The sequence below is a fragment of the Janthinobacterium sp. SUN120 genome, assembly GCF_030397735.1.
GTDB classification, from domain to species: domain Bacteria; phylum Pseudomonadota; class Gammaproteobacteria; order Burkholderiales; family Burkholderiaceae_D; genus Janthinobacterium; species Janthinobacterium kumbetense.
In genome coordinates, this window is sequence record NZ_JAPUBW010000003.1 from 230687 (window position 1) to 288357 (window position 57671).

The 57671-nt window shown below is 62.6% G+C and carries 45 protein-coding genes (2 of these 45 running past the window's edge); 25 read left to right on the forward strand and 20 right to left on the reverse strand.

Annotated elements, in window-relative coordinates; genetic code table 11:
• From O0879_RS18910 to O0879_RS18970, 13 genes are all read left to right on the forward strand, one after another.
• Nucleotides 1–316: the 3' portion of a hypothetical protein gene (locus O0879_RS18910; RefSeq protein ID WP_289918152.1), read on the forward strand. Its footprint begins 113 nt before the window's first position; only the last 316 of its 429 coding nucleotides appear in the window; the start codon falls outside the window, past its left edge; its stop codon occupies nucleotides 314–316.
• Nucleotides 317–390: 74 nt separating this feature from the next.
• On the forward strand, nucleotides 391–1347 hold the full coding sequence (locus O0879_RS18915; protein WP_289918154.1) for a bifunctional helix-turn-helix transcriptional regulator/GNAT family N-acetyltransferase: 957 nt from the start codon (nucleotides 391–393) through the stop codon (nucleotides 1345–1347).
• Between the two features lie 107 nt (nucleotides 1348–1454).
• The gene (locus O0879_RS18920) at nucleotides 1455–2093 is read left to right on the forward strand and encodes a TetR/AcrR family transcriptional regulator (RefSeq protein WP_218965280.1); all 639 of its coding nucleotides are present in this window, start codon (nucleotides 1455–1457) and stop codon (nucleotides 2091–2093) included.
• A 116-nt stretch (nucleotides 2094–2209) separates the two neighbouring features.
• Complete coding sequence (locus O0879_RS18925) at nucleotides 2210–3016, forward strand: alpha/beta hydrolase (protein WP_289918158.1); 807 nt, start codon at nucleotides 2210–2212, stop codon at nucleotides 3014–3016.
• Nucleotides 3017–3164: 148 nt separating this feature from the next.
• The gene (locus tag O0879_RS18930) at nucleotides 3165–5369 is read left to right on the forward strand and encodes a TonB-dependent receptor (RefSeq protein WP_289918160.1); all 2205 of its coding nucleotides are present in this window, start codon (nucleotides 3165–3167) and stop codon (nucleotides 5367–5369) included.
• A gap of 124 nt (nucleotides 5370–5493) precedes the next feature.
• Nucleotides 5494–6489 (forward strand): PHB depolymerase family esterase, encoded by a 996-nt coding sequence (locus O0879_RS18935; protein ID WP_099665257.1) that lies wholly within the window; start codon nucleotides 5494–5496, stop codon nucleotides 6487–6489.
• Nucleotides 6490–6561: 72 nt separating this feature from the next.
• Nucleotides 6562–7425, forward strand: coding sequence for a hypothetical protein (locus O0879_RS18940; protein WP_289918164.1), 864 nt, complete (start codon nucleotides 6562–6564; stop codon nucleotides 7423–7425).
• A 242-nt stretch (nucleotides 7426–7667) separates the two neighbouring features.
• Nucleotides 7668–10463 (forward strand): type VI secretion system Vgr family protein, encoded by a 2796-nt coding sequence (locus tag O0879_RS18945; RefSeq protein ID WP_289918166.1) that lies wholly within the window; start codon nucleotides 7668–7670, stop codon nucleotides 10461–10463.
• Between the two features lie 18 nt (nucleotides 10464–10481).
• Complete coding sequence (locus O0879_RS18950) at nucleotides 10482–12746, forward strand: DUF3274 domain-containing protein (protein WP_289918168.1); 2265 nt, start codon at nucleotides 10482–10484, stop codon at nucleotides 12744–12746.
• A gap of 85 nt (nucleotides 12747–12831) precedes the next feature.
• Nucleotides 12832–14463, forward strand: coding sequence for a DUF2875 family protein (locus O0879_RS18955; RefSeq protein WP_289918171.1), 1632 nt, complete (start codon nucleotides 12832–12834; stop codon nucleotides 14461–14463).
• Nucleotides 14464–14476: 13 nt separating this feature from the next.
• Nucleotides 14477–14743, forward strand: a complete 267-nt coding sequence (locus tag O0879_RS18960) for a PAAR domain-containing protein (protein ID WP_099665253.1) — start codon at nucleotides 14477–14479, stop codon at nucleotides 14741–14743.
• Nucleotides 14744–14840: 97 nt separating this feature from the next.
• The gene (locus tag O0879_RS18965; protein ID WP_289918173.1) at nucleotides 14841–15503 is read left to right on the forward strand and encodes a hypothetical protein; all 663 of its coding nucleotides are present in this window, start codon (nucleotides 14841–14843) and stop codon (nucleotides 15501–15503) included.
• 39 nt (nucleotides 15504–15542) lie between these two features.
• Nucleotides 15543–15977 carry a DUF695 domain-containing protein gene (locus O0879_RS18970; RefSeq protein WP_289899900.1) on the forward strand — a complete coding sequence of 145 codons (435 nt, stop codon included), beginning with the start codon at nucleotides 15543–15545 and terminating at the stop codon, nucleotides 15975–15977.
• Here O0879_RS18970 and bla read toward each other — a convergent pair whose 3' ends face one another.
• Nucleotides 15978–16871 (reverse strand): class A beta-lactamase, encoded by an 894-nt coding sequence (gene bla, locus O0879_RS18975; protein ID WP_289918174.1) that lies wholly within the window; start codon nucleotides 16869–16871, stop codon nucleotides 15978–15980.
• A complete protein-coding gene (locus O0879_RS18980) occupies nucleotides 16864–19539 on the reverse strand; it encodes a PAS domain-containing protein (protein ID WP_289918176.1) in 2676 nt (891 codons plus the stop codon). The genes bla and O0879_RS18980 overlap by 8 nt, the downstream gene beginning before the upstream one ends.
• Nucleotides 19540–20047: 508 nt before the next feature.
• Here O0879_RS18980 and O0879_RS18985 point away from each other — a divergent pair.
• Nucleotides 20048–22273, forward strand: coding sequence for a TonB-dependent receptor (locus tag O0879_RS18985; RefSeq protein WP_289918178.1), 2226 nt, complete (start codon nucleotides 20048–20050; stop codon nucleotides 22271–22273).
• A 74-nt stretch (nucleotides 22274–22347) separates the two neighbouring features.
• Here O0879_RS18985 and gluQRS read toward each other — a convergent pair whose 3' ends face one another.
• The 8 genes from gluQRS to O0879_RS19025 all read right to left on the reverse strand — a co-directional run bounded on the left by gluQRS (nucleotide 22348) and on the right by O0879_RS19025 (nucleotide 36063).
• Nucleotides 22348–23274 carry a tRNA glutamyl-Q(34) synthetase GluQRS gene (gluQRS, locus tag O0879_RS18990; RefSeq protein ID WP_289918181.1) on the reverse strand — a complete coding sequence of 309 codons (927 nt, stop codon included), beginning with the start codon at nucleotides 23272–23274 and terminating at the stop codon, nucleotides 22348–22350.
• A gap of 105 nt (nucleotides 23275–23379) precedes the next feature.
• Complete coding sequence (locus O0879_RS18995) at nucleotides 23380–23784, reverse strand: hypothetical protein (protein WP_289906299.1); 405 nt, start codon at nucleotides 23782–23784, stop codon at nucleotides 23380–23382.
• Between the two features lie 6 nt (nucleotides 23785–23790).
• Nucleotides 23791–28785: a PAAR-like domain-containing protein gene (locus O0879_RS19000; protein WP_289918182.1), complete on the reverse strand. Its 4995-nt coding sequence runs from the start codon at nucleotides 28783–28785 to the stop codon at nucleotides 23791–23793.
• A complete protein-coding gene (locus O0879_RS19005; protein WP_289918183.1) occupies nucleotides 28782–30080 on the reverse strand; it encodes a DUF2169 domain-containing protein in 1299 nt (432 codons plus the stop codon). The genes O0879_RS19000 and O0879_RS19005 overlap by 4 nt, the downstream gene beginning before the upstream one ends.
• A 2-nt stretch (nucleotides 30081–30082) precedes the next feature.
• Nucleotides 30083–32224 carry a type VI secretion system tip protein TssI/VgrG gene (gene tssI / locus O0879_RS19010; RefSeq protein WP_289918184.1) on the reverse strand — a complete coding sequence of 714 codons (2142 nt, stop codon included), beginning with the start codon at nucleotides 32222–32224 and terminating at the stop codon, nucleotides 30083–30085.
• 78 nt (nucleotides 32225–32302) lie between these two features.
• Nucleotides 32303–33343, reverse strand: coding sequence for a type VI secretion system baseplate subunit TssG (gene tssG, locus O0879_RS19015; protein ID WP_289918185.1), 1041 nt, complete (start codon nucleotides 33341–33343; stop codon nucleotides 32303–32305).
• Entirely contained in the window at nucleotides 33307–35172 is a 1866-nt protein-coding gene (tssF, locus tag O0879_RS19020) for a type VI secretion system baseplate subunit TssF (protein ID WP_289918186.1), read from the reverse strand. Before tssF ends, tssG begins: the two co-directional genes overlap by 37 nt.
• A gap of 78 nt (nucleotides 35173–35250) precedes the next feature.
• A complete protein-coding gene (locus O0879_RS19025; RefSeq protein WP_081922859.1) occupies nucleotides 35251–36063 on the reverse strand; it encodes an outer envelope protein in 813 nt (270 codons plus the stop codon).
• Between the two features lie 440 nt (nucleotides 36064–36503).
• On the opposite strand from O0879_RS19025, the gene O0879_RS19030 reads away from it, so the two are divergent.
• The 6 genes from O0879_RS19030 to O0879_RS19055 all read left to right on the forward strand — a co-directional run bounded on the left by O0879_RS19030 (nucleotide 36504) and on the right by O0879_RS19055 (nucleotide 43842).
• Nucleotides 36504–38018 (forward strand): ABC transporter ATP-binding protein, encoded by a 1515-nt coding sequence (locus tag O0879_RS19030; RefSeq protein WP_289918187.1) that lies wholly within the window; start codon nucleotides 36504–36506, stop codon nucleotides 38016–38018.
• On the forward strand, nucleotides 38011–39087 hold the full coding sequence (locus tag O0879_RS19035; RefSeq protein ID WP_099665242.1) for an ABC transporter permease: 1077 nt from the start codon (nucleotides 38011–38013) through the stop codon (nucleotides 39085–39087). Before O0879_RS19030 ends, O0879_RS19035 begins: the two co-directional genes overlap by 8 nt.
• Nucleotides 39080–40009 carry an ABC transporter permease gene (locus O0879_RS19040; protein ID WP_099665241.1) on the forward strand — a complete coding sequence of 310 codons (930 nt, stop codon included), beginning with the start codon at nucleotides 39080–39082 and terminating at the stop codon, nucleotides 40007–40009. The genes O0879_RS19035 and O0879_RS19040 overlap by 8 nt, the downstream gene beginning before the upstream one ends.
• Nucleotides 40010–40046: 37 nt before the next feature.
• A complete protein-coding gene (locus O0879_RS19045; protein ID WP_289918188.1) occupies nucleotides 40047–41123 on the forward strand; it encodes a BMP family ABC transporter substrate-binding protein in 1077 nt (358 codons plus the stop codon).
• Nucleotides 41124–41244: 121 nt separating this feature from the next.
• Complete coding sequence (locus O0879_RS19050; RefSeq protein ID WP_077400451.1) at nucleotides 41245–42081, forward strand: HDOD domain-containing protein; 837 nt, start codon at nucleotides 41245–41247, stop codon at nucleotides 42079–42081.
• Nucleotides 42082–42231: 150 nt separating this feature from the next.
• A complete protein-coding gene (locus O0879_RS19055; RefSeq protein ID WP_289918189.1) occupies nucleotides 42232–43842 on the forward strand; it encodes a M28 family peptidase in 1611 nt (536 codons plus the stop codon).
• Nucleotides 43843–43888: 46 nt separating this feature from the next.
• Here O0879_RS19055 and O0879_RS19060 read toward each other — a convergent pair whose 3' ends face one another.
• Nucleotides 43889–45109 (reverse strand): MFS transporter, encoded by a 1221-nt coding sequence (locus O0879_RS19060; protein ID WP_251349868.1) that lies wholly within the window; start codon nucleotides 45107–45109, stop codon nucleotides 43889–43891.
• 199 nt (nucleotides 45110–45308) lie between these two features.
• Nucleotides 45309–46307, reverse strand: coding sequence for an LLM class flavin-dependent oxidoreductase (locus tag O0879_RS19065; RefSeq protein ID WP_289918190.1), 999 nt, complete (start codon nucleotides 46305–46307; stop codon nucleotides 45309–45311).
• A 214-nt stretch (nucleotides 46308–46521) separates the two neighbouring features.
• On the opposite strand from O0879_RS19065, the gene O0879_RS19070 reads away from it, so the two are divergent.
• Together O0879_RS19070 and O0879_RS19075 are read left to right on the forward strand one after the other, a co-directional pair.
• Nucleotides 46522–48027: a dipeptidase gene (locus O0879_RS19070; protein WP_289918191.1), complete on the forward strand. Its 1506-nt coding sequence runs from the start codon at nucleotides 46522–46524 to the stop codon at nucleotides 48025–48027.
• Nucleotides 48028–48221: 194 nt separating this feature from the next.
• Nucleotides 48222–49349 carry a peptidase M24 gene (locus O0879_RS19075; protein WP_289918193.1) on the forward strand — a complete coding sequence of 376 codons (1128 nt, stop codon included), beginning with the start codon at nucleotides 48222–48224 and terminating at the stop codon, nucleotides 49347–49349.
• Between the two features lie 106 nt (nucleotides 49350–49455).
• Here the strand turns inward: O0879_RS19075 and O0879_RS19080 are convergent, their stop codons facing one another.
• The gene (locus O0879_RS19080; RefSeq protein ID WP_289918195.1) at nucleotides 49456–49944 is read right to left on the reverse strand and encodes a hypothetical protein; all 489 of its coding nucleotides are present in this window, start codon (nucleotides 49942–49944) and stop codon (nucleotides 49456–49458) included.
• A gap of 220 nt (nucleotides 49945–50164) precedes the next feature.
• On the opposite strand from O0879_RS19080, the gene O0879_RS19085 reads away from it, so the two are divergent.
• On the forward strand, nucleotides 50165–50443 hold the full coding sequence (locus O0879_RS19085; RefSeq protein WP_143451371.1) for a hypothetical protein: 279 nt from the start codon (nucleotides 50165–50167) through the stop codon (nucleotides 50441–50443).
• A 21-nt stretch (nucleotides 50444–50464) separates the two neighbouring features.
• On the opposite strand, the gene O0879_RS19090 is transcribed toward O0879_RS19085, so the two are convergent.
• The 5 genes from O0879_RS19090 to O0879_RS19110 all read right to left on the reverse strand — a co-directional run bounded on the left by O0879_RS19090 (nucleotide 50465) and on the right by O0879_RS19110 (nucleotide 54265).
• Nucleotides 50465–50890 (reverse strand): VanZ family protein, encoded by a 426-nt coding sequence (locus O0879_RS19090; protein ID WP_289913373.1) that lies wholly within the window; start codon nucleotides 50888–50890, stop codon nucleotides 50465–50467.
• A 549-nt stretch (nucleotides 50891–51439) separates the two neighbouring features.
• Nucleotides 51440–52204 carry an SDR family oxidoreductase gene (locus O0879_RS19095; RefSeq protein WP_099665232.1) on the reverse strand — a complete coding sequence of 255 codons (765 nt, stop codon included), beginning with the start codon at nucleotides 52202–52204 and terminating at the stop codon, nucleotides 51440–51442.
• An 87-nt stretch (nucleotides 52205–52291) separates the two neighbouring features.
• Nucleotides 52292–52813: a TPM domain-containing protein gene (locus O0879_RS19100; RefSeq protein WP_251349873.1), complete on the reverse strand. Its 522-nt coding sequence runs from the start codon at nucleotides 52811–52813 to the stop codon at nucleotides 52292–52294.
• Entirely contained in the window at nucleotides 52813–53649 is an 837-nt protein-coding gene (locus tag O0879_RS19105; protein ID WP_289918196.1) for a TPM domain-containing protein, read from the reverse strand. The genes O0879_RS19100 and O0879_RS19105 overlap by 1 nt, the downstream gene beginning before the upstream one ends.
• A 1-nt stretch (nucleotide 53650) precedes the next feature.
• A complete protein-coding gene (locus O0879_RS19110) occupies nucleotides 53651–54265 on the reverse strand; it encodes a LemA family protein (RefSeq protein ID WP_034759964.1) in 615 nt (204 codons plus the stop codon).
• 167 nt (nucleotides 54266–54432) lie between these two features.
• On the opposite strand from O0879_RS19110, the gene pyrF reads away from it, so the two are divergent.
• Entirely contained in the window at nucleotides 54433–55257 is an 825-nt protein-coding gene (gene pyrF, locus O0879_RS19115; protein WP_289918198.1) for an orotidine-5'-phosphate decarboxylase, read from the forward strand.
• Nucleotides 55258–55401: 144 nt separating this feature from the next.
• On the opposite strand, the gene sbcB is transcribed toward pyrF, so the two are convergent.
• The gene (gene sbcB, locus O0879_RS19120) at nucleotides 55402–56850 is read right to left on the reverse strand and encodes an exodeoxyribonuclease I (RefSeq protein WP_289918200.1); all 1449 of its coding nucleotides are present in this window, start codon (nucleotides 56848–56850) and stop codon (nucleotides 55402–55404) included.
• A gap of 147 nt (nucleotides 56851–56997) precedes the next feature.
• On the opposite strand from sbcB, the gene O0879_RS19125 reads away from it, so the two are divergent.
• Nucleotides 56998–57627 carry a DUF5610 domain-containing protein gene (locus O0879_RS19125; protein ID WP_289913377.1) on the forward strand — a complete coding sequence of 210 codons (630 nt, stop codon included), beginning with the start codon at nucleotides 56998–57000 and terminating at the stop codon, nucleotides 57625–57627.
• A 1-nt stretch (nucleotide 57628) separates the two neighbouring features.
• On the opposite strand, the gene O0879_RS19130 is transcribed toward O0879_RS19125, so the two are convergent.
• Nucleotides 57629–57671: the final stretch of a GGDEF domain-containing protein gene (locus O0879_RS19130; protein ID WP_099389628.1), read on the reverse strand. Its footprint extends 923 nt past the window's final position; only the last 43 of its 966 coding nucleotides appear in the window; its start codon lies beyond the right edge, outside the window — the gene reads right to left on this strand; it ends in the stop codon at nucleotides 57629–57631.

Below are 57671 nucleotides of genomic sequence, written 5' to 3' on the forward strand. Positions count from 1 at the left end.
CGCCCACTGGCCCACCAACTGCTGGAGTTACGTGGAAGCATCGTTCGCCATCATCGCGCCCGCCTGCCTGCTGCGTCCGCATCTGACCGCCGAGCTGATCGCCTTGCCGATCGACGCCATGATCGCGGGCGGCCTGGACGATGCGGGGCAAGTCATCGCCATCGGCCTGGCCTGCGCCACGCGCGACGCGCCGTATGTGGCGGTGAGCGCAGAGGGCAAGCGCTGGCTGACGCAGGTGTGGCCGACTCTGGAAGAGCTGGTCGAGACCGTGTTTCAAGCCAGGCTGCAGGAGGCGCTTGCGGAAGATGAGGACTAGGCAAGCCTGCCCTTGACTTGGAAAGCCCGTTTACGTTAGGGTATACGTAACTACTTACATATATCCCGCCCAACATGTCTTCCAACTTGCAAACCTACGGCTCCCTGATGCTGGCCAGCCGCCTGCGCCGTCTTTCCGATCAACTGTATGCGGGCGTCGATACCAGCTATCTGGCCGCTGGCGTCGAGCTGACGTCGCGTTGTTTCCCCCTGTTATTGCTGCTGCGCGACAACGGCCCGACGGCGATCACGGCCCTGGCCGCGCAGATCGGGCAGACGCATCCGGTGGTGGTGCAGCTGGGACGCAAGTTGCTCGATGCCGGCGTGGTGGCGGAGATGCCGGACGCCAAGGATGAGCGGCGCCGGCTGCTGGCGCTGTCCGACGCCGGGCAAGTATTGCTGCGCAATATGGCACCCCTGTGGGACGATGTGCGCGCGGCCGTCGATAGCGTCTTCGAGCAGGGGACGCCGCAGCTGATGGCCAGCCTGGACCGGGCCGAAGCGCGCCTGCAGGCGCAAGGTTTCGGCGAAACGATCGCCGCCTGCCGGCGCCAGCGCGAGCGGGCGGCCGTGGAAATCATCGATTACGAGCCGCAATACGCGGCAGACTTCAAGCGGCTGAACATCGCCTGGCTGGAGCGGTATTTCTATGTCGAGGCGCTGGACGACAAGGTGCTGTCCGATCCGCAACGCTCGATTCTCGACGCTGGCGGGCAGATCTTCCTTGCGCGCCTCGATTGCCGCATCGTCGGCACCTGTGCCCTGATCCGCGCCGGCGACGCCAGTATCGAGCTGTCGAAGATGGCCGTCACCCCCGAGTGCCAGGGCCTGGGCATCGCGCGCCGCCTGATCGAACGGGCCTTCGACGCCTTCGAGGCCAGCGGCGCGCAATTGCTGTTCCTGGAATCGAACAGCAAGCTGGCGCCCGCCATCCGCCTGTATGAAAGCAGCGGTTTTACGCACGTGGCGCGGCCGGCCGGCGACGCCCATTACCAGCGCGCCGACGTCTACATGGAGTGGCAGGGCCGCTAGCGCACGCCAGGGCGTCACGCGGCGCTCCCCATCGGCCGTCTCCCGCGTTACAATACGCGCATCCATAACGGAACTTAGGTTCCACTATTCCGAGACGCCGACGCCGCATGCCTTCCTTCCCGATGCCCTTCCCGCAGTTGATCGTTCCACCCGAGCCCACCCAGGCGCGCAGCAAGCTGGCCTTCGAGCGCTTGCTGCTGGTAGGGGAACAGTTGCTGGCGGAAAACCGTTTCGATGAAATCGGCGTGGCCGACCTGGCAAAACTGGCGGAAACCTCGGTGGGCACGTTTTACCGTTTATTGGGCGACAAGGACACCTTGAGCCGCTTGCTGCTGCAGCGCTTTTTTTCCGACATGGTGGAAAAGGTCGAAACCCTGACGGAGCTGCGCCAGTGGGAAGGGCGCAGCCTGGAAGACTTCATTCGCGCCATGGTGGCCATGTTCGTGGCCGTCAACATGGGCCGGCGCGGCGTGCTGCGCGCCCTGATCACGCGCTGCTCGCAGGATGCGCAGTTCCGCGACAAGGTGCACCAGATCAACCATCTGATCTCGCAGCGCACGGTCGCCGTGCTGGCCAGCAAGTCGGCCAGCATCCGCCATCCGAATCCCACGCAGGCGATGATGGTGGTGCCGCCCGTGCTGCTGGGCATCCTGAACCAGCACGTGTTGTCGGGTTCGCTGTCCTTCCTGTCGGCGGCCGCGCTGGAAGATGAGCTGGTACGTGTTGCTTTAAATTACCTGACTTGAGATATTTACCGATTTAACTTGAAATCGGAATTCGGATTCCGTATTATGTTTTCCAACAGCAGGAAAATATATTCCTGCACCTGAACACAAAGCATGTTCAACAGCAAGGAGACAGAATGCGGCGTCACACGACATCCGATGTTCCATTGCATTATCTCGACCTCGGTCCCGGCACACATGCAGGGCAGGGCGATCCCGTGTTTTTGTTGCACGGCCTCGGTTCCTGCGCCGAAGACTGGCGCCCGCAAATCGACGCCCTCGGCAGCAGCCATCGCCTGATCGTGCCCGACCTGCGCGGCCATGGCGCCAGTCCGGCGCCCAACGGCGACTGGCAGATCGGCGACTTCGCCAACGACCTCTTCAACCTGATGGACCAGCTCGACGTGGCGCGCGCGCACATCGTCGGCTTTTCGCTGGGCGGCATGGTGGGCCTGGAAATGGCCAACCGCGCCCCCGGCAGGGTCGCCAGTTTGTGCCTGATCAATTCCCAACCGTTCCAGGGCAGCAAACCGGCCGCGCTGCTGTTTGCCTACTGGCTGCGCCGCACGGTGATCGCCACCTTCGGCTTGAAAGCCATGGGCAAGATCATCGGCAAGAAACTGTTTCCCGATCCTGCACAGCAAGCCCTCGTCGAGCGCTTCGCCACGCAGATGGCGGGCATGGACAAGCGCGCCTACCTGGCCGCGCTGGATGCCATTTTCCACTGGGATATCGACATCCATTTCCAGGCCCTGGCCATGCCCGTCCTGATCATGGCGGCGGACCAGGATTACACGCCCGTCGCCAGCAAGCGGGCCTTTGCCGCACAGTTTCAGCAGTGCGAGATCGAGATCATCGCGAACTCGCGCCACGCCACGCCCCTGGACCAGGCGCAGCGTGTGAATACCTTGTTGCAGTCCTTCCTTACCATAAATTCAAAATAAACAGGCCACTCGCCGCACGGGCCGGGGGCCGGAACACAGTCATCGCAGGGCAGGTGCACGCTTTTTGCGCGCGGGTACCGTTACGTCTTGCGATTCTGGAATCCGGCCGTTTTCCCTGGCGGTAAGCAAGCCTGACATTGGAGACGCTATGAAACTTGCTTTGAAATTGATGCCCGCCGCCCTCGCCGTTGCCGGCGCGTTTGCCACCCAGGCCCAGGCGCAGGAAGCCAACCCGGCAACTGCCGTCAGCGCCCAGGAAGCCAGCGATGCGAAGGAACGCATGGAAACCGTGACGGTCTCCGCCCGCCGCCGCGAAGAGCGCCTGCAGGACGTGCCGCTCGCCGTCACGGCGTTTTCCGCCAAGGCCCTGGAGCGGGCGAATATCCAGAACCTGGCCGATTTGCAGGAACGCGTGCCGAACCTGACCGTGTACGCTTCGCGCGGCACGAACACCACCCTGACGGCGTTTATCCGCGGCGTCGGCCAGGCCGACCCCGTCTGGGGCGTGGACCCGGGCGTGGGCATTTATTTCGACGACGTCTACATGGCCCGTCCGCAAGGCGCGCTGCTCGACGTGTTCGACGTGCAGCGCATCGAAGTGCTGCGCGGCCCGCAAGGCACCTTGTACGGCAAGAACACCATCGGCGGCGCCATCAAGTACATTTCGCGTCCGCTGGCGAAGGAAAACGGCGCCTCGGCGGAAGTGGGCATCGGCAATTACAACCAGCGCAACTTCAAGGCCGCCTTCAACGTGGCCAATGAGAACGGCACGTGGCGCGCGCGCCTGGCGGCTGCCAAGCTGGACCGCGACGGTTTCGGCCGCAACACGTTCAACGGCGAACAGGTCAGCGACCAGGACAGCACGGCCGCGCGCCTGTCCGTCGGTTACTTCCCGCAGGACATCCCCTTGACCGTCGTGCTGAGCCTGGACGCCACGGACGACAAATCGGGCGTGCGCGGCTTCCAGCGCATGGGCGTGAGCGCCTTCGACCCGCTCAAGCGGCCCGCCAGCACGGATGCGTATGACATCCAGAGCGGCATGCCGGGCAACAACTTCACGCACAATCGGGGCGGTTCGCTGGTGGCCAACTACACCTTGTCGAACGACTGGTCCGTGAAAGTGATCGGCGCCAAGCGGCGCAGCACGTCCGAGCAAACCATCGACTTCGACGGCTTGCCGCAGCCCATCGCCGACGTGTTCGGCGATTCGCGCGACGAGCAGAAAAGCCTGGAATTGCAGGCGTCCTACAGCGGCGACTATGGCGCCGGCGTGATCGGCCTGTACCGTTTCGAAGGCACGGCCGGCGGCGGCATCTACAACAATTTCCTGGGCCGCCAGTTCCAGGCCGCCGTCAGCACGGTGGAGACGGACAGCACGGCGCTGTACACGGACTGGACCTGGCCCGTGGGCAAGGCATGGAGCATCAATGCGGGCTTGCGCCACACGCGCGAGGAAAAGCGCGCCATCGTGCTCAACCGTGCTTTTGCCGACGTGAGCTTTACGCGGCCGATCCAGACGGCGGCCGATTTCGACAAGTCTTTGTCGGTCAGCAATACCTCGCCGAAACTGTCCGTGCGCTATGAAGCGTCGAAGACGACGAATTTCTACAGCAACCTGTCGCGCGGCTTCAAGTCGGGCGGCTACAACGTGCGCGCCAACAATCTGGTGGTGCCCGATTCCGCGCGCCCGTACAAGGATGAAAAACTCGATGCGCTGGAAGTGGGCATGAAGTACGCGGCGCCGGACGATACCTTCGACGCCAACGTGGCCCTGTTCTACAACCGCTACAAGGATATCCAGTTGTCCGTCTTCACCAGCTACGTGCAGCCGGGCGGCTTGCCCGGCTTCTATGGCGACTTCACGAATGCGGGCAAGGCCACCGTGAAAGGCGCGGAGTTCGAATTCTCGTGGCGGCCGAACCGCCAGTGGGAAGTCAACGGCTTCCTCGCCTTGCTGAACGCCAGCTATGACGAGTTCATGAGCGGCGGCAAGAACATTGCGGATACGCAAAAGTTCAGCAATACGCCGCGCCGGCAAGTGGGCTTGAACCTGACGCGCACGGACCGCGACGTGTTCGGCGGCGCCCTGCGCAGCATGGTTGGCTACGGCTACCGCAGCAAGGTGTATCCGACCACGGACTTGAGCGAAGTGCTGGCGCAGGGCGGCTACAGCATGTGGACGGCTGGCGTCGTCTGGGAAGCGCCGAAGAACTGGACCTTCAGCTTGCATGGCAGCAACCTGGGCAATAAACGCTATCGCACGGATGGCTACAACATTCCTGCGCTGTTCATCCTCGACGGTTTCTATGGCCCGCCGCGCCAGATCATCGCCAAGGCAGGCTACAAATTTTAAGGTTCTCAACTATCGGGGCTGGACCCGCCGGGTCCGGCCTCGCTGGTCGTAAGTGCCGGCTTGATATGCATCAAGCCGGTTTGTTGTCGCTGTTTTCGTCCTTAATAATAATCAGGAGACTGGCATGGCACATCTGAATCAGCAACTGCGTCACTTATTATCTGCACTCATCGCCGCCTGCGGCTTGCTGGCCGCGCTGCCGGCCGCAGCCGGCCAGTGGGACTTCGGCCTGTACGCGAGCCTGTGGGGCTCGCGCGAATACCAGGTCTGGCTACCGAGCAACTACAATCCGAACACGCCGCTGCCCGTCGTGCTGATGCTGCACGGCTGCGGCTCCGAGCCCAACAGCATGGCCGCCGTCAGCCGCTACAACCAGCTGGCCGACAGCGAGAATTTCATCGTCGTCTATCCGCGCCAGAACGTCACGGCCAATCCCATGCGCTGCTGGAATTTCATGTTGCCGCTGAACCAGGAGCGGGGCACGGGTGAACCGGCCGTGCTGATGGGCATCTTGAACAAGGTCAAGAGCAAGTATGCGGTGCAGGACAGCCGCGTGTATGTGACGGGCATCTCGGCCGGCGGCGCCATGGCGTCCATCATGGCCGCCTGCTACTCGGACGTGTTCGCCGCCGTGATGGTGCATTCGGGCGGCATGTACAAGGGCGCCACGGGCATGGTCACGGCCGCCGATTCGCTGTTCAACGGCAGTTCCTTCGATCCGAAAGTGCGCGGCAAGGATGCCTGGCGCTGCTCGGGGTCGCCGCGCCGATTGATGCCGACGATGGTGTTCCACGGCACTTCCGACATCGTCGTTAATCCGATCAATGGCGAGCAAACCATCGAGCAATTCCTGCAAACGAGCGATTACGGCGACGATGGCCTGGACAATGACAGCGTGCGCTACCGCGCCGACAGCATCGTGCGCCAGACGGTGCCATACGGCCGCAGCTATTCCATCGACACCTACCTGCACAACGGCGCCGTCATCGCGCAAAAGTACACGGTCGAGGGCATGAACCATGCGTGGAGCGGCGGCCCTCCCGGCTGGCCATTCAGCGACGAGCTGGGCCCGGACGCCACCGTGATCAGCTGGAATTTCTTCAAGAACTACCAGCGCTGATGGCGTAGGGAACTGAAGCTTGTAGAATGGGGCGCCGCGATTGCGCCCCACTTTATGCCTGTGAAAAATCCCATGCCCGCTTGCCGTTTGCTGTCCTGCCTTGCCGTCGCCTTGCTGTCCGCTTGCGCCAGTGGCGGCCCGCTCGCGCCATCGGCCGCCGACGCGCAAGCGTTCGAGCGTGCTGCCCAGCAAGACAGCATGCGCAGCGAATGCGACTGGAACGCGCGCTACGCGCCCGTCGCGCCCAGGGACGCCAGCGTGGCGCAGCTGCAGGCCATCGCCACGGCGCGCCTGGCGGCCTTGCAACTGGCGCCGGCCTGGACCTTGTCCATGCCCGGCAGCGCGGCGCACGCCTTTACGGAGTCGGAGCAAGACCGTGCCGGGCTGCAATTGCTGCTCAGCATCGTCTTGCCGGCCATGGAGCGCTACCCGGCCGGCGTCTTCGCGCGCACGGGCTTGCGCCACGTCGTCCTGGTCAAGGATTTGAGCGTGGATGGCCAGCGCCGCCTGGCCATGCCGGCGCCGGAAATCGACAGCGTCGTCTACGCCGACAACCTGCTGGCCGCGATGTGTCCGTCCGGCATGGAGCTGCGCGTGCACCACGAGTACTACCACTTCATCGAATACCGGCTGTTCAACGATTTCTATTACCGCGACCCCGCCTGGCTGGCCCTGAACCCGCCCGGCACAGCCTACGGCCAGGGCGGCGCCACGGCCTATGGCAAGGGCTTCCAGAACCTGGGCCACCCGCAGCCGGGCCTCGTCAGCCTGTACGCAGCCTACGGCCCCGAGGAAGACAAAGCGGAAGTGTTCGGCTGGATGATGACGCCCGCGTATGCGTTGCGGCTGGAGCAGTGGAGCCTGGCGGATGCGGCGCTGGCGGCCAAGCGGCAAAGCTTGACGGAAGTAGTGGGAACCTTGGCGGATTCTTACTAAATATCAAGTATTTCCTTGCCATCTCATGGCATTGTCGGTTCTCCAGCTTGATTAAGAGCATATCCCAGTAGGGAGCGTCTTCTGCTGGCAGCACATCAGGAGCGCGGACAAGGCGTGAGGAGGACGCGTGGCGAGCCACGCAACGACGATCAACGCAGTCCCCGATTCTGAGGCGCGCCAGCGGGAGATGTATTCATCTACTGGGATAGGCTCTAAATGCAAGTGCGAATGAGGAGAACTCCATGGACGGTGACGAGTCGATATCGGGTGCCCAGCGTCCCTTGCGCCTGCGCCTGGGTGTCTCGCCCAAGGTGCCCGCCGGCGTGCTGATACCACAGCGTATCGCCGGCAGCGAGGCGATCTGTGGCGGTATCGAGTACCGTGTGCTGTGTGTTTCGACGCATGCCGACTTGCCGCTCAGTAGTTTGATTGCCTTGCCCGCCGCCATCGATCTCGTGACGGATCAGGGCAGGCTGCGCAGTATCTGCGGCCTCGTCACGCAAGCCAGTGCCGGCGACAGCGACGGTGGGCTGGCCAGCTACCAGCTGGTGCTGACGGATGCCTTCGCCATCATGGAGAAGCGCTGCAATACGCGCGTCTTCCGGCGCCTGACGGATATCGAGATCGTCAAGACCCTGCTCGACGAGTGGATACGCAGCAATACCGTGCTGGCGCACGCCTTCCAGTATGCATTTGCCGATTTCTTCGAGGCGCAAACGTATCCGCAGCGTGAATTTGTCATGCAGCACAATGAATCCGATGCAGCCTTCGTGCGCCGCTTGCTCAAGCGTAGCGGCGTCGCCTGGTTTTTTCGTGCGGTGGGCAATACGGATACGCATGCCGAGCCGGCGCATACCCTGGTGCTATTCAACCATGCCGATGGCTTGCGGAAAAACATGGCGGATACCGTGCGCTATCACGCGGACCGCGCGACGGAGCAGCGCGACACCCTGACGTCGTGGAGCGAAGTGCGCAAGCTGCAGGCGGGCAAGGTGACGCGCCATAGCTGGAATGAAGAACACCCGCGCGCGCGGCCGTTCATGACTGCCGATGCCTTGGGGCGTGGACAGCAGGGCATGCATGGCAATGCCGTTGCCGCCACTCTTGATGATTACCGCGTGCTGCCGCCGCGCGCGGGCATCGATCATGAGGCCTTGTGCCAGCTGGGCATGCTGGCCATGCAGCAGCACGATTACGAGAGCCATTGCTTTCATGCCGAAGGCAGCGTGCGCGACCTGTGCCCGGGCGAATACTTCAGCCTGGCCGAGCACCCGGACATTGACGCCTTGCCGGCGGCCGAGCGTGATTTTGTCGTTACATCGCTGCAGGTGGCAGCGCAAAATAACTTACCCAGAGAGCTTGCCGCCAGGGTAGCACGCCTGTTTGCCCGCAACCGCTGGCTGGCCGATGACATATCGCTGCCGCAGCGCGAACTGGCGGCGGCGGTGGATGATGGCCCCCTGCGCATGCATATTGCACTGACTGCCGTGCGGCGCGGCGTGCCCATCGTCCCATCCTATGACACGCGTATCGACCTGCCGTCAGTCGCCATGCAAAGCGCCGTGGTGGTGGGACCGGCGAATGAGGAAGTTCATTGCGACGCGATGGGCCGGGTCAAGGTTCGTTTTCCCGCCACGCGCAAGCTGGACCACGAGCATGCGGGCGGCACGGGCGCCTCCGACACGGATGCCGATTCGGCCTGGATACGCGTCGCGTCGAACTGGGCGGGGAACGGACCTGGCAGCATGCAGCAATGCGGCTACCTGGGCTTGCCCCGCGTGGGCAGCGAAGTCCTGCTGGCCTTTCTGGGGGGCGATCCGGACCGGCCTATCGTCGTCGGCCAGCTGTACAACCACAACGCGCAGCCGATCGCCCTGAGCAAGGCAGGCGACTTGCCCGGTAACCGTTACTTGTCCGGCATTAAGAGCCGCGAAATCAAGGGCACGCGTGGCAACCAGCTGCGCTTCGATGATGTCCATGGGCAAATCAATGCCCAGCTTGCCAGCGATCATGGTTCCACCCAGCTCAACCTGGGCTGGCTGACGCAGGATAGGCGCAACGGCCAGGGCACGGCGCGCGGCGAGGGTGCCGAGTTGCGTACCGACGAGCAAATGGCTATGCGGGCGGGCAAGGGCATGCTGATTTCGGCCTGGAAGCGCCTGAATGGCGATGGCAGCCATATGGCACGCAGCGAATATCTGGGCCTGATGGAAAACTGCCTGGAATTGTTTCGCTCGCTGGGCAGCTATGCGGTGGCGCATCAGGCACTGGAACAGGAAGACCAGGCGCAGCAGGCATTGCAGCAAAGTTTAAAAAGTTGGGAAGGCGGCAGCAATACGGAGCCCCGTGCCGAACTGGGCGGTGCGGCGGCGATTGCCGTCACGGCGCCCGCCGGCATCAGCTTTGCCAGTTCGAAGGCCATCGTCAGCTACGCCGCCAGCAATATCGATACGGTGGCGCAGCAGCATCTGCAAGCGGTCGCGGGCCAGCGCTATAGCGTGAATGCGGGCAAGGGCATATCGCTGTTTTCCCATGCGGACGGCATCCGCGCCATCGCGCACCATGGCAAGTTCCTGCTGCAAAGCCAGCATGACGACATGGAACTGAATGCGGGGAAAAACCTGAAACTAACGGCCAGCGACGGCAAGCTGACTGGCATGGCCGATGAAATCGTGTTGATCTCCAAGCACGGCGCCTTTATCCGCATCGCCGATGGCATCACCTTCGGCAGCAAGTCGCCGCTGAATTTCAATGCACCCAACTTCGTTTTCAATGATCCGCAGAGCATGGCGGTGCAATTGCCAAACTTTGCCGAGGGCAAGACCGACCAGCAATTCATTTTTCAATACGAGGGCGACGACAGTCCCGTCGATGGCGTGCCGCAAGAACCGCAGCTGGCGCCGCAGGCGCACTTTGCAGTGAAGCTGGGCGATGGTTCAGCGACGGATGGCTGCAGCGATGGGAGCGGCAAGACGGAGGTGCTGGAGCGCACGGCGATGCATCTGGCCGCCATCGAAGTGTTCAACAACAAGGATTGATGACGCCAGGAGAGTGCGATGGGCAGTTATCCGACAGTGCCGTATGTCGTGGGCGACGATGTGGCGATCCTGCATTGCGAACGCAGCGTGTGCAAGAAGGTCAAGATACGCCGCAATCTGCCGGGCAATATCATCGTCATTCATGGCGTCAACGATGTGGGCGTCAGCTACAAGGCGGTGGAAGATGGCTTGTGCGAAGGCCTGACGCAAAGGCTGGGTCGCGGCTTTACGGCCGCGTCTTACCGCATGCCTGTGGCGGCGGACAAGGACAGGCTGGAAGACGATCCCGACGCCGCCTTCTTCAAGCGCACGATTGCCAAGGACACCAACAGTCCCGTGATTCCATTTTACTGGGGCTACCGCGAAGTGGGAGTGAAATGCAGCAATATCAACGGCCAGTTCGTCGACCGCTACGGCAACCGCCTCGACAAGGACCTGTCCAAGGAAGGAGGTCCTTTCGGCAACGCCACCAGCAGCTTACCCGACATGTGGCGTCCGGGGATCTATGCACCTGCGGATCCCATGGGCGATGCTTTGCGGCCCCTGAGGACGGCGCCCGGGCGCATGTACATGGTGCTGGCGGCGCAGCGCCTGGCCGCACTCATTTCCATGATCCGCGATTATGACGCGGAAGACACTGTCAGCATCGTTGCACATAGCCAGGGTTGCCTGCTGTCGCTGCTGGCGCAAGCCATGCTGATGGAAAAGGGACTGGCGCCGGCCGATAATCTGATACTCACGCATCCGCCGTACAGCCTGCCCCTGTTGATGCGAGGTGCCGCCTGGTTCGACGGCGGCGAGGATGTGGCAATGAAGTCCTATTACCATTTGCTCAGTGGTGCGCAGACCATGGGCGCGCGCCTGAAGACCTTGGTGAATATAGTTGCCGGCGTGGCGAAGGGCAACGGCCAGGCATGCAAGCCGTCGTTTGCCGACCTGAAGAAGGACGAATATCGTGGCATGGTCGGCAGCCGCTGGCAGAGTGCGGACGACCGCGACAATCGCCGCAAAGTCTATCTGTATTTTTGCCCTGAAGATATGACAGTGGCGCTGGACAACATCCAGGGCATAGGGTGGGATGGCGTGCCGGATTATGCAATGGGAAGTGAACTCATAGAGGAAGATGAGACGTCCAGTATCGATGGAAACAGTGTTTTTACTGGACATACCCGCATCGTGGAGCGCGAGCAGGTACGTAATGCGCTGGCGGAACTGGGCAGCAGATTTTATCAACGAATATTCAGCAACAAGACTAGGCTGGATCCTGCCACTGGAAAGTTCACGGTGTCGTTGGTAGGCAAGCCACCGCCTTTTGATTTTCCACTGCGCCTCACGACAGAAAGCGAACAGGCACACGTCGATGTTTCATTACGAAAATACCGTGCACAACACAAGGCGGTGGCCTGGCCTATCAATACCAGGTTGAGCAAGACGGAACAGCGTAACGGCATACGCACCATCACTGGCGAAACATTGAAACAGCCGGTGCCGGCCGATTTGCGCGGTACCTCGCAAATCGATACGCCCAATATTCCCAAAACTTCCATGATGCGAAACCGTAAAGCGGAAGATCAGGGACCTGTGGAAGAAGTCGATCCCTGCGATGCATCAGTGGCACTTACCAGCGGGAGCGGCCTGCACACAACCACCGAGGATCGCCCGGATCCGGCCGGTTATCGCCGGTTTCCAGAGCGCGATGAAGCCATACGCGGGGCCGAATTGGGCTTGATGACGACTGCCTATAACAAGGAAAAGAAACTCGACGGCAAAGGGCCGCTCGATCAACGCAAGGTCATTGCCGCTACACGCTACACGGAAGGAAATGTCTTGGCAACCATCCAGGAAAGTCCGAATGAGGCACGGTTGCGCTGGCAGCGGGAGGTTAGCGCCAAGTCTTTTCATAGCTCCATTATCGGTAGCGCGAAGAATCATAGCCAAGTGACCGCATATGACGTGGCGATTGGCAGCGGCAAGGCCAGTTCTGATCCGCAGTTCTATGCATATCTATGTGCGGTGGCGGATTGGCGGGTGAAGATATCGTATGAAGGCGGAAAACGACGGCCAGGAATCCTTTTATGGTCCGAGTTTCTTGAGACTTTTCGTATGTATTTTGATACGGAAAATAGTTGGAGAAAAAATGTAATTAAAGGGAGCATATCTTATTACAACTCAGGTGTTTTACCCGCTGATTTACCGTTGCTGACAGGGCCTTTGTGGAAAATCGTCATATCAGAGACTAAAAGCGGGAAAAAGACTTCTGACGTCAAGAAGTCGAAAATTTGAATGATTTTAGATTGCTATACTTTTTTGCTCGCTCTGCGATTAACTGAAGAGCGATACCTCTCAATAGTTAGAACAGGAGGTCATCATGACCGTCGTTCGTTGGATTGGTATTCCATTGCTAGTACTGTTTCTTGTCCTATTTGTTAGGTGGGTCAGTGTGTCGGCACAAGCAAATGAGCGAGAGTCAGCATCAAAAAAGAAATCTGCGCAGGTTCAGAAAGAGAGTGTAGATGGTACGACATCACGGGATGAATACGTCTTGGAAGTGATAGGCCTTGGTGTGACCTTTGATAGGTATCGGCAAGCCAAGCTATGGGATGCCTTACAAGAAGGAAGCACTTTTACTTCTATCAGAGAACAGGATAAGAGCAAGTACGCGTGGAGCGCCTTGGATAAAAACGGGGTGAGCGGAGGGCGTGCATACGATGCGATGGAGAATGGAATCAACTTTACACCGTTGTATTGGGGAGTGCCGTCATTTTATGCTGGCCCACCAATTCGTGATTCTAAGCAACAGCCTGAAGCTGGAGTACCGATGGCGGGATTGATTGCCGGCGCGGGGACTTCCGGCATGGCATGGCATCTGTTTTCGATAGCTCCCTGGAGTCTGGCTGAACATCCTGATCAATTGCTACTGAACATATTTGAGTTTTTTGATACCCATCCTGATGTGCCGTACGTGGTTCTGATGGCAGATGATAGTGCAGGGACGAGAGATGGTATTCGCGCGAAAGGGGATGTAAAGATGTTGCAGGACGGATATTACATACCTGATATGCCCGATACCACCGTGGCATTTGTGCTGGCACGGCGCGAACGTGTTGAACTTTTGCGGCCAGCGATATGGGGCGACCCCGGAAATAAGTTTGTACAAGAGCAATTCAGAGCGATGTATTATCAATTGATGGAATCTCTGGCGAAACCAGATAAGGAATTAGGAGCGGATTTTCCTTCCATACCTCGTCAACCCACCGTCGCCGAATGGCTCGCCGCCGCCGCCGCCTTCGCCCAGCGGCCCGATATCCGCGGCGTCGGCTTGCATACCTTCGATAAACTCAACCCATGGGAAAATCGTCCGCCGCGCAACTGGAAGCCGACGCCGTGGTTCCCCATTCCATGGAACCGGGAACAGATGGAAACCTTCGACCGCTTGCCCTCGTTCGGTTTCGTGCACCGGCCCGTATTCGTCAAATTTGCGGATGAGGAAGGCAAGCCCGTCACGCGGCGTGATGCGCGCCAGAAGATACTCAATGCGGGCTGGCAGCAGGCGCTGCAGACCTTGCCGGAAGCGGAACGCGGCAAGGGGCCGGCGCGCGTCGTGGCCGGTACGGGCAAGCAGCCGGAGCAGCTGCTGATACTGGAAAGCATGCTGCACGATTACGCGGCACAGGGCGGCCCGGAAATCGACAGCGGCAAGAGCGCGCAGTTCATCAATACCGATCATCGCCTGGGCAATACCGGTGCGGCCACCTGGTTCGTGCAGATGGCCATCGGCGTGCTGGGCAGCTATCGCGACGGTGGCGCCAGTGCGGCGATCAATCTGCGTGACAATAACGAGGCGAGCATTATCTTCATCACACCGCCACCGGACGCAACCCGCAAGAAACAGGATGCCGGCGGCGATATCTTCCGCAGCCGTATCACGCCAGCCGTCGACCCCGCAAACTACGCGGCGCCATCGGTGGAAGCCATCCTGGAAAGCCAGGCGGGACAATGATTCTGGAGGCAGCATGCGCAAGGTCATCCGGTTGGGCGACGCCACTTCGCACGGCGGCAAGGTGCTCAGTTGTGCCGCCACGCATTTTACGGTCAATGGGATTCCTGTCGCCTGCGTCGGGGACTTGTGCAGCTGCCCCATCAAGGGACATCAGGGTTGCAAGATTGCCAGCGGCTCATCCCGGCACAGCATCAACGGCATCGCTATCGCCTTCGAAGGCGATAGCACCACCTGCGGCGCCAAGTTGCTCGCTGGCGGCGCCAGCTTCCGCACGTCCTGACGTCCGCTCCTCCTGGTATTTCCTGGTAACTATATAATCTGCGCTTGGGCGATACCCGCCCTTGAACGTCGATTGAAGGAATGCCATGCCTGGATCCATGCCTAGATATATCGTGCGCCCCTTGGCGCTGTGTGTAGTGTCGGCTGCGTGCCTCTCTGCCAGTGCTGCCGAGGCGGTGGCGGTGGATGCGCAGCAGCGCGCGTCCTTGCTGGAATTTTATGCGCAGCAATATCCGGGCGAGCCGGCTGCGCGCACCGTGTTCGAGAGCGTGCCCGTGGTGGGCGGACGCGGCAGCGAAGTGGTGGGCAGCGTGGAAACGGCGCCGTATCGCGGTCATGGTGCGCTGTGCCGTACGCAGCGCACCAAGTTCGTGCTGCACGGCGAGGGCAAGCTGGCGCGCTGGCAGGAGGCGGGCATGGAGTATTACGCCTGGCTCGACCGTGGTACTTGCCGCGCCGTAGCCGAACCCGTGCGCATGCTGCAGCGCGTCCCCGATGCGGAACTGGAAGGCGTGTTGCTGTACCAGAAACCGTTGCTGGAGCGGGCGCGATTATTGATGGCGGGTAATACGGCCTGCGCCCCGTTGCGCGCGCTGAAGTTTGCGCTGGCGGCCGTCGACGTGGGCGCCGCCGCACCGCGTGCCGAAGAGCGCTATGCGCTCGTGTTCAAGAGCGACCGCGACAGCTACGCCCGCGTCTGGCTGCGCAAGAGCGGCGCCCAGTATGACGCGTGGAATGTGACTTGCCCGCCAGTGCTGTAAGCTGCGCCCCCTCGATTGTTTTTTTTGACTGTTGCAACCATGAACGAAAATTCCACTTCCGCCCGCAGCTGGGGCACCATCGTCACGCATAGCGACGAGATGGCCATCATCTACCGCTATGTCGACACCTTCCATGACGATTGGGACCTGTCGTCGCAGCCGGACCGCATCATCATCGCCTGGCGCTATGAGGACGAGACGGGCATGCCCGCGCCGAACGAGCGCGAGCACATGGAAGAGCTGGAAGCGGCGCTGGCGCCCGTGGTGGAAGAGCAAGGCTTCGCCACGCTGGCCCTCGTGTCGACGGGCGAGAACTTGCGCGAATGGATTTATTACACGCAGTCGGGCGAAGAATTCTTCAATCGCCTGAACACGGCGCTGGCGCCGCGTCCAAAGTTCCCGATTGAAATCCGCAGCGCGGCCGACCCCGCCTGGTCCACGTATGCAGGCTTCATGGCCGCGTTACCGAAGTAATTACGTCAATGCGGCGGCCACGATGCGCGTGGCGGCCGTGATGATGTCCTGGTTCGTGTCCGCTTTTTTCTGTTCGCGCGTGTAGTACACGGCGATGATCAGCGGCGCGCCGCTGGCCGGGTAGGCGACGCCGATGTCGTTGACGCTGCCATACGCGCCCGAACCCGTTTTATCCGCCACCTGCCAGCCGGCAGGCATGCCGGCGCGGATGCGCTTGTCGCCCGTCGTGTTGCCGCGCATCCAGGTGTCCAGTTGCTGGCGCTGCGGTGCCGGCAAGCTATTTCCCAATAACAATTGCTGCAAGCTGTGCGCCATGGACGCGGGGCTGGCCGTGTCGCGCACTTCGCCGGGAATGGCGCTATTCAATTCCGTTTCCCAGCGTTCCAGCTGGAACACCGTATTGCCGATGCTGCGCGCAAACGCCGTCACGGCTTGCGGTCCGCCCAATATTTTCATCAAGAAATTAGCCGCGCTATTGTCGCTGTACTGCAAGGTGGCGGCGCACAGGTCGGCCACGTTCATGCCGTCGGCCAGATGCTTTTCCGTGATGGGCGAATACGTGACCAGTTCTTTTTTCTCGTAGCGCACGTGCTGATCCAGCAAACCCGGTTGGCTGACGCTGCGGGCCAGCACGGCGCCCGCCAGCATCGCCTTGAAGGTGCTGGCCAGGGGAAAGCGTTCGTCGGCGCGATAGGCAACGCGCTGTTCGCTGCCGTGGCGCCAGGCGGCAACGCCGAGGCGTCCGCCTGCGGCCTGTTCCAGCGCGGCCAGCTGCGTCTGGGCAGCGGCGATGCCGGTGGCGGGCGCGGCAAACAGCAGCGGTGTCGGGCACAGCAGGGCGGTGCCGCCGGCCAGCAGGAGGTGGCGGCGGACGTGGTTCAGGGATTCAGTCATGGTCGGTCAGTGTTGTTGGAGTGGAAAGGGTGGCCAGCAGTTCGCCGATGGCAAGCAGGTTGGCCGGTTTGGTCAGATGGTGGTCGAAGCCGGCCGCGCTCGACTGGCTGCGGTCGTTTTCGGCGCCCCAGCCCGTCAAGGCAACGAGCACGACGTTGGCGCCGGCCGGTATCCGGCGCAGCGCGCGCGCCACTTCATAGCCGTTCATGCCGGGCAAGCCGATGTCGAGGAAGATGACGTCCGGTAAAAATTGCGGCGCCACGGCCAGGGCTTGTGCGCCGTCGTGGGCCACTTGCGTGGCATGGCCCATCATGTCGAGCACGGCGGCAAGGGTATCGGCCGCATCGACATTGTCGTCGACCACCAGCACGCGGAAATGCGGGCCGCCGGCGGTGCTGGCGGGCGTGGCTGGTGCGGAAGGCGCTATCGCTGCCTCCGTCAGCAGGGGCAGGCGCACGCTGAAAGTGCTGCCCAGGCCGGCGCCGGGACTGGCCGCCGTGGCGCTGCCGCCATGCAACTCGGCCAGGCGCCGCACCAGCGACAGGCCTATACCCAGCCCGCCCTGCGCGCGGCCCATGTTCTGTCCCACCTGGGTGAACATGTCAAACACGGTCGTGATTGACTCGGCGGGGATGCCGACGCCGCTGTCCTTGACCTCGATCAATGCCTCATTGCCATCGCGCCGCGCGCGCAAGCTGATCTGGCCGCCGGCCGGCGTGTACTTGGCGGCATTGTTGAGCAGATTGCCCAGTACTTGCGCCAGGCGCGTGGGGTCGGCCTCGAGCGGCAGTGCTTGCTCATCGACTTGCACCTGCAATTGATGGCGGCTGGCCTCGATCAGCGGCATGCTCGTTTCCACGGCGCTGGCGATGATGGTTTTCAAGTCCGCGCGTTCCAGCTTGAGTTCGATCTGGCCCCGCGTAATGCGGGCCACGTCCAGCAAATCATTGACCAGATGCACCATCTGATTGACTTGCCGCTCCATCACGTCGCGCACTCTCGCCACGGTGGCGGGCTTGTCGGCGGCCAGGCGCATGATTTGCAAGCCGTTGCGGATGGGCGCCAGCGGGTTGCGCAGTTCGTGCGCCAGCGTGGCGAGGAATTCCGTCTTGCGCCGGTCCATTTCGGACAGGTTGTCGGCCAGCTGGCGCAATTGCTGCTCAGAGCGCTTGCGCTCGCTGATGTCGCTGAACAATACCGTCAGCAGGCGGCTGCCGGGGCCGCCCAGGCGCGCGGCGAAGACTTCGAACCAGCGCTCCATGGCCACGGCTTCGTTTTCGTAGCGCACGGGCTCGCCGGTCTTGACGACCTGGTCATACATGTCGAACCAGTGCTGGTCGTGGTCGGGCACGAAGCTGCGGATGGTCTTGCCGATGGCATTGTCCAGTCCCGATTGCTTGACGAAGGCGGGGTTGCCTTCCAGGTAGCGGAAATCGATGGGGCGGCCTTGCTCGTCGTACAGCATTTCGATGACGCAAAAAGCCTGGTCCATCAGCTCGATCAGGGTGCGGTAGCGTTCCTCGCTGCGGCGCAGCGCATCTTCCACCTGTTTCTGGCGCGTGATGTCGAGCAGGACGCCGGGCAATTGCAGGGGCGTGCCATCGGGCGCGTATTCCGCGCGGCCCCGCGCGATGACCGAGCGGTACTGGCCATCGCCGGCGCCGACGCGGTAGCTGGCCTCGAACGGCGTGTGCGCCTGCAGCGCCTGGGCAATCTGCGCGCTGACTTGCTCGCGGTCATCGGGATGGATGATCTCCAGGTAGCGCGCCAGCGGCGCCGCCGTGGCCGCATCGGCATTGACGGGGAACAAGCGCGCCATATTGCTGTCGGCCGTGACCCGGTCGGCAACGATGTCCCAGTTCCAGGTGGCCACTTCGCCGGCCGCCAGGGTCAGGCGCAGGGTTTCCTCGTTCTGCTTGCTGGTCGTCAAGTCGAGCGAGATGCCGGACAGGGCGATCACGTTGCCGGCGCCATCGCTGGCGCAGGTGCCGCGCATGTGCGCCCAGTGCAGTGAACCGTCGGGCCAGCGCACGCGGATGTCGATTTCGAAATCGCTGGCGCTGGCGATGGCCGCGTGCACCACCGTTTGCCAGTGCTGCAGGTCGCCGTCGAGCATGGCGCCCGTCAGCTGCGCGTAATCGATGCGGCTGTCAGGCGGCAAGCCCAGATTCGCCTTGAAGGCGTCGGAGCCGGCCATGCTGCCGCTGCCCAGGTCGATCTCCCACGTGCCCATGCGGCCGCCCTGCATGGCCAGGCGCAGCCGCTGTTCCGTCTGCCGTTGCCGCGTCACGTCGCTATGCGAGCCCAGCCATTCAACGATGCTGCCGTCGGGCGCCAGCACGGGCAACATGCGCACGAGCATGTTGCGGTAGGCGCCGCTGACGTGGCGCAGCCGGTATTCCGCTTCGAACACGCTGGTCAAATGCGATGGCATGACGTAAGGCAAGTTGCGGTCGTCCGGATGCAGGGCATTGACCCAGCCGCGGCCCAGCAGTTCGGCTTCGGTCTGGCCCGTGAAGGCGCGCCAGGACGGCTGGTCGGCATCGAACAGGCCGAAGGTTTTCGTGCTCCAGACGATGTCGCAATGGGCGCTCAGCAGCAGATGCGCCGCCTGGGCGGCGACGGTGGAGGACGGGACGGCGTTGCTGGGCTGGCTGGGTTCTGGCATGGAGGCTATCGATGATGGTGCAGGGGGCCGGTGCCGCACTGGAATGGGGCGGCCTGGCAACTTCATTCTGGCGATATTACAACTATTTTTACCCTCGGGGCTGTCTCGCAGGGCAGCAATTCCGCTTTCGGCTGGCCTGGCGAAAAGGTGCGTCACGCGGCATGGCATCGGAGGAAATAGCAAGGCGAGCACGCTATTGTGGCTGAATAACCACTAGTCTGGCCTTTATGTTGATGAATGAATATTTTACATAACAATATTCTTGCAGCGCATAAGGCGCTTGAATTAAATTGGCGCCTTACTTAAAAGTTGGTGTTCATCAGACATCCCGGAGATGCGGCCAGAACCGCTGTCAGCTTGGACGACAGCCAGGGCAGAGCCAGTGACGCCGAGAGCGGAGAGACATCCGCTCGCGCTGTTGCACCGAAATGGTGCAAACGATCATCCAGCGCCGTACATAACCCGGAGACAGGTTTCGCAATTCTTTTTTAAACTTCTGGGAAACAACATGATCAAGATGTCCAAGATGCACAAGCGTTTGTGCGCCAAAAGCGCTGCTATGCTGGCACTGTCCGCTGCCTTGCCTATCGGCTCGGCTTATGCTGATGAAGTCGCTGCTGATACGACCCCTGCCGCCAGCCAGCTGGAAACCGTGACCGTGACGGCGCAGCGCCGCAAGGAAAATATCCGCGACGTGCCCGTCTCCGTGTCGCTGCTGCGCGACGAGAAGCTCGACGTGCTGGTGTCCGGTGGACAAGACATTCGCGTGCTGGCCGGCAAAGTGCCGAGCCTGAACGTGGAATCGTCGAATGGCCGCACTTTCCCCCGCTTCTACATCCGCGGCTACGGCAATACCGACTTCAACATCTTTGCATCGCAACCTGTTTCCCTGATTTACGACGATGTCGTGCAAGAAAATCCTATCCTCAAGGGCTATCCGATTTTCGACGTGGCTGGCGTGGAAGTGCTGCGCGGCCCGCAAGGCACCTTGTTCGGCCGCAATACGCCTGCCGGCGTGGTCAAGTTCGAATCCGTCAAGCCGAACCTGGACAAGGTTGAAGGCTATTACAACGTTTCCGCCGCCACGCACAACACCACCAATTTCGACGGCGCCGTCAACGTGCCGCTGAGCAAAGAATGGGCCATGCGTGTCTCGACCTTGCGCCAGCACCGCGACGATTACGTCGACAACACGTTTACGGGCCAGAAAAATGCGCTGGACGGCTACAACGAACACGCGGAACGCGTGCAATTGATGTATGCGCCGAACGGCACGTTCAACGCCCTGTTCAATGTGCATCAGCGCAGCACCACGGGCAGCGCGCGCGTGTTCTTCGCCAACGCCATCAAGCTGGGCACGAATGACCTGGTCGACGGTTTCAATCCGACCAAATCCTACACCGATGCCTTGAATTTCCAGGAACTGCGCACCAATGGCGCCAGCGCTCGCCTGAGCTGGGAACTCGACGGCGTGAAGCTGTACTCGATCACCGGTTTCGAACGCGTGGGCAAGTATGTGTCGCATGGCGACATCGACGGTGGCGCGCCGGGCATGGTGCCAAAGATTCCATTCCCGGTTGAAACGGCTGGCGGCATCAGCGGCGTAAAACAATACTCGCAAGAATTCCGCGCCGAATCGAAAAATGCCGGTCCGCTCAATTGGCAGGCTGGCGTGTACTACTTCAATGAAGATGCCAACGGCTACACGGATAATTTCGGCGGTAGCGACCATGCGCTCGTTTCGCACCTGGCCAGCCGCCAGAAAAACAGTGCCTGGGCCACCTTCGGTTCCGTCAACTACGCCGTCAACGATGACTTCATGGTGCGTGCCGGCTTGCGCTACACCAAGGACAAGAAGGATTTCAACACGGTGATTGCGACCAACGTCCCGCAAATCAACCCGACCAGCGCCGATGTCAGCAAAGCCAAGGTCAACTGGGACCTGAGCGGTACCTACAAGTACAACAAGGACGTGAACTTCTACGGCCGTATCGCTACCGGTTTCCGCGCGCCAAGTATCGCGCCAGCCAGCAAGGATGTGTCTGTGACCGTGGCCGATGCGGAAACGATCACCTCGGTTGAGGCGGGCATCAAGGCCGACCTGTTCAACCGCCGCGCCCGCGTCGCGTTCAGCGTGTACGACTACCAGGTGAAGAACCAGCAACTGACGGTCGTGGGCGGCACCGCGAACGTGACGCGTTTGATCAACGCAGCCAAGACGAATGGCCGCGGCGCGGAACTGGAACTGGAAGGTTTTGTCACGCCTAGCCTGAAGATGTCCCTGGGCGGCAGCTATAACTTCACGGAAATCAAGGACCCGAGCCTGTCGGTAACCCCGTGCCGCAGCTGCACCGTGACCGATCCGAAAAACGCCGCCGGCTTCGCCATCATCAATGGCAATCCGTTGCCGCAAGCGCCGAAGTGGACCGTTACCGCCACGGGCCGTTATTCGATCCCGATGGAAAACGGTGAATTCTTCGTCTTCACGGACTGGGCTTACCGCAGCAAGATCAACTTCTTCCTGTACGAGTCCACCGAGTTCACCGGCAAGCCGATGGTCGAAGGTGGCTTGCGCGTGGGCTACACCTGGGATGCCGGCAAGTATGAAATGGCCGTTTTTGGCCGCAACATCACCGACACCCAGCGTATCACGGGCGCCATCGACTTCAACAACCGCACGGGCTTCATCAATGAGCCACGTCAGTTTGGTGTGCAGTTCAAGGGCAACTTCTAATTGCCTGATACCAGGTGCCGGCCATGTGCTGGCGCCTGCATTGCTGCCCGCCCGGTTCGCCGCGGCGGGTTTTTTTATGGATGCTCGGGAAGCTGCGCCAGCCGCTGCGCCCAGGCGGGAATGGCTTGCCGCCAGAAGTCTTCCACCTTGTCGGCACGCACGTCGAGGCCGAGGAAGCGGGCCGCCGGCAGCAGCGCCGACGCCAGCAGGTCGGCGGCATTGCTTGCCGTATCAAAGGCGAGGGCGCCCGTCTGTTTGGACAGCTTTTCGCCGCTGTCGTTCGTGACGACAGGCACGTGCAGGAAACCGGGGTGGGGCAAGCCCAGCACATCCTGCAGATACAGCTGGCGCGGCGTGGAATCGAGCAAATCCGCGCCGCGCACCACCTGCGTGATGCCCTGCGCGCCATCGTCGACCACGACGGCCAGCTGATACGCCCAGTAACCATCGCCGCGCAGCACGATGAAGTCGCCCACCTCGCTGGCCAGGTCCTGCCGCTGCGGACCCGCCCAGCGGTCGGCAAAGGCGTACACGGCTTCGGCTCCCTGCGGCACCCGCAGCCGCAAGGCCCGTGCCGCCTTGCCCGGCGCCAAGCCATGGCGGCAAGTGCCCGGATACACGGCGGCCCCACCCTTGGGGCCACCCGCCTGCAGTACCGAATCCTGGATTTCCTTGCGCGAACAGCCGCACGCATACACGAGGCCATCGTCCTGCAACTGCTTCAGCGCCGCCTCGTACAGCGGCAAGCGCTTGCTCTGCCACGTCGCCTCGCCATCCCACTGCATGCCGCAGCGTTGCAGGCTGGCCAGGATGCCCAGATCGGCACCCTCGACATTACGGTCATAGTCCAGATCCTCGATGCGCAGCAGCCACGTTCCTTGATGCACCTTCGCATCGAGATAACTGGCCATGGCGGCAACGAGCGAACCCATGTGCAGGGGGCCTGAGGGGGAGGGGGCGAAGCGGCCGATGTAGGGGACGGCGAGGTGAGAACTGTTCATTCGTGCTGGCGCAAGCGCTACACAGGTAGTCTGCGCTTGTGAAGTTGGCTATGGTTGGAGTCCAGTATCGGGGAGCGAACGAGGTGTGTCAAATCGGGCGACAGGTTAGTTAATTAGTAAATACTCTACTTTATTGAAAATCTCTGCTATCTCCTCTTTGCAATAGTGGGGATCATTTAATTCTCGCCATTGAATTCCAGATAATTTTTTATTTTCCTCATGAAATTTATCTCTGAAGCTAACTACAATGCTTCCATTGTTTGGCCAGTTATTGTTGCTTATGCTTTTTAGTATATTTCCTTTTTCCATCTCATTTATTAGTGCGATCATTATATTTTTTGGCATATGTTCCAGATGATCTACCCATTCGCATTTTCTATTTTTTATTTTTTCAATATTTCTTTTATTTTCTTCAAGTATTTCTTCTTCACTCCATGACCTAGGATATATGAAGTCGTATGTGGGATTTTCTTTAGTTCCATTGTTTTTCCAGTATTTTTTATTTTTCATCTGAATTTATATCTTTCTTCTTATTCCAGGGGTGAGGCTGCTTATGTCTGATGGGGAAACGTAATATTGTGTTGCGCCACCGCTACCAAATTGTGTATTTGCTGTTGCTATTCCTTTTGCTACGCAAATATCTTTGTTTACGCGATAGACTTGTACTTCTGTCCTCATAGATCGTGGATTGCCCATGCTATCTTTCCCTGCGGTTACCTGGGTTAGCTCATGATACTTCTTTACGTCGCCGGCTGATTTCATTAGGGTATGATTTGTGACGCCAAAGCCTGGTGCTGCTCCTGGTGATAAGGAATATAAAATTGTCCCCTTTTTTAATACCATATTGGTATAAGTATCTACAAAAGCGTAAGGATTGTTTGGGTATGTTGCTGTTCCTTGAGTTGCCCTTGCTTCGGATGCAGGATCCTTCCCAGCGCAAGGGTCGCAAGGTGTATTTTTTTGGCATCCAGCAGACAAACCCAGTGGATCGATCCATTGGGTTGGTGATTGAACATAAGTATATCCGTTCAGCCCTCCTAATAATCCTATCGGATCCTGCGTCAAGTACCTTGCAATGCCAGCGTCATAGTAGCGATATCGGTTATAAAACAGTCCAGTCTCTTGATCCTCATACTGCCCCTGAAACCGCAGCGGCTGCTCGATTTCCCCTTCCACATAAAGCAAGCGCCCCCAAGCCTTGTAGCGCCCGCTCCAGACCACGTTTCCTTGCGCATCCGTCAGCTCGCGTGGCGTGCCCAGGTGGTCGCAGTGGTAGTGGGTGATGCGGTCGCATGCTGCCGCGTCGCCGGCTGCCGCCTGGATACCTTGCCATGCCGATACATGATGCGCTTCAATGTCCGCCTGTTCTTGCGCAATGGCTGCCTGCAGTTCGACGTCGTGCCGGGTGGCGGGTAAATCCCACTGTGCGATGCGCGGCAGGTAGACCGCACTTGCCTGGCGGCAGGTTGGCGAACTGATCCTGGCCAGCGGCACGAAGCTGTCCGGCTCGTACAAATATGTGACAGTCTCGTCGTGCCCAAGTTCCTGCGCCAGCGTGTCACCGTCCCAGACGAAGAAGGTGGTGGCGGCGCTAGTGCGTGCGGGCTGGTCTTTGGTGATGTCCTGCCGATTGCTCCAGTGTGCTTCTTCTACCCGCTTGGCGATGCGGCGGCTGAAGGCGTCATAAAAATAGCGGGCGTGGTGGCGCGACTGGCGTTCTGTCCTGGTGGTGTGGCTGAGGCGGTTTTCGGCGTCGTATTCAAGCGCCAGGTCGCTCCACGTCGATTCCCTGCCCGGTGGATGGAAGCGCTTGCCGGTGGCATTGCCTTGCTCGTCGTAGTCGTATTCCGTATCGCCGTAGCGTTGCAGGACGTTGCCGGTAGCGGGCGCAGTGTCGACCAGATTGCCTGCCGGGTCGAAGGCGAAATGTTCGGCCAGGCCCGCTTGCACGGCGGACAGCAACTGTCCGACGGGGTCATAGGCGTAGCTGAGTTTGCCGAGCGGGCCGGCAGCCGTGGAACCCGTTTGGAAAATAGTGGTCAGGTTGCCTTGCGCATCGTAGTCGAAGCGGCGTTCGCGCACAGGGGCGGGCGCATCGGCGCCGCGTGCCAGGGTCAGCTGGGTGAGCCGCGATTGCGGGTCGTACTGGCGCGTGGCCAGCAAGCCGCTGCTGCCCAGCTGCCGCTGCTTTTCCCGGTGCAGCTTGTCGCGCTCCACGTCAACCACGGCCTTGCCTTGCCACAGTACGCCATGCCAGTGGCCGGAACCGTAGCGCAAGGTATCGATGCGGCGACCGTTCGGCAAGACCGTCTGGATACGGTTGCCCAGTTCGTCATAGGCGTGCGTCATGACAAAGCTGGCGTCCGGTACGCGCGGGGCGTTCGGCAACCGTGCCGTCGCTGGCAAGTCTTGCAGGAAACAGGCGCTGCGCTCCTCGATCAGCTGGCCCAGCGCGTCGTGGACAAAGCGCTGTTCGGCTTGTGGCGCGGACACGGCCGTCAGGCGGCCCAGCGCATCGTAGGCGTAGCGCACCACGCCATCCGCCGTGGTCTTGACTTGTAACAAACCGAGCGCGTCGCGCAGCAACTGCGTGCGCTTGCTGCCGCACTCGGTGGCGGTCAGGTTGCCGGCCTGGTCGTAACTGTACTCGGTGCGCTTGCCGTCGAAGCCTGTTTCCGACGTCAGCCAGCCTTCCGTGTGATACGCGAGCCGGTAGCTTTCGCCCTTGGCATTGATCAATTCCGTTAGTTGCAGCGCGCCATCGTAGCGATACTGCAAAGTCTGGCCGATGGCGTCCGTGCGTTCGACGGGCAAGCCCTGGCCGTTGTAGCGGTAGCGCGTCTGCTGATCGGCCGCATCCACGTGCAGGAGCAGATTGCCGTCCCCATCGTAGGCGTATTGCTCCCGGGTTTGATCGGGCGCCGTGAGACGGATCAGCCGGCCCAGCGCGTCATAGGCATAGCGGGTGGTATGGCCCAGTGCATCGCGGGCCGCTTCCAGCCGCCCCAGCGCATCGTAGCGGTATTCGCTGGTATGGCCGGAGCAGTCCGTGTAGGCGGTCAGCCAGCCCTGACGGTTGTACTGAAAATGCTTGCTGCCGCCCCTGGCGTCGATCAGCTCCACCAACTGGCCGCGCTGGTCGTAGCGGTAGCGCGTGACGTGGCCCAATGCATCCGTGATGCTGACGGGACGGCCTGCCGCGTCGTATTCGCGCAGGGTGGTGTTGCCCAGCGCATCCGTGAAGGCGATAGGTTGATTTCCAGCATCGTATGCGATGCTGCTGCTGTGTCCCTTGGCATCGGTGCTGCGGGTCAGGTTGCCGGCTGCATCGTAGGCATAGCGCATGGCGGCGCCGTTGGCGTCGATATCGGCCAGCAGCATGCCATCGCGATCCCATTCGCGCCGGCCCAGCGAGGCAGCCTTGCCATCGATGACGCGGCGCACTTCGGTGACCAGCCAGTTGGCGTCGAATGTGTATTCGAGGACGCCGCCGTTTTCCGTGACGCGGCTGGTGTCGTTGTCCACATAATCGATGCGCGTGTGCTCGCTGCCGTCCTGGGCGAGCGTGGCGATGGCGCGCGCCTGGTAACTGTTGGCCAGGGTGACGGGGAAACGTTCGACCAGCTCCTGCTCGCTCAAGGGGGAACCGCTCCAGCGGGCGCGCAGCGCGTCCAGGCTGATCCATTCCAGCTCGTAACTAAAACCCGTGTAGCTGCTGCACGACGTGAGCAGGTGGTGACGATAGCTGTAGCAACGCGTGTCACCGAGCGCATTCGACTGGCTGATCAGGTTGTGGCGCGGCGCGAAGGGCGCCAGGGTATCGTTCGTCTCGACGGCATAGGCGTAGCGGACGTGGCAGAGGCGGCTGCCGTCTGGCAACACCTCGTCGACTCTTCCGATGTGGATGGCCTTTTCCGACTCCCCGCGCATGGCTTCGAGCACGCCGCCATCGTCGCTGCGCAGGCGCAGCACTACTTCGCCCGGTTTTGCATCGATCAACCGTTCGATGCTGATGCCGCGTCCATCGCGCCCTTCGCTACGCACGAGTGCAAAGCGTTGCGTGGCGACGGGAGCGGTCGGGGCCAGCATGGCGTTGACGCCGTCGTAGCCATGCGGCAGCCAGTCGCCTTCAGCGTGCGCGTAGCGGTCGACGCTGCCGTCGCGCCACAGCACGGTAAAAGTGTCGGCGCCGTCGCGCGTGAGCGTAAAACCTTCCTTGCGGCTGTCGTACTGCTGGCCCGGTTTCAGGCCAGGCAGGCGCAGGGCGCGGCCGCTGTCATCGTGCAACACGATGCCCGCATCGCACAGCGACAGGCTGGTGGTGTAGGGCGTAGACCAGCGCGCGCCCAACAAGCCCCAGTCCTCGCATTCGGCGCCGGAACGGTAGCCGCGCGTCCAGGCGATGGGGATGCTGCGTTCGAGCGTGAAATCCGTCTGGTACAGGATTTCCTGGCCCGTGCCGAAATGCACGGGCTTGCGGCCCTTGACGGTTTTTTTCGCGGGGCCGCTATCCTTGGGGCAGCAGTCGGAAGGCGGCTCCGATTTCGGTTCTTTCTTGCCACGGCTCTTGCCGTCGTCGCCGCCGTTTTTCGGGGGCGGTTTGTCGAGCTTGGGTGGTGGCTTGTCCGGCTTTTTTCCGACCAGCTTGTCCTTCACCTTGTTGATGGTCGGCGCCGCTTTTTTGTCGAGGAATTTGCTCAGTATTTTTCCACCAGGAATCTTGCTGAACACCGCTGTTTGCAGTAATGTGCCTGCCGCATTCGTGACGATGTCCGAGGCCGTATTGAGTAAATCAGGGGTCTTGCCTGTCAATATGTAATCGGCCGCCTGGTCGAGTACCGTGGCCGACGCTTCCATGGCCGTGCCTGTCACAACGGTCGTCGTGCCGGTAACCGCGCCAGTTGCTGCCGCTGTTTCCATCGCGGCAGCTGCCGGCAGGCCAACGCCGGTTGCCGCAGCGCCCAGTCCGGCGACACCCAGCACGGCACTGCCTGTCAGCACGGTGCCCCCCACGTCCACCAGATCTTCGGCGGTGCCATGCATTTTCTTGGAGCCATGATCCTTGTAATCCTGTGTCGCTTCCCGTGTCGCCGCCTTCAGTTCCTTGAGCACGGGCTTGGCCGCTTCCGCGCCCCGTTCATAAATCTTGCCCACCGTATTGCGCGAATTCATCCATACTTCGCGCCCCATCTGCACCAGGCCGGCGCCGTTGGCGCGGTGGATGGGGCTGGCCACCTTGGTGTCGACCTGCTTGCCGACGGTGCCGCTCTTGACGCCGCCCGCCTTGCCGGCCGCGTCGCCCTTGACGGTGGGAATGGTGCTGCGCTGGTGCAGGATGACGGGCTCGCTGTGCGACTTGACGTTGGGCGAGGCGTTCTGTGCTTCCGAGAATTCACCGATGATGTTGTAGGGAATAGGGGGCGTGCTGGAGCCGACGGGTGTCTTGCAAATATCAGGGCTGAGGCTGACGCAATAGAAGCGCGAAGCCTTGGTGACGGTTTCATTCGTCATGGTTTCTTGCCTTGCCCGGCGGCTTCGCCAAGCGCTTCCTGCGCTTGCTCCAGCAGTTCGATGCGCGCGATTTGCGCCGGCTCCATCACGTGCAGCAAGCGCGACGCGATCTGGCCCGCGTCGGCCGGCACGATGGCGCGCCACACCAGTTCCACGGTGCCCGCCTCGGGATCGACCAGCACCGTATCGATGGCCAGGCGCCAGACGAGCAACTGGTCGTTCTTGTCCGCCAGCAGCAAACACAGCACCTGCCGTGGCAGGGAGAAGCGCAGCACCGTGTTGCCGCGCGGGTCGATGCGGGCCGAGCGATGGTCGTGACGGCACAGATTGGTCAAGGTGAATTGTTCCCGTCCCGCCAGATGCGGGCATTGCTGGTCGGGCGGCGTGCTGTTCCAGTAGGCGAAATCGAAGTCTTCCGGCAGGGCGGGGATGTCGTCGGCATCCCATTGATCCTTGACGACGATGTTGCCGGCCAGCGCGCGGCGCGGCAGCCAGCCACGGCCGATAACGGCCAGCCCCGCCGGTGGCGGCAGTTCCTTGCCGCCGGCGCCTTGCCAGAACTGGGCGGCCGTGCACGGCAGCGACGGCTGCGTGATACGGGGCGCGGGCACCTCATCGATATGTTTTCCATCCAGGTACCAGTGCCGCGCGAAACCGCGTCCCAGGGGATTGGCCTGGCAGGAGTCGTGCGCCGCCGCGTTGCAGTCATCGGCCTCGATGCGGCATTGCCCGCCGTACGCGTAGCTGTAGTGCAGCGGCAATTGCAGGAACGCTACCGGTGCAGATAGCTGCCACGGATTGGGCCGCAGCAAGCCCACGGTGGCGATGCGGGCGCAGCCTTGCACCAGGCGCGTGAGGACGGCTTTCTTGCGGAAGGCGCGTTCGCCGCACACTTGCAGGGTCTTGTCGATCAGGGTCTTCTTTTCCGACTGCACCTTCAGGTTGACGAGAAATTGCGGCATCGCCTGGCCGCGCGGCGCGTGCGCCACGCCATTGACGATCACGTCGCAGCGCGGTTTATAGGGCGCGAAGTCGCTTTCCTGCACGGTGCCCGCCTGCGTGTCGTCGTCCAGGTGCAGGTCTTGCGTGGCCAGCGGCGACTGGCGCGCCATGGGCAGCAGGCTGGCCAGGCCGTCCGCGCCGCAGGGGCCAAGCGTGTAGCCCATGCGCGCCACCACCACATGGAAGGCCTCGCCAAACTGGTCGAGCATGTCGAACTGGCTGGCCGCGTGCGGCGTGCGGTTGTCGAACAGCAGGTTGGGAATATCGAAATGGGCTGTGCCGGCGTCGTTCATCGTCAGCCCGGGTTGTTGTCGATGTCATCGCCATGGATCTGTACCTTCGATCTGCCGCGGATGATGATTTCATCGGCAACAAGTTCGATGCGACCCGGCGTGATGGTGATGCTGGACGTGCCCACCGTCATCGTGTGCGAGTCGGCGGCTGTGAGTGTGCTGTCGGCGCCGACGATGACACTTTTCGCCAGGCCGATCTGCTCGGCCTGCGCCAGCACCACGGTGGTGTTCATGGCGCCGATGACGGTGGTCTGGTAGGCGGCGCCGATGGTCAGCACCTTAGCCAGGCCGATGGTTTCGTCCTTGGCCAGGGTCACCCGTTCCGAGCGGTGGCCGTCGATCTGCACCTGCTCGTTGCCGCCCACGTGTTCGCGGCGGTTGTCGCCGATGTCGATGTGTTCGTCATGGTCGACGCGCTCACGGCGGTTGTTGTGCACGGTGATGTCTTCATCGTGGTCCACCGTTTCCGTGCGGTCGCGCTTGACGTGCACGGTTTCATCGCGGTCGACGGTTTTGCGCCGGTCATTGCCCACCCAGTGCGATTCGTCATGCTCGACTTCGATGCGCTGGTCTTTTTCCGCATGCAGCCACAGCTCTTCCGCATCCTTGCGGTCTTCGAAGCGCAAGGCGTTGGCGTGCGCGGTCGAACCTTTCTTTGAGGAACGGCTCAGCATGCCGCTCTGCGTCTTGTTCGCCGGCAGCTCCCACGGCGGCATGTTGCGCGCGTTGTAGACGCAGCCGATGATGAGGGGCATGGCGACGTTGCCGTCGAGAAATTGCACGGCCACTTCCATGCCCACCCTGGGCAGGCTGATGTGGCCGAAATTCGGGCCGGCCCAGTTCGATATCACCCGTATCCACGGCGAACTCTTGTCGTCGAAGGTACCCAGGCGGTCCCAGTGGAATTGCACCTTCACGCGCCCGTAGCCGTCCGTGTGGATTTCCTCGCCGGGCGGCCCGACGACGGTGGCCGTCTGCACGCCGTAGATCTTCGGTTCGCGGCTATGGAAATTGCGGCCGGGGCGCCAGGGGATGGCGCGGGCGATGCAGGTAAAGGTGTTGCTGTAGTGCGAAGTGGCGCCGTGTCCTTGCTGATAATTGTTGCTGGCGTAGTGGTGCACGGACAGGATCAGGTATTCGCTGGCTGCGCTGTCGAAATGCCCGCCCAGGGTGAACCAGCGCCCTGGTTGCGCCGTGCGATCGTTGCCTTGCGCCTCGAACAGCTGTCCCTGGGCGTCGCGCTCTTCCATGCGGCGCCGGGCCAGCTGTTCTCCATCGTCGATGTTTTTAAAACCGTAGCTGCCCGTGTTTTCATACACTTCCAGCGATGGCACGGCGCCCTGCCGGTTCAGCGAGTCGCGGCTGGCGCGGGCGCTGCGCGGATTCTTGAAATTGAAGCTGGCTACCGTCATCTGGCTTGGCGCCATGCGCCGCACGGTGCTCCATTGATGCACGCCATCGTCTTCCAGGGAGCCGGCCTGATGCTGGAAGGGGATTTCACTCAGTTCACCATCGATGGGCTTGCCGGATGTGCTGTCGTCCGACAGCCACAAGGTGTGGCCGTCAAGGCGGTGTTCGTAGCGGTAGTGCCAGCCCAGTTGTTCCCAGTGGCGGTGCAGCAGGTTGTGGTCGCTCTCGTTGTGCTGGCATGTGTAGGTGATGGCGGGATCCGGGCCGCCGGCGGCCAGCTTGTAGTCGCGCATCAGGTAATCATCGAAGACCTTGTCCGTCAGCGCCGCCACCGTCAAACCGTGGAAGGCGACATTGTTTTGGCGCAAGTGCAGGTGCGACAGCCACGGTTCCAGCACCATTTCGTAAAACGCAAAACCGCCGTCCGTGCGCAGGAAGCGAAATTCAAATACGTAGCCATTGAAGTAGCGCAAGGTGCCGTCTTCGCGCACCAGGTCGACGGTCACCATCTTGCCCATCACTTTGTCGAGCGCGATGCTGGCATTTTCGGACAGCACTTCCACCACATAGGAAAAGTCGCGCGACAGGCTTTCGCTCGCGGCCAGGCTGTTGGCCAGGAACTGGATACCGGCGGGGCCATCGCCCTGCGGAAAGTGCAGGCGCAGCAGGCGTTGGCCCTGCATGTCGCCCGTTATTGCCGTCCATGCCGCCGTCGTATCGGGGAACTGGCTCATCGTGCATCGCTTCACGGTAGGGATCGTTGGCCGACTGTAGCAATAGCGAACACAGGCGTTTTTGCGCGGCCGCAAGGTTCAATCGTTGAATGAGGGCATCAATTGCATTTCGTAGTGCATGTCATCGCGGTGGCGCGGCGCTGCCGTATCGCCGAGGAAACTGTTGCAACCGAGGCCGCCTTGTGGCGCGGCCGTCAACGCCATGCCCCGCACCTCGCTGGCGCGCAGCACCAGCACGATGTCGTAGCGCACGAGCGGCTGGCCGAACAGCATCAGCATGTGGCGCAGCGCCTGGCTGGCCGGGGCACGGGGCAGGAAACTGGCGTGCTGCTGCGCCGTGAGCGGGCCGAGGCGCAGGCGCACGGCCAGGTCGGGACGGCGGCAGCGCTCGCCGACGAGGGCGCGCTGGCCCAGCACGGCGTTTTCTCTGCCCAGCGCCGTTTGTTCGCGCGACGCCAGTACGTCCATGGCGCCCGTCGCCTCGTCGATGTGGCAGGGCACGCCGAAATGGTCGCCGAGGATGCGCGCCATGACGATGGACGAGACGTCGTGTTGCTGGAGCAAGCCGCTGTACAGGCCGGCCGCCGCCTCGTCCTGGCCCGGGCGGCAAGCGGCCAGGGCCAGCAGGCGCGACAGGAAGTCCTTGGCATGGCCGGCTTGTTCGATGCGGTATTTTTGCCAGGCCTGGTAAAACAGGGCGACGGCGCGGCTGGAAAACAGGTCGAGAAAAGCGCGCGGGCCATTCTCGCGTTCGCTATGCTGGTGCGCGGCGATGCGCTCCGAATAGTGGCTGGGCAAGCTGCCCTGGCAACCCAGCAGGCCCATGAAGGCGGGCGTGAGGTGGATGGGCTGGCCCTGACCGGACAGCAGCGCTTGCAGCAGGGCATCGGCATCGGCTATGCCGCCGGTCGTGAGCGCCTCGACCTGGCTGGCGGGAAAGCGCAGCGAGACGCTATTGTCGAAGCGCACGAACTTTGTCAGCGCCGTGTGCTCGTCGACGCCGTGTGCGGCCAGCCACGCCAGCAGCAGGCGCAGTGCCTGGAAGCACTCGAAGCGCTGCGGCGCGTCGAGCAATTGCTGGATCACGCTGGCGTGGCGTCGGCGCTGCGTTCCGGGCATCGCAGGATTTCCTCGCCGCTGCGTTGGGACCGCAGCGTCAGTTGGCTAAAGCAGTTGAGCTGGCTGTTCAGGGCGAAATAACGCTGCAGCACCTGGGCAAAAATATAGATGCTGCTGCCGACGAAGGCTTGCTCGTCGATGCCCAGGCGGATGGCGATGCCGGGCATCAGGGTGGGAAACGGTACGGTGGGCATCCACGCGCGCGTGCTGCCGTGCTCGAGCGTGAGGATGCCCTGGATCAAGCGTTGCGTGGCGGGCGAGCGGGGCAGGTCGTACAGACTGAGCATTTTCTGGAATTCGCCCAGGCCCGTTTGCGTCAGGCTCGAGTAATTGAGCGACAGGTGCGCAATCAGGCGCCAGTGCGTGTCTGCCAGGAAACGCACGCTGGGCGTGGGCTTGCGCAGGAAGCGCGCGGGGATGCCGTCGGGCACGTCTTCGGCCAGCAGGTCGCCGCCGGGCAAGCCGTAATGCAACTGCGTGGGCAAGTCGCGGTTGCTGCACAGCAGCTGCGTCGAGACGGTGGCGCTGGCCGGGCTGTCCGGGGAGAATTGCGGGTCGATCAGGCTCAGGCGCATTTCATGGCCGGGGCTGATGGCGGCCACGGCTTCGTCGCGGCGCGCCAGCCAGTATTGACCATATTCCTGGCCACGTTCCTGGTCATATTCGCCCTGGGCGCCTTGCAGCGAGGCATACAGGGGCAGGAAGGCGCTCAGGCGATCGCCGGCCTGATCCTTGCGCACCACGGTGACGGCTTCGATGCTGTGGATGTCGTAGGCAAACGCATGCGTGGCATCGGCCACCAGGGCGTAGTCGGGCTCGGTATGCGTGAGGCGGATCGGCACACCGGACTTGGCAAACAGGTTGACGACGGGCGTGCAGCCGAGCAGCAGGTTGTCGCGGCTGGCGCCGGACAAGAGCCGCGCTTCGTGGCTGTCGCTGCGCACGCCCTTGAGCGGCAGGTGCAAGGTAAACTGGCGGCACTGTTTCGGCAGCAGGGGTGCCAGCAGCGACCATCCGATATCGATGAAGTGAAATTTTTCCGGAAAGGCAAAGTATTCGGTCAGCAGGCGCAGGGCCGGGTGTGAACGGGCGGAAATGGGAATCAGCGCGTCGTCGTCCGCATAGCCGGCCGGCGCCAGCAAGGTACCGGCGACGGCTTGCCACGGCCCGTGTTCGTCCAGCGCCACGTAGGCGCCCGCGCCGTGCAGGAACAGGGCGTCGAGCAGGGCCGCGCGCACGGACGGTTCGCCATCGGCAAACAGGCGCAGGCTGGAAAAGCCGGCCTGGTCCAGGTGGTACTGCTCGCTGCTGCTGGTGAACTGAATGCTCAGCAAGGCGCTGGCGCCGGCGGGCAGGCGCAGGCCGGGCGGCGCGTCGAGGAGCGGTGAAAAATGCAGGCGAGAAATGGTCAGCGGCGCCAGGGTCACGTCATACGCGCTGGTGAACTTGCAAGCCACGCCCTGCACCGGCTGCGAGCGCAGCACCGTGCCGCGCGCCACATGCGCAAGCTGGGCCAGCTGGCCGCCGCCCGGCGCTTCGTCGGCGGCGATGCGCACGATGGAGCACGAGGGAAACGGCCGCAGGTAGTGCGGATACAGGGTTTCGAGCAGGGAATGGGTAAATTGCGGATAGGCGTCGTCGAGGCGCTTGGCGACCCTGGCCGTGAGCAGGGCGACGGACTGGATCAGGCGCTCGATGTGCGGGTCTTCGCACGTCTCGCCGGCGATCAGCAGGCGCCCGGCCGCCTTCGGATAGCGGCTGGAAAACTCGCGCGTGTACTGGCGGAACAGGCCCAGCTCACGCTCGTAATACGGCAATAGTTGTTCCACGGTCGCGCTCTCCGCCAGCAGGAAAGCTCCATGCTGGCATCAGGCGCGACCGTGTGTGTTGATGCGTAACAATGAATTTTAGAAATGGTACTCCGCGCGTATCATCGGCGTCTTCGCCGTCTGGCCCACGTTGCCCGTGGTGGCGGGCGAGTTGCCGAACTTGTTCTTCCAGTACTGGTATTCCAGGCCCACGCGGAAGGTGTTCTTGGCGCTGCCCAGGGCCGCGCCCACGTCGAACATCACTTGCATGTCGATATTCGTTTCCACCGCCGTCTTGCGCCCCACTTCATCGTTGCCTTTTGAATCGATGAGATTGAAGAAACCTTCGAACGAGAACAGCGGCGACAGGGGGATGCCCCAGGCGCCCGTCAGCATGGCGTGCGTTTTATACGTGTAGCGGCCCGTCACCTGCGAGATGGGCGGGAAGGCGCCGCTGGGGGCGTTGCTTTCGCGCAGCAACAGCAGGCTGGTGTTGAAGAAGCCGGGCACGTCCCACATCAGGGTGGGGCCGGCCACCAGCATGCGCTTGCGCGAGTTGTAGCCGACGTCATTTTTCGTGTTGACGTCGAAGCCCAGGGTGACGCCGACGCCGCGCACGGGGCCGAACTTGATGTCGCTGCCGCGCACCTTGCCGATGTCGATGGTGTTGCGGTAGACCAGGTACGCCTCTTGCGCGCCGGAGGTTTTACCGAGTGCGCCTGGGTCCTTGCTGTCAGACATGAGGAAATCGAGGTTGACGAAGTTGCTGCCGTATTTGTAGCCGCTGGCGTGCGTGATGGCAAAGATGTTTTTCTTGATGTCGTCCGGATTGAACGGCTCGCGGTAGTCATTGCCGGCGCGCCAGCTCAGCGCGGTATCGCTCCATTCGGCAGCCTGGGCGGTCGCGCCCATGCCCAGGGTGGTAGTGAGGCAGAGCAACAGACACGGTATGGTTTTTGGCACTTTCGGCTCCTGATGGCGGTGTTGGAAAACGGGAAATGAAATAGCAGGGGGCGTAGCCCGCATGAAGCGCTGCGATGGGGCATATTGCGCGCCGTTCAATCCATGATGCGAGAAGCGCCGCGTCGGGCGATATGTCTTGGCTGCATACTTACTATCAGTTCTTGCATATAATCATCGCACCTTCTCGCCCTTGCGGGGCAAGGCGGCCGCTGTAAAGCTGATAATTTTTTTCAAAATTGTATACAGGTGTTGTTTTTTTGTGGAAATAGAAATGCGCGCCGCCGCGTCATCCCCCAAGCGCCGCGGATGCCGATACGATAGAGACAACAGCTTGAATTTCTCCACCGGCGACGATGCCGGCGACCTTGCAGCGAGGCACGAAAAAAACAATGACGGCACGCCTGGAATTACTCGATATCAGCAAGCGCTATCCGGCCGTGGTGGCCAATGACGGCATCTGCCTCACCGTCGCGCCCGGACAAATCCACGCCGTGCTCGGCGAAAACGGCGCCGGCAAATCGACCTTGATGAAAATCATCTACGGCGCCGTGCAACCAGACGGCGGCCGGATCCTGTGGAATGGCCGTGAAGTCGAGATCGCCAACCCGTCGGCCGCGCGCGCGCTCGGTATCGCCATGGTGTTCCAGCACTTTTCCCTGTTCGACACCCTCACCGTGACGGAAAACATCGCCCTCGGCTTGCCGGCTGGTACCAACATGGCGGAGCTGGCGCAGCGCATCGAAGCGACGGCGCGCCAGTACGGCCTGGACCTGGAGCCGCAGCGCCACGTGCACACGCTTTCCGTCGGCGAATGCCAGCGCGTGGAAATCGTGCGCGCCTTGCTGGCCAAGCCGCAACTGCTGATCCTCGATGAACCGACGTCCGTGCTGACGCCGGGCGCCGTGGAAAAACTGTTTACCACCTTGCGCCAGCTGGCGGCGGAAGGCTGCAGTATCCTGTATATCAGCCACAAGCTCGACGAGATCCGCGCCCTGTGCCATACCTGCACGGTGGTGCGCGCCGGCAAGAACGCGGGCGTGTGCGACCCGTCGCAAGAGTCGGCGGCCAGCCTGTCGCGCATGATGATCGGCGCCGAGCCGCCCGCCGTCACGCGCGTGGCGCGCACGCCGGGCGCCGCCATGCTGAGCGTGCGGCAGCTGGATTTGCCGAAGAGCCACCCGTTCGCCACGCAATTGACGGATATCAATTTCGACGTGCGCGCGGGAGAAATCGTCGGCATCGCGGGCGTGTCCGGCAATGGCCAGCAGGAATTGCTGGCCGCCCTGTCGGGCGAGGACATGCGCGCGGCCGCCGGCAGCATCGTGCTGAACGGCACGCCGGCGGGACGCTTGCCGCCGGGACGCCGGCGCGCCCTGGGCTTCGGCTTCGTGCCCGAAGAGAGGCTGGGACGGGGCGCCGTGCCCGACATGGGGCTGGCCGACAATGTGTTGTTGAGCTTGCAGACACCGGCCACCATCCGCCACGGCTTCCTGCGCCGTGACGCGATCGCGCAGCGGGCAGCCGCCATCATCGCCCGCTTCCAGGTGAAGGCGGGCGGGCCGCAGGCGCTGGCGCGCAGCTTGTCGGGCGGCAACTTGCAGAAATATATAGTCGGACGCGAAGTCATGCGCGAACCCACCGTGCTGGTGGTGGCGCAGCCGACCTGGGGCGTGGACGTGGGCGCGGCCGCGCAAATCCGCGCCGAACTGCTGGCGCTGCGCGACTCTGGCTGCGCGCTGCTGGTCGTGTCGGAGGAGCTCGATGAATTGTTCGACATCAGCGACCGCCTGCTGGTGATGGCGAAAGGAAAGATTTCGCCGTCGCTGGACGTGGGCGAAGCCAGCGTGGCGCAGGTGGGGCAATGGATGAGTGGGCTGTGGCCACAGGAGGCTATCCATGGCTAAGTTCGCCTTGCGGCTGGAAGCCCGTCCCACACCGTCGCGCCTGATGTCGTGGCTGTCGCCCGTGCTGGCCGTGCTGCTCACGGTGCTGTGCGGCGCGCTGTTGTTTCTTGCGCTGGGACACGATCCGCTGGCGGGACTGGCCGTCTTCTTCGTCGAACCCTTGCGCGACGCGCATGGCTGGTCCGAGCTGGGCATCAAGGTGGCGCCCCTGCTCTTGATCGCCGTGGGCCTGGCCATCTGCTTTCGCGCCAACATCTACAACATCGGCGCGGAAGGGCAGCTGACCCTGGGCGCCATCTGCGGCGGCGCGGCCGCCCTGTACCTCGACGACGGCGTGGGCGGCGCGGCCATCATCGGCGTGTCCTTGCTGGCCGGCATGGCCGGCGGCATGGTGTGGGCGGGCCTGGTGGCCTGGCTGCGCGACCGCTACAACGCCAGCGAAATCCTCGTCTCGCTGATGCTCGTCTACATCGCCCAATTGCTGCTCAGTTATCTCGTATATGGCGTGCTGCGCGACCCGGAAGGGTTTAATTTTCCTCAGTCGAAACTGCTGTCCGATGGCTTGCTGTTGCCGATGGTGATCAGCGATACGCGCTTGCACATCGGCATCGTGTTCGCCTTGCTGGCCTCCTTGGGCGGCTGGCTGTATCTGTCGCGCAGCATTTCGGGTTTTCGCCTGCGCGTGGGCGGCATGGCGCCGGCCGCGGCCCGCTATGCGGGTTTTTCCTCGCGCAAGACCTTGTGGTCGTCCCTGCTGATCTGCGGCGCCCTGTCCGGCCTGGCGGGCGCCTGCGAAGTGCTGGGGCCGATGGGACAGTTGACGCCCACGGTGTCGCCCGGCTACGGCTTTGCCGCCATCATCGTCGCCTTCGTGGGGCGGCTGCATCCCGTGGGCGTGATTTTTTCCAGCTTCGTCATGGCCCTGTTTTATATCGGCGGCGAACTGGCGCAATCGCGCCTCGGCTTGCCCAGCGCCATCACGGGCGTGTTCCAGGGCATCTTGCTGTTCGCCTTGCTCGCTTGCGACGTGCTGATCCAATACAAACTGCGCTGGAGGAAACATGGATAACCTGGCTTTCACCATCGCGCCCCTGATCGCCGCCAGCATCAATGCGGGCACGCCGCTGATGTTGGCCGCCCTCGGTTTATTGGTGAATGAAAAGGCGGGCGTGGTGAACCTGGGCGCGGAAGGCATGATGCTGGTCTCCGCCATCACGGGCTTTGCCGTGGCCGTCAACACAGGCAGTCCCACCCTGGGCTTTCTCGCGGGAGCGGGCGCCAGCATGCTGCTGTCCGGCTTCTTTGCCTGGCTGACCGTATGGCTGGGCACGAACCAGTACGCGACGGGCCTGGCCCTGTCTCTGTTCGGCGCGGGCGCGTCCACGTACATCGGCTTGAAGTATGTGGGCAACAGCTTGCAGAATGGCCGCTTCGGCATCCCTTACCTGGAAGACATTCCCGTGCTGGGGCCGGCCCTGTTCCGCCAGCATGCGATGGTGTATCTGTCCTTGCTGCTGTGCGTGGCCATCGCCTGGTTCCTGTACCGCACGCGGGCGGGCCTCGTGCTGCGCGCCGTGGGCGAGTCGCCCGCTTCCGCGCATGCGCTCGGCTATCCCGTGCGGCGCATCCGCCTGGCGGCCGTGCTGTTCGGCGGCGCCTGCTGCGGCCTGGCCGGCGCCTTTTTGTCGCTCGTCTACACGCCCCTGTGGGTCGAGGGCATGGTGGCGGGGCGGGGCTGGATCGCGCTGGCGCTGACCACCTTTGCCACCTGGCGCCCGGCGCGCGTGGTGGGCGGCGCCTACCTGTTCGGCGGCATCACGATATTGACTTTCCACGCGCAGGCGCTGGGCGTGCCCATCGCGTCGCAACTGCTGTCGATGCTGCCGTATCTGGCGGCCATCGTCGTGCTGGTGCTTATTTCCAGCAATGCCAATTACATCAAGCTCAACATGCCCGCTTCGTTGGGGAAAAATTTCAATCCCGGAAATTAATCACTCACCACAATAATCACTCACCACAAGGAAAACCATGTCCAAGAAACTATTGTGCGCCGCCGTTTGCAGTGCTGTTTTGATGCCCGTCATGGCCGCCGCTCCCGCGACGGCGCCGCTGAATGTCGGCTTCGTGTATATCAGCCCCATCGGCGACGCGGGCTGGACCACCCAGCATGACCTGGCCCGCAAGGAAATGGAAAAGGCGCTGGGCAGCAAGATCACCACCAAGTATGTGGAAAACGTGCCGGAGAGCGCCGATGCGGAGCGGGTGATCCGCGACCTGGCGCAAACGGGCAGCAAGCTCGTCATCACGACTTCGTTCGGCTACATGAATCCCACCTTGAAAGTGGCGAAGCAATTTCCTAATGTGAAGTTCATCCACCTGACTGGCTACAAGACCGCCGTCAACGTGGCCAACACGAATGCGCGTTTTTATGAAGGCCGCTACCTGGCAGGCGTGTTGGCGGGCAAGATGAGCAAGACCCATGTGGCCGGTTATGTCGCGGCGTTCCCGATCCCCGAAGTGTTGCAGGGAGTTAACGCTTTCACGCGCGGCATGCGCAGCGTCGACCCCAAGGCGGAAGTGAAAGTGGTGTGGGTGAATAGCTGGTTCGACCCGGGCAAGGAGCGCGACGCGGCCATCACCCTGATCGGCCAGGGCGCCGACGTGGTCACCCACCACACGGACTCGACCGCCGTGGTGCAGGCGGCGGAAGAGAAGGGCAAGTATGCGATCGCCTACCACTCGGACATGAAAAAGTACGGTCCGAAGGCGCAGCTGGCCGCCGTCACCCACCATTGGGGCGACTACTATACGAAGCAGGCGCAAGCCGTGCTGGACGGCACGTGGAAGTCCAGCAGCACCTGGGGCGGCATCAAGGATGGCATGGTCAAGCTGGAAGGCATCAACGCCGCCGTGCCCGCCGACGTGAAACAGTTTGTATTGGCGCGCGAGAAAGACTTGGTTGCTGGCAAGCTCAATCCTTTCAGCGCGCCGATCAAGGATAACGATGGCAAAGTGCGCCTGGACAAAGGCGTGCTGGACGATGCAGCGCTGACGAAGATGGATTATTTTGTCGAAGGCGTGGCAGGGAAAGTTTCCGGAAAGTAATAGGTTTGAGTATAAACTTGCTGTAATATTGCCGGAAACGGGAGCAGGGCCGGGGATACATGCGCGTTCCCGGCCCACCCACAGAGCAGAGCTTGAACAAGCCCGTACCGGAGATTGACCCATGGATAGACTGGAAGTATTCAAGATTATCGCGCTGCAAGCGAGCAAGGGCGAGCTGACGTTCCCCGCCAACGTCAAGGCCACCTTGAAGCTGCAGGAAGCGCTGGACGACCCCGATTGCCATATCGAAGCGGCCGCCCGCATGGTCATGGCCGAGCCGCTGTTGTCGGCCAGGGTCGTGGCCTTGGCCAACTCGGCCGCCTACAACCGTTCCGGCAATGAAATCGCCAACGTGCGCGCGGCCGTCTCGCGCCTGGGTTTTGCCACGTTAAAGTCGATGGTGGCGTCCGTCATCGTGCGCCAGCTGGGCAGCCAGATCACGGACCCGCAATTGCGCGCCAAGGCGGCCAAGCTGTGGGAACACACGGCCCACGTGGCCGCGCTGAGCCAGGTGATCGCGCGGAAAGTCACGCACGTGGACGTGGAAACGGCCATGTTCGCCGCCATCGTGCACGAAGTGGGCGGCTTTTATCTGCTGTCGCGCGCCGAGGAATATCCGGGTTTGCTGGACGACAATACCGAAGACTGGATCGAATACGGCGAAAAGCTGATCGGCCGCGGCGTGCTGCGCCAGCTGCAAGTACCGGACATGGTCTTGCAGGCCGTGGAAGGCATGTGGCATGGCGGCAGCCCGTTCCCGCCCCGCACCCTGGGCGCGACCCTGGTGCTGGCCAACGATCTGTCGCCTGTCGGCTCGCCCCTGCATCCGCCGGAAAGCGCCGCACGGCGCCAGGCGGCCGCGAAGATCGACTTCGGCATCGGCGGCAGCACCTTGCACACCATCCTCGACGAATCGGCGGAAGAGATCGAATCGCTGGCGGCGGCCTTGCTCGTGTAATTGCTGGTCTGACGCAGCTTCCATCGCCCATCCCCGCCCTTGCCGCGGGGATTTTTTTCGTCCGCATTTTGAGCCATCTTTCTCCATGGCATACAATCGCCGGCTCGGCCATCCGCCGGACCGCTTTCCTCCTCTTACCCAAAGGATATTATGCAGAAGCTGTTTTCTTCCCTCGCCTTGACTGCGCTGGCGTTTTCCGCCCACGCCGCCAGCGGTTTGCCCATCGTGCAGGAAGCGCCCCTGCGCGCCCACCTGGCCTTCCTGTCCAACGATTTATTGGAAGGCCGGGGCACGGGCCAGCGCGGCGCCGACCTGACGGTGGCTTACCTGGAAACCCAGGCGCAGATGGCCGGGCTGCAACCCGTGCGCGGCAACAGCTACCGCCAGAGCGTGCAAATTGCCGGCGTGAAATCCCTGCCGCAAGAGAGCAGCCTGCAAGCCGTGGCGGGCGGCAAGGCCGTGCCGTTGGCGTTCGGCCCGGACTGGGTCTGGGCCACGGGCGACTCCGTTGCCGCCCACACCTTCGATGCGCCGCTCGTGTTCGTCGGCTATGGCATCACGGCGCCGGAAGAGGGCTGGAACGATTTCAAGGGCGTCGATGTCAAAAACAAGATCGTCGTCATGATGGTCAACGACCCGCAGCCCACTGCCGCCGAGCCGAACCGCTTTGCCGGCAAGGCGCTGACCTATTACGGCCGCTGGACCTACAAATTCGAGGAAGCCAAGCGCCAGGGCGCCGCGGGCGTATTGCTGATTCACACGAAACCGTCCGCATCGTATGACTGGAGCGTGGTGCAGAACAGCTGGAGCGGCAGCGAGCGCTTCCAATTGGCGGACCGCACTGCCGGCACGCCGCTGCAGGGCTGGATCGCGGAAGAGGCGGCGCGCCGTCTGTTTGCGGCCGGTGGACAGGACCTGGACGCCTTGCGCGCGCAGGCGGAAAACAAGGATTTCAAGGCCGTCGCGCTGAATGCCAAACTGTCGGGTGAAATGAAATCGGCCGTGCGCAAGGTGGAGCAATTCAATATCGCCGGCATGGTGCCGGGCACCGATCCGGTATTGAAAGATGAAGCCGTCATCTACAGCGGCCACTGGGACCACCTGGGCAAGCAGGGAGACAACGGAGACACGATCTACAACGGCGCCGTCGACAATGCCTCCGGCACGGCCGGCTTGCTGGCCATGGCGCAGGAAGCCGTCAAGCAACCCGCGAAGCGCACGCAGATTTTCCTGTGGGTGGCGGCCGAGGAGCAAGGGTTATTGGGCAGCGCCGCCTACGCGGCCGACCCGCTGTGGCCTTTGGACAAGACGGCGGCCGCGCTGAACCTCGACAGCTTGAATTTCGTGGGCGCCACGCGCGACATCGGCGCACAGGGCAGCGAGCGCACGGAATTGGGCGCGATCGCCGCCACGGTGGCGAAAGCCATGGGCATGCACATCGCGGCAGCCCGCCCCGACTTGGCCGGCGGTTATTTCCGCAGCGACCATTTCAGTTTTGCCAAGGCGGGCGTGCCCGCGTTTTCCATCAATGGCGGACGCGAGTACATCAAGGATGTCGAGGCATCGAAAGCCAAGGCGGCCGCCTACGGCCCCCGCTACCATCAAGTCACGGATGAGTACGATGCCAGCTGGGATTTGTCCGGCATGACGCAGCAGGCGCAGTTCACCCTGAACCTGGGGCAAGCCGTGGCAAATGGCGCGAAGATGCCGGCCTGGAAGGCGGGCGATGCGTTCGGCAAGGCGCGCGCGCCAGCGAAATAGGGACGAAAAAAAACCGCTCGGCCGAGCGGTTTTTTTTCGCGCTGGTTCAGGTGGCGCTTGCCCGTTCCAGCCGGCGCTGCGTGTGGCGATACTTGCTCCACACCAGTAGCATCAGCAGCGGCATGGCGCCGCCCACCATGCACAGGGCGGGCCAGCCGCCGGCGGCAAAGCTGGCGCTGGCCAGGGCCGAACCTGCCGAGGCGCCGATGAAGCCGCCCGCGATGAAGACGGTGGTAACCCTTGCCCGCGCATGCGGCGCCAGTTTATAGATGATGGATTGGTGCGTTACTTGCAGGCCCATCACGCCCATGTCCAGCAGGACGATGCCGATCAACAACAGCACCAGCGAATGGGCGCCAAAGCCGATCAAGGCCCAGCCTGCGATCGAGGCGACGGCCAGCAGCCAGGTGGCCTGGCGCGCATAGCCGCGGTCGGCCATGCGGCCCGCCGTATTCGCGGCAAAGGCGCCCGTGGCGCCGGCCAGGCCGAACAGGCCGATCTGCATTTCCGAGTAGTGATACGGCGCGCCGCTGAGCAAGAAGGTCAGCCCCGTCCAGAACACGCTGAAGGTACCCAGGCCCAGGCCCGAGAACAGGGCGCGCTGGCGCAGCAGCGGTTCCTGGCGGATGATGTCGGCCAGCGAGGCCATCAATTTTCCGTATTGCAGCTTGCCGCGTGGCGCTTCATTGGGCAGGATGCGGCGCAGCATGACGAGCAGGGCGGCCACGACGATGGCGGCCAGCACGTAGACGGTGCGCCAGCCGCCGCTGATCTGCGACACCGTGCCGGACACGGTACGCGCCAGCAAGATGCCCAACAACAAGCCCGTCATGACGGTGCCCACCATGCGGCCCCGGCTGTGATCCGGCGCATATGACGCCACCATGGCCGTGACGACCATCAATGCACTGGACGTGATCCCCATCAAGACGCTGGCGATGGCAAAGACGATAATATTCTGGCTGGTAGCGGCCAGCAGCAGGGCGCCGATCTTGGCGATCAGCATCCACGTCAGCAACTGGCGGCGGTTCAGCACGTCGCTGAGGGGCACGAGGAACACGATGCCCAGCACGTAGCCGATCTGCGTGGCCGTGACCAGGTAACCGGCTTGCGGCACGCTGACGCCGAACGAGGCGGCCAGCATCGACGTGAGCGGCTGCACGTAATACAGGCTGGCGACGAGCACGCCGGCGGACAGGGCGAACAACAGGATGCGGGTGGAGCTCAGCAGGGTGCTGGCATCGACGGAAGAGCTTGCAGATTTCATGCGGTACAGCTTTCTTGGAATAATGCTTTTGGATGAGCATGATAGCGGGGCTGCACATTTCCTGCCGGGCAGGGCCGATTTTGCGGCAGGGGGCAGGCAAGACGGCAGCTAAACACGCCAGGCAAAAAAATCCCGGCGATCGTTGCCGACGGCCGGGAAAAGGGTATAGGGGGATATACCGAGGGAGGAAAACGTTCAGTTACTGTTGCCGGGCCAGCTCCGCATGCACCTGCGCCGTGATTTCATACGAGCGCAGCCGGTGCTGATGGTCGAAGATCTGCGAGGTGATCATCAGCTCGTCGGCGCCCGTTTCGGCGATGAAGGCGGCCATCTTCGCCTTGACGGTGTCCGGCGCGCCGATGGCCGTGCACGACAGGACGGAATCGAGCATGGCGCGTTCCTGCGGACCCAATTGCTCCAGGTAACCGGGCACAGGGGGCTGCAGGCGCGACGGGCGGCCCGTGCGCAGGTTGACGAACGCTTGCTGCATCGACGTGGCGCGCAAGTGCGCTTGCTCATCCGTGTCGGCGGCAAACACGTTAAAGCCCAGCATCACGTATGGTTTCGCCAATTGTTTTGACGGCTTGAAGTGTTCGCGGTAATACGCCACGGCTTGCATCATCATCTGCGGCGCAAAGTGCGAGGCGAATGCATACGGCAAGCCCAGGTGGGCGGCCAGCTGGGCGCCGAACAGGCTGGATCCGAGTATCCACACGGGTACTTTCGCGCCCTTGCCGGGCACGGCCAGCACGCGCTGGCGCGGCTCGTCAGACATGTAGTCGATCAATTCCAGCACGTCTTGCGGGAACTGTTCCGCATCGGACTGCAGGTCGCGGCGCAGGGCGCGCGCCGTCGTCTGGTCGGAGCCGGGCGCGCGGCCCAGGCCCAGGTCGATGCGGCCCGGATGCAGCGCTTCCAGGGTGCCGAACTGTTCCGCGATGACCAGCGGCGAGTGGTTCGGCAGCATCACGCCGCCCGCGCCCACGCGGATGGTCTTGGTACCGGCCGCCACATGGGCGATCACGACGGCCGTGGCGGCGCTGGCGATGCCGGGCATGCCGTGGTGTTCGGCCAGCCAGTAGCGGTTGTAGCCCCAGCGTTCGCCGTGCTGCGCCAGGTCGAGCGTGTTCTTGAACGACTGGCTGGCGTCGCTGCCTTCGGCGATGGGGGCCAGGTCGAGTATGGAAAATGGAATCATGGTAGCGATATCGGGACGTGGTGGAAAATCACAATGGACGATTTGTCTATCCCCTGACCCCAGTAGGGTCGGCCTTGGAAGCGGCAGGGATGACAGGCTGTGCACATGATAATGCGAATCGGGAATTTGCGTACTGATCGGTAAAAAACTCGTATCGATTGGAAATCGGTGCGGGCGATGCTAGAGTTGGCCTCCCTACTTTATGCGCCCCGCCATGTTCAAGAAACCCATCCTGCTGACTTTGATGAGCCTGCTGCTGCAGCCCTCCGTTCACGCCGCGCCCGTCAGCCAGCAGGCGCAGGACACGGCCCGCTACGCGCTGGCCACCTATCCGGAACCGCTGATCGCCAGCCTGGCGAAGATGATCAGCTACAACACGGTGGCCGACCCGGCCGTGCCCTTTGCCGACAATCCACAGCACACGGGCTTCAAGCGCTACCTGGCGGCCGAGGCGCAGCGCCTGGGATTCGATTTCCAGGATCACGGCCACGTGCTCATCATCGGCATGGGCAGCGGCAGCGAACGGGTGGGCGTGATCACGCATGGCGACGTGCAGCCGGTGAACCCCGCGAAATGGGCCCGTTCGCCGTTCGAATTGGACCGCAGCAGCGAACCTGGCAAGCTGCTGGGACGGGGCACGGAAGACGACAAGGGGCCCATCGCCACGGCCCTGTATGCGATGAAAGCCATCCAGGATAAGCAGGTGCCGCTGAGCAAGCGCATCGAACTGTACGTGTACATGGCCGAGGAATCGGACTGGGAACCGCTGAAACAATTCCTGAAAACCCATACGCCGCCGCAGGTCAACATCACCATCGATGCGGAATACCCGGTGGTGACGGCCGAGAAGGGCTACGGTTCCATCAAGCTGACCCTGCCGCCGCGCACGGCCTTGCCGGCCAAGGGCGGCGCCGTGCTGACGCGCCTGGCGGGCGGCTTTTTCGGCAGCCAGATCCCGGAAGACGCACAAGCCGTGATCGACCACGCGCCGGCCGCGCTGGAAGCGGCCATCCGCGCCCGCGCGCAGGGCCAGCAGGGCGTGCGCTACAGCTACGCGCGCACTGGCGATACCTTGACGGTAACGGCGCTGGGCGTGTCGGCCCACTCGTCGAAGCCGGAAGACGGCGTCAACGCCATCAGCATGCTGGCCGACGCGCTGGCCGTGCAGCCCTGGCAGGGCACGCAGGCGGCCGACATGCTGTCGTTCTTGAATGAACTGGTGGGCACCGGCATCTACGGCGAGCGCTTCGGCCAGATCGCTTACCGCGACGGCTTCATGGGGCCGATGACGGTAGCGCCCACCGTGCTCAAGCAAGATGGCGGCGCGCTGGAACTGAACATCAACCTGCGCCGTCCGCAAGGCAAGACGGCGGCCGTGCTGCAGCAACAGGTGACGGCCGCCTTCGATGGCTGGAAGGCGTGGCGCCAGGTACCCGCTACCCTGCAGGTGCAGATCGGCGAACCGTGGCTGCAGACGGACGCGCCGCAAATTCCCACCCTGCTGTCCGTGTTCGAGCACTACACGGGCATCGCGCATCCGCAACCGGTCGCCATCGGCGGCGGCACCAATTCGCGCCTGTTCCCGAACGCCGTCAGCTTCGGCCCGGCCATGCCGCACACGGTGTACACGGGGCATTCCGAACACGAGTTCATCACGGAAAAACAGCTGTTGCTGAATCTGCAGATGTACACGGCTGTCCTGATCGAGCTGGCGAAATAGCGGCTTGCAAAAACAGAGGGAAGTCATAGACTGCAAGCCTGAGACGCATCCGGGCACTGAACTTTTGATGGGGGCGCCGGTCTTACGTTTCCATGTAGGAAGGGAGCAGCTATGCATGCACAACAGGAGACCCGGCTGGCGCCAGGCAGGGCAGGTGGCGTGGCGCCGCGCCGGCGCCCGCACGAGGGGCGGTCATGAACTGGCCGCTGGAACTGGAAGTGGCGCACAAGCTGGCGCAGATGCGGGGCTGGCTGGAAGACCAGCGTGCCGGCGCCGTGCGCCTGCGCGGCGTGGACTGGTTTGCGTGGGCCACGGCGGGCGCGTCGAACAGCCACTACCATACGGCCGAGTGCGGCTGCGCGGAAGTGCTGGTGACGCGCGACGCCGCCTATATCTTGACGGACGAAGCCGAAGCCATGCGCATGCGCGAGGAAGAAGTGCGCGGGCCATGGACGTGGCAAGTGTCGCCCTGGATGCAGCCGCAGCTGTATGAATTGCGCGAGCATTTCGTGCAGCATGCGGCCGGTGGCGCGCCGGTCCTGTCCGACCGGCCGGGCTTGCACGAACGCAGCCTGCCCGTAGCTTTGCGCGAAGAGCGGCTGGTGCTGCTGGAATCGGAACAGCTGCGCTACCGGCAGGTGGGGCAGCTGGCTGCCCGCGCGGCCGCGGATGCGCTGCGCCAGGCCCGCCCCGACTGGAGCGAGCTGGAACTGGCTGCCGCCTGCGCGCGCGCGCTGTGGCTGCGGGGCTTGCAGGCCGTGCACGTGCTGGTCAGCGGAGCGGAGCGTCAACAGCGGTACCGGCGCGCACCGCCAGCCCAGGTGGAGCTGGGCCCGCAAGCCGTGCTGGCCCTGTGCGCGCGGCGTTTCGGCCTGTGCGCTAGCCTCAGCCGTCAACGGCGCTTCGGCCCGGCGCAGCATCGCGCCGATGGCACGGCGGTGGTCATGGACGATGCCGATGCGGCCATGCTGGCGCTGGAAGCGGTGGCGCTCGACGCTTGCGAAACGGGTCATGCGCTGAGCATGGTGTATCACGCGCTCGACAGCGCCTACGCGTATGCAGGCCAGCCCGACACGGTACGCACCAGCCGGCAGGGCGGCATCCACGGCTACCTGGCCCCCGAAGTGGCGGCCGGCGCGCACACGGAAATCATCCTCAAGCGGGGCATGGCGCTGGCCTTCCACCCCAGCCTGCCCGGCAGCACGGTGGAAGACACGTTTTTGCTCGACGGCAGCCAATTGCACAACCTGACGCATGACCCGGCCTGGCCCTCGGCCCTGGTGCAGGGGCGCAGCCGGCCGCTGACCCTGGCCTTGGCTTGAAAATGATAACTGCGTGCCAACTGCGTATCAAGTGCGTGCCAAATGCGGCCAGGCGTGGAGGAAAGCGGCCAGCGCCGGCCAGCGTTGATACCGATCAACATACCGATCAATAGCGCTGCATCACGCCTTTTTGCACGCTGACCTTGTCGCCGATCTGGAAGGCGGGCTGGGTGTTTTGCACAAAGGTGCGCGTCGTGCCGTCGTCCAGGCGCAAGGTGATGCGGTACAGCATGTTGCCCGCTGCCCCCGAAGTGCTGCCGGCCGTGCCCGACGTGCCCGCCTGCATGTCGCCACTGCCCTGGTCCATGCTGCGCGGCACGGTTTCTATCGACTGCACCGTGGCCGAGCTGATGTTCATGGTGGACTGGTTCGCGTCGTTGCGCATGTCGCTGCCCATGCTGCTCTGGGCGTTGCTGGTATCGGTGGCCGTGCTGCTGGCGGTGCTGGCCGTGCTGCTTTGCGGCGTCGTGCCGGCCGGCGCGGCATAGGTTTCGCCGCTATTGCTGCGCGCCAGACCGGTTTTTTCCGTGGAATGGCAGGCTGCCAGCAAGGCGCATGTCAGGCCGGTCAGCAGCAGGGTGGTTTTTGATCTCATCTTGGTCTCCTCATGGTCGCACACTCAGGATCGGCACCCGCGGTGATGCGGATGGCGGCGATTGCTGCATGTAAGAGCATGGCGGAACAGGGATGTTCGGCGGCCGTCATTGTCGATTGAGCTAGATCAAGTGTCTAATTGCCGTGCTTGGTATAAACGATGCTGGCAATTACCACTTCGTGCGGCTGCACGTTTCCTCACTGTTCAATCGGGAGAAAAAATGTCATCTGGCCCTACAGCAAAACTGATCGATGAATTGGTGCTGGCCATCGGCGGCACTGCGCACGATGTCCGTGCGCGCCATGTGCTGGCCCAGGCCTTGCATGGCCTGGTGCGGCTGGCGCGCTCGGAACAGTTGCTGGAGATGCAGCGCGATACGGCACGCGCCATGGGGGCCGGCAGCCGGCGCGAGACGCGCGCCTTGATGCGGCGCCTGGGCAAGCGGGGCCAGGGACAGTTACGGCTGGCATTGCAGGATAGCGAAGCGGACCGCGCCTGACGGGCGCGAGCCATCCCCCGTTCAGGCTTCGGGCAGCGGCGCGTCCTTGCCAAGGGCTGCGGCGACCATTTTCGGCCACAGGAAATACAGCGGCAGGCAGACCGCCGCCGCGGCCGTGACATCGACCACCCAGTCGCTGACGGCGCCATGGCGGTAGGGCAGGAAACTCTGGATGAATTCGTCCAGCGCGCCCATGGCCGCCACCATCAGCACCGACAGCAGCGCCCGGCGCGCCATGCCGCCGCCCGTGCCGCTGAACAGGATCAGGGCCAGCACGCCATAACCGAAGGAATGCAGCACGCCGCCCGACGCATACTGGCCCACGTCCGCGCGCACCCCGGGAATGTCGCCGATCAGGATCACCAGCACATATAGCACCAGCGCGGTGCGGTAGCGCAGGCGTTCGTAGCGGTCGGCAAAACACAGTTCGGGCAAGGGTACGGGCATGAGGCGTCAGGACAGGTGGAAAGGACGCCACAATATCATGGGCAGGGCGGGCCACCGTGTTTTTGCGCAAGAGCTTGCTGGACAGGCAAAAAAAAGGCCCGCGGGGGCGCGGGCCAAAAACCCAAATGAAATGGGTCAAGAGTTGAGAGTTGCTCGGTACTTACCATGTCGCGCGCCTTGCGGGCGCCCGCCACGGTCATGAAAGGGGAGTGGTGTGCCATCGCGGCACACCTGTCTGTAGTCAGGCATATCGGTTGCCTGTACAGCAGATGAAGCAAGTATAGGGGGCGAAGATGACGGCCTGATGACACGCCGCAACATTTTTTTGCGGCAGCGCAAATTGTCGGAAAGAGTGTGGAGCATGGCAAGAATAGCCATGTTTCAAGACTGATAGCGAAAAAAAAGCCCGCTGGTGAAAGCGGGCTTAAAACTATTTTCTTGGAGGAGAATAGTGGAGACAGGTGCATTATGCTGCGTTGCACGATATGTGTCTAATGATCTTTTCGGATAACCATTATTCTTTTTCGATATAACTGACCGCGCCTGCCTTCATTCCTTCACGGCCACCGTGTAATTGAGCGCCATGCGCCCGCCATCGACATAGATGGTCTGGCCCGTCATGTAGGTGGCGTCGTCGCTGGCCAGGAAGGCGGCGATGCCGGCCACTTCTTCCGGTTCGCCGCAGCGGCCCAGCGGCGTGCGCGACAAAATCGTGTGGCGCGCTTCCGGGCTCGACAGCACCGCCTGCTTGGCCAGTTCCGTCAGGATGGTGCCCGGCCCGATGCCGTTGACGCGCACGCCGTGCGAGGCCAGGTTCAGGGCCATGACCTTGGTCAGCTGGTTGATGGCGCCCTTCGACACCACGTACGGCACTTGGTTCGGAATGGCCAGTTCCGCATTCACGCTGGACATATTGATGATGCAGCCGCTGTTGCGCTTGACCATTTCGCGCGCCACGGCCTGGCCGCACAGGAACATCGATTTCAGGTTGATGCGCATGACCCGGTCGAAATCGTCTTCGCAGACGTCGAGGAAGTCGGCCGCGTGCGTGACGCCCGCATTGTTGACGAGGATATCGATGTGGCCGAACTGCGCCAGGGTTTCCTTCAGCATGGCATCCACGTCCGCCTTCTGGCTGACGTCGGCGCAAAAGAAGCGCGCCTGCGGGCCGAGGGCGGCGGCCGCTTGCGCGCCTTCTTCCTTGATGTCGACCAGCATCACTTGCGCCCCTTCGGCGATCAGGCGGGTGGCGCAAGCCAGGCCGATGCCTTGCGTGGCGCCCGTGACGATGGCGGTTTTATTGACTAATTTCATGTGTGCTCCTCGGCGGGGTATGGGGGCCGCGCTGCCAGGAACACCAGCCCGCGCGGCAATGGGCAGATTTTAATCCCTGGGCAGGAATCAGAGGAGGATGGGCTCGTTCGGCAACTGGTTGCCGCGCGTGCCGTTGGCGGGGAAGTGGCTTTGCAGCAGGGTATTGAGCTGCGCCAGCGCTTCCAGGGTGCTGTCGTGGTAATTGCCATCCTTGAACCCTTTGGTCATGGTGCGGCACACGGCTTGCCACTGTTCCGGCGTGACGCGGCGGCCCACGTTGCGGTCGGCCACGATATCGACCTGGTGCTCGGCCAGGTTGATGTAGATCAGCACGCCGACGTTGTCTTCCGTATCCCACACGCCATACTGGGCGAACAGTTCGCGCGCCCGCTCGCGGTTGCTCACGCCCTGGTAGGCCATGCCCGGCGTCAGGGCCGCTTCGACGATCAGGCGCACTTCCGCCTGGTGCATCGCTTCACCGCCGGCGATGGCCGTCTCGATGGCTTTCAGGGTGCGTTCCGGAAAGGCGTGGCGCGCCGTCGCCGGCGTGCCACGCAAATGTTTCAAGGCCCGTCCGCAGCGTTGTCCGAATGTCAGTTGTTTCGTCATTACCAATCTCCCGAGGCGCCGCCGCCGTCAAAACCGCCACCGCCGCCACCGAAACCACCGCCGCCACTGCTGCCACCGCCAAAACCACCGCCGCCGCCGAAGCCGCCACCGCCGCGGTTGTTCAGCGCCTGGCTGAGGATGCTGCCCAGCACGACACCCGTGGCGCCGCTGGACCAGTTGCTGCCGCGCTGCAGCCGCGTCGGCCCGCCGCGCGAGCGGAACAGGGTCAGCACGACGAGGAAGCCGAAGAACAGCAGCGGCAGCCAAAAGGTCATGCCGCCCGCTTCCACGGTGGCTGGCGCCTTCTGCTGCGCCGCAGCGGGGAATTGCTCCTGGTTCAGCAAGGTGGCAATCGACCCCACGCCGGCCACCAGGCCGCCGTAATAATCGTTTTGCTTGAAATGGGGGGCGATCACGTCTTGCAGGATGCGTTTCGATTGCGCATCCGTCAGCACGCCCTGCACGCCGCGGCCCGCCTCGATGCGCAGGCGGCGCAGGGACGAGGGGTTGTCCTTCGCCACCATCAGCAGCACGCCGTCATCGATACCCTTGCGGCCCAGCTTCCAGGCATCCGTCACGCGGATGCTGTATTGCTCGATGGCTTCCGGTTCCGTGCTCTTGACCAGCAGCACGGCGATCTGGCTGCCCGTCTTGGCTTCATAATCGGCCAGCACGCCTTCCAGCGCCGCCTTTTGCTTGGCGTCCAGCATGCCGGCGTTGTCCGTCACGCGCGCGGCCAGCGGCGGCACGGGCTGCAAGCCCTGTGCGCCGGCTGGCGGCATCGTCCACAGCAGCAGCGCCGTCGCCAGCGCCGCGAGATAGGACCAGGCTTTCATCTTATTTGCCAAAGTTGACGGTCGGTGCGGTCGAGATGGCTTTTTCATTTTCCACCGTGAACGATGGCTTGACCTTGTAGCCGAAGACCATGGCCGTCAGGTTGTTCGGGAAGCTGCGCGCATGCACGTTGTAATCCTGCACGGCAACGATGTAGCGCTGGCGCGCCACGGTGATGCGGTTTTCCGTGCCTTCCAGCTGCGACTGCAAGTCGCGGAAGCTGGTGTCGGCCTTCAAGTCCGGGTACTTCTCGGATACCACCATCAGGCGCGACAGGGCCGACGACAGCTGCCCCTGCACTTGCTGGAATTTTTCGAACGCGGCCGGGTCGTTCAGCACTTCGGGCGTGATCTGGAAACTGGTGGCGGCGGCGCGCGCCTTTGTCACCGCTTCCAGCGTTTCGCGCTCGTGCGTGGCATAGCCCTTGACGGTATTGACCAGGTTGGGGATCAGGTCGGCGCGGCGCTGGTACTGGTTGACCACTTCGCCCCAGGCGGCCTTGGTGGCCTCATCCTTGCTCTGGAAGTCGTTGTAGCCGCAGCCCGTCAGGATGCCGGCCAGGACGGTGACGCTCAGCGCCAGGCGCAGCCATTTGGTGAATTGATTGGTGATTTGCATGATGGGTTCCGTGCAGAGTAAGGGAGGTGAGGCAAATATACCTGAAACGGCCCGTAATGTCGGTTTAATAAGCGCAGGCCGCCGGCCCCGACCGCCTTGTGACGCCGTGGCAAGCCTGCGCCGCGTTACAATACGGGGTTTGCAACTGAATATAGAGAAGGTGTGCCGTGAATTTCATCAATAAATTATCCGCCGCGTGGACGGCCAATAATTCCCTGCTGTGCGTGGGCCTGGACCCCGACCTGGCGAAACTGCCGGCCGAGCTGCGCGACCTGCCTGATGGAATCACCACCTTTTGCACGCGCATCATCGATGCCACGGCCGACCTGGCTTGCGCCTTCAAGCCGCAGATCGCGTATTTTGCCGCGCTGGGCGCGGAAAAGCAGCTGGAAGACATTTGCCGCTATGTGCGCGAGAATTATCCGCACATCCCCCTGATCCTCGACGCGAAACGGGGCGACATCGGCGCGACGGCCACGCAATACGCGCGCGAAGCGTTCGAGCGCTATGGCGCCGACGCCGTCACCGTGAACCCGTACATGGGCGAGGATTCGCTCGATCCCTACCTGGCGTGGAAAGACCGCGGCGTGATCATCCTGTGCCGAACGTCGAACCCGGGCGGCTCGGACCTGCAATTCCTGAATACGGACGGCGAACCGCTGTACCAGCGCGTGGCGCGCCTGGTGGCCGAGAAGTGGAATAAAAACGGCCAGTGCGCGCTCGTCGTCGGCGCCACCTTCCCTGAAGAACTGGCGCAGGTGCGCGCCATCGTCGGCGACATGCCGCTGCTGGTGCCGGGCATCGGCGCCCAGGGCGGCGACATCGCCGCCACCGTCGGCGCGGGCCAGACGGCGAACGGCATGGGCATGATGATCAGCTCGTCGCGCGCCATCATCTACGCCACGCCGCAGACGGGCGAAGATTTCGCCGACGCCGCGCGCCGCGTGGCCATTGAAACGCGCGATGCCATCAACGCGCACCGTTCGGTTTAAAAACGATATACAGTCAGCCTCACAGCGCCTAACAAAACCGTAGCGAGCGGAAGGGAGAGGTGGCCGAGAAGCGCAACCGTACTGGAGTACGGTGAGCATCGCAGGCCACCTATACCGACGCGCAGTAGGTTTGGTTAGGTGCGACTAATCGCGCTGCGGGGCAACGATCTCCGCGTAATCGTAGAGTTCTCCCAGAATTTCCTCGCCCCGCTCATCGACGGATTCCGACAGCACGTCGATTTCCGTAAACAGCATTTCGATGGTGCGGGCGCCGGCGTCGCCGTCGAACAGGCGGGCGGCGCGGTGCTGTTCCCAGCGCAGGCTTTCCGCTTCGCTCAGGGTTTGCGGGAAATTGCGGGCGCGGTAGCGGAACAGCAGTTCCTGCAGGCGTTCGTCGGCAAACGAGGGGCGGGCCGTGGCCAGCTTGGCCGGCGTGTCGCGGCGCAAGGATTCGAGCAGGCGGCGGTCATCGTTGCTGACGAAACCATTGTACAAATCCTCATCCACGTCCAGCGCGGCATTCGCGCCCGGGCGCTGGAACACTTCGGCCCAGACGGCATCCATGTTCGGCGCCGCGGCGGCGAATTGCGCGTTGACCTTCGCCGCGTCCAGATCGATGCCCCATTGCGCGGCCATGGCCGGCGACAAGGTCTTTAAATTGCCGACCAGCATGGGCGACTTGTTCAGGTGCACGCTTTTCACGGGCAGGCGCGTCATGCCTTCCGGCATGGCGTCCTTGCGCGTGAACAAGCGCGTGCGGATGGTGTCGGCGTCCAGGGTAAACAGTTCGCGCGGGTCGTAGGCGCAATCCCAGACGAGAATCTCATTTTTATTGCTCGGATGCGTGGCCAGCGGCCAGACGACGCCCAGGCAGCCCCGTTCGGCGGGGAACATGCCCGACACGTGCAGGAAAGGCTGGCGCTCGCTGGCGGCCAGGTGCATGCCCATTTCGCTGGCGACCCTGTCCTTCTTGTGCAGGGCCAGGCAGAATTCGAACAGTTTCGGCTGTTTTTCCTTGATCAGGCGCGCCAGGGCGATGGTGGCGCGCACGTCGGACAGTGCATCATGCGCCGCTTCGTGGACCAGGCCATTGGCCTTGCTCAAGTGTTCCAGTTTAAAACTGGTCTGGCCATCGTCGCGCTTCGGCCATGCGATGCCTTCCGGGCGCAGCGCATGTGTCATGCGCACCACGTCGAGGATGTCCCAGCGGCCGCAATGGTTCTTCCATTCGCGCGCATACGGGTCGATCAGGTTGCGCCAGAACAGGAAACGCGTGACTTCATCGTCGAAACGGATGGTGTTGTAGCCCACGCCGATGGTGCCCGGCTCCGAAAAGGCCGCTTCGATGGTGGCGGCGAACTGGTGTTCGGGCACGCCCAGCTGCAGACACTGCTGCGGCGTGATGCCCGTGATCAGGCACGATTGCGGGTCGGGCAGGAAATCATTGGCAGGCTGACAATACAGCATGATGGGTTCGCCGATCTCGTTGAGGTCGGCATCCGTGCGGATGGCGGCGAACTGGGCCGGGCGGTCGCGGCGCGGCTGGGCGCCAAAGGTTTCGTAGTCGTGCCAAAGAAAGGTCTGGTTAGTCATTGATGGTCGTTGCTTGATTGGTTATCCGGGCCGCCAAAAGCGGCCGCTGCTACAGTTTTCTGAAAACCTGCCGATACTACACGAGAGGATGGTCATCATCGCGTTTCCCGCATGGTGGCATACATTGCCCGTTCAAGGAGGTCTATCGTGTCAATTCCCATCGCCGCAAGCGGCAATTCCACCCCTTCCGTGACTTCCGTCAGTACGGGCGTTGCCGGCAAGGACGATAAAGTCCAGCAAAAGGACGGCGTCAACGCTGAAATGAGCGTGAATGACCGCACCAAGCTGCAATTGAACGCTTCCATCATGCAGGCGTCGCTGAACGTGTCGATCGGTTCCGAGAACGAGCCGCTGGCGCTGCTGTACAAGACGGCCATCACCAACATCAATGAAGCGCTGAAGGGCCAGTACGGCGAGGACGCGATCCAGAACGCGGCTTCGCAGGATAACAGCGCCGAAGCGACGGCGAACCGCATTGTATCGCTGTCGACAGGTTTTTTTGATGCCTTCAAGAAACAGAATCCCGGCCTGGACGACGATACGGCCCTGACCAAGTTCATGGACACCATCAGCGGCGGCATGGAAAAAGGCTTTAAGGAAGCGCGCGACATCCTGGGCGGCTTGAAAGTGCTGAATGGCGACATCGCCGGCAATATCGACAAGACGTACGAGCTGGTGCAAAAGGGCTATGCCGACTTCATCGCTGCGCACAGCAGCAAGAAGGATGATGCCGCCAAGCCGGATGCCAGCAAGCCGGCCGACAGCAAGGCTGCCTGAACTACAGCATGACCCTGTTGCGGCCCGATGCTTTGGCGCGATAC

Excerpts from the sequence above, each read along its gene's own strand:
- O0879_RS18915 (WP_289918154.1), top strand. The coding sequence starts at position 391 with ATGTCTTCCAACTTGCAAACCTACGGCTCCCTGATGCTGGCCAGCCGC.
- O0879_RS18920 (WP_218965280.1), top strand. The coding sequence starts at position 1,455 with ATGCCTTCCTTCCCGATGCCCTTCCCGCAGTTGATCGTTCCACCCGAG.
- O0879_RS18925 (WP_289918158.1), top strand. The coding sequence starts at position 2,210 with ATGCGGCGTCACACGACATCCGATGTTCCATTGCATTATCTCGACCTC.
- O0879_RS18930 (WP_289918160.1), top strand. The coding sequence starts at position 3,165 with ATGAAACTTGCTTTGAAATTGATGCCCGCCGCCCTCGCCGTTGCCGGC.
- O0879_RS18935 (WP_099665257.1), top strand. The coding sequence starts at position 5,494 with ATGGCACATCTGAATCAGCAACTGCGTCACTTATTATCTGCACTCATC.
- O0879_RS18940 (WP_289918164.1), top strand. The coding sequence starts at position 6,562 with ATGCCCGCTTGCCGTTTGCTGTCCTGCCTTGCCGTCGCCTTGCTGTCC.
- O0879_RS18945 (WP_289918166.1), top strand. The coding sequence starts at position 7,668 with ATGGACGGTGACGAGTCGATATCGGGTGCCCAGCGTCCCTTGCGCCTG.
- O0879_RS18950 (WP_289918168.1), top strand. The coding sequence starts at position 10,482 with ATGGGCAGTTATCCGACAGTGCCGTATGTCGTGGGCGACGATGTGGCG.
- O0879_RS18955 (WP_289918171.1), top strand. The coding sequence starts at position 12,832 with ATGACCGTCGTTCGTTGGATTGGTATTCCATTGCTAGTACTGTTTCTT.
- O0879_RS18960 (WP_099665253.1), top strand. The coding sequence starts at position 14,477 with ATGCGCAAGGTCATCCGGTTGGGCGACGCCACTTCGCACGGCGGCAAG.
- O0879_RS18965 (WP_289918173.1), top strand. The coding sequence starts at position 14,841 with ATGCCTAGATATATCGTGCGCCCCTTGGCGCTGTGTGTAGTGTCGGCT.
- O0879_RS18970 (WP_289899900.1), top strand. The coding sequence starts at position 15,543 with ATGAACGAAAATTCCACTTCCGCCCGCAGCTGGGGCACCATCGTCACG.
- bla (WP_289918174.1), bottom strand. The coding sequence starts at position 16,871 with ATGACTGAATCCCTGAACCACGTCCGCCGCCACCTCCTGCTGGCCGGC.
- O0879_RS18980 (WP_289918176.1), bottom strand. The coding sequence starts at position 19,539 with ATGCCAGAACCCAGCCAGCCCAGCAACGCCGTCCCGTCCTCCACCGTC.
- O0879_RS18985 (WP_289918178.1), top strand. The coding sequence starts at position 20,048 with ATGATCAAGATGTCCAAGATGCACAAGCGTTTGTGCGCCAAAAGCGCT.
- gluQRS (WP_289918181.1), bottom strand. The coding sequence starts at position 23,274 with ATGAACAGTTCTCACCTCGCCGTCCCCTACATCGGCCGCTTCGCCCCC.
- O0879_RS18995 (WP_289906299.1), bottom strand. The coding sequence starts at position 23,784 with ATGAAAAATAAAAAATACTGGAAAAACAATGGAACTAAAGAAAATCCC.
- O0879_RS19000 (WP_289918182.1), bottom strand. The coding sequence starts at position 28,785 with ATGACGAATGAAACCGTCACCAAGGCTTCGCGCTTCTATTGCGTCAGC.
- O0879_RS19005 (WP_289918183.1), bottom strand. The coding sequence starts at position 30,080 with ATGAACGACGCCGGCACAGCCCATTTCGATATTCCCAACCTGCTGTTC.
- tssI (WP_289918184.1), bottom strand. The coding sequence starts at position 32,224 with ATGAGCCAGTTCCCCGATACGACGGCGGCATGGACGGCAATAACGGGC.
- tssG (WP_289918185.1), bottom strand. The coding sequence starts at position 33,343 with ATGCCCGGAACGCAGCGCCGACGCCACGCCAGCGTGATCCAGCAATTG.
- O0879_RS19025 (WP_081922859.1), bottom strand. The coding sequence starts at position 36,063 with ATGGGCGCGACCGCCCAGGCTGCCGAATGGAGCGATACCGCGCTGAGC.
- O0879_RS19030 (WP_289918187.1), top strand. The coding sequence starts at position 36,504 with ATGACGGCACGCCTGGAATTACTCGATATCAGCAAGCGCTATCCGGCC.
- O0879_RS19035 (WP_099665242.1), top strand. The coding sequence starts at position 38,011 with ATGGCTAAGTTCGCCTTGCGGCTGGAAGCCCGTCCCACACCGTCGCGC.
- O0879_RS19040 (WP_099665241.1), top strand. The coding sequence starts at position 39,080 with ATGGATAACCTGGCTTTCACCATCGCGCCCCTGATCGCCGCCAGCATC.
- O0879_RS19045 (WP_289918188.1), top strand. The coding sequence starts at position 40,047 with ATGTCCAAGAAACTATTGTGCGCCGCCGTTTGCAGTGCTGTTTTGATG.
- O0879_RS19050 (WP_077400451.1), top strand. The coding sequence starts at position 41,245 with ATGGATAGACTGGAAGTATTCAAGATTATCGCGCTGCAAGCGAGCAAG.
- O0879_RS19055 (WP_289918189.1), top strand. The coding sequence starts at position 42,232 with ATGCAGAAGCTGTTTTCTTCCCTCGCCTTGACTGCGCTGGCGTTTTCC.
- O0879_RS19060 (WP_251349868.1), bottom strand. The coding sequence starts at position 45,109 with ATGAAATCTGCAAGCTCTTCCGTCGATGCCAGCACCCTGCTGAGCTCC.
- O0879_RS19065 (WP_289918190.1), bottom strand. The coding sequence starts at position 46,307 with ATGATTCCATTTTCCATACTCGACCTGGCCCCCATCGCCGAAGGCAGC.
- O0879_RS19070 (WP_289918191.1), top strand. The coding sequence starts at position 46,522 with ATGTTCAAGAAACCCATCCTGCTGACTTTGATGAGCCTGCTGCTGCAG.
- O0879_RS19075 (WP_289918193.1), top strand. The coding sequence starts at position 48,222 with ATGAACTGGCCGCTGGAACTGGAAGTGGCGCACAAGCTGGCGCAGATG.
- O0879_RS19080 (WP_289918195.1), bottom strand. The coding sequence starts at position 49,944 with ATGAGATCAAAAACCACCCTGCTGCTGACCGGCCTGACATGCGCCTTG.
- O0879_RS19085 (WP_143451371.1), top strand. The coding sequence starts at position 50,165 with ATGTCATCTGGCCCTACAGCAAAACTGATCGATGAATTGGTGCTGGCC.
- O0879_RS19090 (WP_289913373.1), bottom strand. The coding sequence starts at position 50,890 with ATGCCCGTACCCTTGCCCGAACTGTGTTTTGCCGACCGCTACGAACGC.
- O0879_RS19095 (WP_099665232.1), bottom strand. The coding sequence starts at position 52,204 with ATGAAATTAGTCAATAAAACCGCCATCGTCACGGGCGCCACGCAAGGC.
- O0879_RS19100 (WP_251349873.1), bottom strand. The coding sequence starts at position 52,813 with ATGACGAAACAACTGACATTCGGACAACGCTGCGGACGGGCCTTGAAA.
- O0879_RS19105 (WP_289918196.1), bottom strand. The coding sequence starts at position 53,649 with ATGAAAGCCTGGTCCTATCTCGCGGCGCTGGCGACGGCGCTGCTGCTG.
- O0879_RS19110 (WP_034759964.1), bottom strand. The coding sequence starts at position 54,265 with ATGCAAATCACCAATCAATTCACCAAATGGCTGCGCCTGGCGCTGAGC.
- sbcB (WP_289918200.1), bottom strand. The coding sequence starts at position 56,850 with ATGACTAACCAGACCTTTCTTTGGCACGACTACGAAACCTTTGGCGCC.